This window comes from Arthrobacter methylotrophus (genome assembly GCF_039539965.1).
Classification (GTDB): Bacteria; Actinomycetota; Actinomycetes; order Actinomycetales; family Micrococcaceae; genus Arthrobacter; species Arthrobacter methylotrophus.
In genome coordinates, this window is record NZ_BAABED010000001.1 from 2,866,559 (window position 1) to 2,922,468 (window position 55,910).

Consider the following 55,910-nt stretch of genomic DNA (forward strand, 5'->3'; position numbering starts at 1 on the left):
AAAGTTGCAGCTGCCGGAGTGAACTTCATTGACACCTACCAACGCAGCGGCATCTACAAGGTTGAGTATCCGTTCACCCCGGGCTCCGAGGCGGCAGGCACCGTGGAGGCCATCGGTGCAGGCGTTGAGGACTTCGCCGTCGGGGACAGGGTCGCTACCGCTGAAGGATCCCGCAGCTATGCGGGTTACACCCTGGTAGACGCGGACAAGGCCCTTCCGGTTCCGGACGGCGTCGACGACCACACCGCAGCCGCCCTTCCGCTGCAGGGAATGACCGCGCACTACCTGATCAATTCCTCGTTCCGGGTCGAGCCGGGACACACTGTCCTGACCCATGCCGGTGCTGGCGGGGTGGGTCTCATCCTGACCCAATTGCTCAAGGCGCGCGGCGCCCGTGTCATCACCACTGTCTCTTCGGACGAGAAGGAAGTCTTGGCTCGGCAGGCCGGCGCGGATGAGGTCCTGCGTTACGCCGGATTTGCCGACAAAGTCCGTGAACTGACCGACGGCGAAGGGGTCCACGTCGTGTACGACGGCGTCGGCAAGGACACCTTCGACGATTCGCTTGCGAGCCTGCGCATCCGTGGCTCGCTCGTCCTTTTCGGGGCAGCCTCCGGGCCTGTGCCTCCCTTCGATCCCCAGCGGCTGAACGCCGGCGGATCGTTGTCCCTCACCCGCCCCACCCTCGCCCACTTCCTGCAGAACCCGCAGGAGCGGCGCTGGCGTTCGGCCGAAGTCTTCGGCGCTGCAGCCAGCGGCGCGCTCAAAGTCCGGATTGGCGGAACCTACCCGCTCGCCGAAGCCGCGCAGGCCCACCGCGACCTGGAAGGCCGCCAGACCACGGGCAAGCTACTGTTGATCCCATAGTCGGAGCAACGGCCACGGGACCGCTGACACTTTTTGTTCACCTCAATCCGAGAAGCTTCGAACGTGACCCAGGAACATGACATCCCGGCGGATCGCCTGGAACTCCAAGCGGTGCACCTGCCCCAACTGCAGGGCGCGTCAGCCGTGCCGCCACCGCGGACGCTCATCGAAATCATCGATGACACGGCAAGGTCTTATCCGGAAGCATCTGCCATCGACGACGGGCGCAAGTCACTCAGTTACTCCGAGCTCATGGCGCAGGTGCGCGGTTTTGCCGCCACGCTCAATGCAGCGGGACTTGGCCCCGGAGACACGATCGGCGTGCGGATTCCGTCCGGCACCAACGATCTCTACATCGCCATCCTGGCAATCCTTTCGATCGCGGCCGCCTATGTACCTGTAGACGCAGACGATCCCGAGGAACGGGCACGGCTCGTTTTCAAGGAAGCCAAGGTGACTGCGGTCATCACAAAAGGCCGCAAGATCGAGCTTTCCGGGGAGCGTCCGACGCCGCACCCTACCCCCCGCGCACCAGGCCTGGATGACGATTCCTGGATCATTTTCACCTCCGGCTCCACAGGCACGCCGAAGGGCGTCGCGGTTCAGCACCGCTCGTCGGCCGCGTTTGTCGACGCCGAAGCCCGGCTCTTCCTCCAGGAAGATCCCATCGGACCACAGGACCGGGTCTTGGCCGGCCTTTCAGTAGCCTTCGACGCCTCATGCGAAGAGATGTGGCTGGCATGGCGGCACGGCGCCTGCCTCGTGCCCGCTCCGCGTGCCCTGGTGCGCTCCGGCATGGACCTTGGTCCGTGGCTGATCAACCACGGCATCACGGTAGTGTCCACCGTTCCCACGCTCGCAGCCTTGTGGCCCGCCGAATCGCTTGAAAACGTGCGCCTGCTCATCTTCGGGGGCGAAGCCTGCCCTCCCGAGCTCGCCGAACGACTCGCGGTGGACGGCCGCGAATTGTGGAACACCTATGGGCCCACCGAAGCAACGGTGGTCGCTTGCGCGGCCCCTCTCGGGGGTGACGGCCCCGTTCGGATCGGCTTGCCCCTGGACGGCTGGGACCTCGCCGTTGTCGACGCCGCCGGGGTTCCCGTCCCGGAAGGCGAGACGGGCGAGCTGATCATTGGCGGCGTCGGACTGGCCCGCTACCTCGATCCGGCCAAGGACGCCGAAAAGTATGCCCCGATGCCATCCCTGGGCTGGCAACGGGCGTACCGCTCCGGCGACCTGGTCCGCTACGAGAAAGCAGGCCTCATCTTCCAAGGCCGCGCGGACGAGCAGGTCAAGCTCGGCGGCCGGAGGATCGAACTCGGTGAGATCGACGCCGCGCTGCAGGCCTTGCCGGGCGTCGCAGGGGCCGCCGCGGCAGTCCGTACGACGGCGGCCGGGAACCAGCTGCTTGTCGGTTACCTGGCGCCCGCCGGGTCCGAGGATATCGACCTCACGGCTTCGCGCGTGCTGCTGACCGAGAGCCTTCCGGCTGCGCTGATTCCCCTGTTGACGGTGGTCGATTCCATCCCGACAAAGACCAGTGGAAAAGTTGACAGGCATTCCCTCCCCTGGCCGTTGGCGGGTGCGGGAGCCGCCGATGCGGAGAAGGCACCGCTCAACCTGCCCGAAGACGCCCAATGGGTGGTTGAACAATGGGAGAGCGTCCTCGGCTCCAGCGTCACCTCGCTCGACGCCGATTTCTTCGCCTATGGCGGCGGCTCCCTCGCTGCGGCACAGCTCGTCTCGGCCCTCCGCGTGCGCTACCCCACCGTCACGGTGGCGGAGGTCTACGCCACCCCTCGGGTGGGTGCCCTGATCGACGCCGCGCGGCAGTCGTTGCCCGAAGGCGGTATCCAAGGTCCACCGGCAGAACGCACCGTTCGCCCGACCTCCCGGAAATCGCAAATCTTCCAGACCCTCATGGGCATCTTCCTCAACATTCTGGTGGGCATGCGTTGGCTCACCTACCTCATGGCCGCCAATCGCCTGCTCGCGGACTACGCCGGATTCTCTGCGGCTCCGGTGGTGTCCTGGTGGTGGATCCTGGCGTCCTGGCTGGTGTTCGTCAGCCCGCCGGGCCGCATGGCCATATCGATTCTGGCTGCGCGCATTCTGCTGCGTGGTGTCCACGCCGGTACCTACCCGCGTTCGGGCAAAGTGCACTTGAAGTTGTGGCTGGCCGAGCAGATCCAGGACCTCTCGGGTGCCATCAGCCTGGCCAGCGCGCCGTGGGTTCCCTACTACGCCAAGGCACTGGGGGCGAAGATCGGGAACAACGTCCAACTGCACTCCTTGCCCCCGGTCACGGGGCTGCTTTCCCTGGGAAGCGGCTGCAACATCGAACCCGAAGTGGATCTCTCCGCCTGGTGGATCGACGGCGACTACGTCCACATCGGTGCCATCCATGTGGGTGCCGGCGCAACCGTGGGCTCCCGCAGTACGCTCATGCCCGGAACGAGCGTTGGCGCCGGTGCCCGGGTGGAGCCTGGTTCCGCCGTTCTAGGCAAGGTCAAAGCCGGACACCTCGTTGCCGGGTCCCCCGCCCAACGCCGTGGCAAAGCCAAGAATGATTGGCCGGAGACGCCGTCGTCGCACCACCTGATTGGCCGGCTCTGGTTCGCGGCGTTCGCGACCGCCTCGGCATTGCTGGCCCTGATCCCCTACGTCTCGGCACTTGCCGGCGCCAGCGTAGTCGTGGCCTTTATCCAGGGCAGGAACTCCTTGCAGGACGCCTTCCCGGAGCTTTTGTTCGCCATCCCTTTGGCCGCACTCGCCTGGTTCCTGTGCAATCTCCTGCTCATCCTGGGCACTACGCGGATGCTCGGCATCGGCCTCAAGGAAGGGTATTACCGCGTTCGCAGCCGGGTGGGTTGGCAGGTCTGGGCAACTGAACGCGTCCTGGACCTGGCCCGGGACCTGCTCTTCCCCATCTACGCCAGCCTGTTCACACCTGTTTGGCTGCGCCTCCTCGGTGCGAAAGTCGGCCGCAATGTGGAAGCCTCCACCGTGCTTCTACTGCCGCGCATGACAACAATCGGCGAAGGCGCCTTCCTCGCGGACGACACCATGGTGGCCTCCTACGAGCTCGGCGGTGGTTGGATGAAGATTGGGCCCGCCAAGATCGGCAAACGCTCCTTCCTCGGCAATTCGGGCATGACGGCCGCGGGCCGGAGCGTCCCCAAGAACTCACTGGTCGCGGTGCTGTCTGCAACGCCTGCCAAGGCAAAATCCGGCACCTCATGGCTGGGCAGTCCGCCCGTCAGGCTGCGCCGGACCGCCGTCGATGCCGACCAGAGCCTCACCTTCAACCCGCCGCTGGCCCTCAAGACCAAACGGGCCCTGTGGGAATTGTGCCGCTTGGTACCGGTCATCCTCACGGTGGCGATCGCCGTCGGCATCATGTGGGTCCTTGACTGGATTGCTTCGGAATCCTCCTACTGGCTCGCAGCCGTCCTGGGCGGCGTCGTTATCCTCGCCGCGGGTGCCGTGGCCGCGGCGAGTTCGGTCGCCGCGAAATGGATCCTTGTGGGCCGCATCAAGGCGGGCGAGCATCCCCTGTGGAGTTCGTTCATCTGGCGGAATGAGGTGGTGGACACCTTCATCGAGATGGTCAGCGCCCCGTGGTTCGCGCGTTCAGCATCCGGTACACCGGCGTTGGTGTGGTGGCTCCGGGCGCTTGGCGCAAAAATCGGCCGGGGTACCTGGTGCGAAAGCTACTGGCTGCCCGAAGCCGACCTCGTCACCCTTGGCGAAAGTTCCACCGTCAACCGTGGCTGCGTGGTCCAGACACACCTCTTCCACGACCGCATCATGAGCATCGATACCGTGGTTCTCGGAGACGGCGCCACTATGGGACCGCACGGGGTCATCCTGCCGCGCGCCAGCATCGGAGCAGGCGGAACGGTAGGGCCGGCGTCGCTCGTCATGCGAGGTGAAACTGTTCCCGCCGGTACGTACTGGATGGGCAACCCGGTCAGCCCATGGTCTGGACCGTAGCGTAGATTAGCAAGTGGGCTTATGAAATACCAGCCATGACCACACCAGCACAACCAGCTACACGGAGGCAGCCAGCGCATATGAGCCCTAGCGAACCAGGAATAACCAAAATTGCCGCCGATGCCTACACCCTGCATCACGGGAGCATGGCATTCCAGGTGCTGCGGTATGAATTGGACCTGGACTACAGTTTGGGTAGCAATCGGCTCAACGGCCGCGCGGTGCTTCGCTGTGTGGCACGTGAGGACACGGACTCGCTGATCCTGGACCTGGTGGGCCTGAAGGCTTCCAAGATCCTGGTGGATGGCAAGAAGGTCCCGAGGTTCAGCCCACGCGGCGAGCACCTCGTGATCACCGTCAAGGAACCGCTGGCAGCAGGCCAGTCATTCACCGTTGAACTCCGTTACGACGGCAATCCCAAGCCGCGCAGGGGCCTGTGGGGCGAAGTAGGCTGGGAAGAGCTCGACGACGGCGTCCTGGTTGCGGGGCAGCCGAACGGCGCTGCGTCCTGGTTCCCCTGCAACGACCACCCGCAGCACAAGTCCAGCTATTTGATCAGCATCACCACTGATGACAACTACCGCGCCATCTGCAATGGCCGCCTCGTATCGCACAGCAAGAAATCGAGCCGTGAGACCTGGGTCTATGAACAGGCCGAGCCGATGGCGAGCTATCTCGCCACGGTGCAGATCGGACGATACAAGCTCCACCAGCTCAGCCCTTCCGTCGCCCGGGCCGGCCTTGGAACAGCACATCATGCCGAGGTCCCGCGGCACAGTCCGGTGCCCCAATTCGTCGCCGTGGCGCCCGGCTTGTTGACCGAGGCCCGGGAAGGACTGGCTCGGCAAGCCGACATGATGCGCACCTTCGAGGACTGTTTCGGTCCGTATCCTTTTACGGAATACACCGCCGTCGTCACCGAGGACGAACTGGAAATCCCCCTCGAGGCCCAGACCCTCTCCATCTTTGGCCGGAACCACATGGAACAGTCGTGGGAGGCGCAACGCCTCATCGCCCACGAATTGTCCCACCAGTGGTTCGGCAATTCGCTCACCGTGAGCAGTTGGCGTGATATCTGGCTGCACGAGGGCTTCGCCTGCTATGCGGAATGGATCTGGTCCGAAGAGGCCGGAGTCATGTCCCTCGCGACCCGCGCGAGGGCCGCGTGGCGAAAGCTTGACGCCGGCGCCCAGGACCTGGTGATCGGCGACCCCGGACCGGAGCGGATGTTCGATGACCGTGTCTACAAGCGCGGCGCACTGGCCCTCCACGCCGTACGGCTTGCGTGCGGTGACGCCGTGTTCTTTGGCTTGTTGCGGCATTGGACCGAGACCAAGCGCCACAGTTCGGTGTCCACGGCTGAATTCATCGCCACGGCCAACGCCTTCGTTCCGGGACTCGACGCCGCACGTGTACTGGAGCCCTGGCTTTATCGGGCGAGGCTCCCGGCTTTGAGCTGATCCACCTTCAGCTGGTCCAACGCAGTTCAGCTAGTGGGAGGTTGCTGCGAGGGCGGCAACCAGTCCGGCCGGAAGATCCCGACCGTCAGCGCTGGCAGGGAGTTCAAGATCCCACAGCCCCGGCCTTTCCAGCACGTCGAAAGAATCAGGGCTCACCCGGAGCCCTTCGCCTGTCATCTTCAACCAAGCTTCCTTGCGCGCCCACAAACGAGCGCGCTCGTTCGCCCGGCGACCCGGTTCCACCGCGTCGAGATGGCGGTGCTCGCGTATGGTCAGGGCGACGTCGTCGAAGCCGGCAAATTCGGTGCCCGCAGCATTTTCCACATCAACTCCCAGCCTGAGCCCGGGTTCCGGATGCACGACGGCGGCAAACAGCACCCAGCCCGACGCCCGCGAGGCGCTGAGCAGCAATGGTGCGGGGCCGCCGTCGAGCAGGTATCCTGGCCGGCCATGAGCAATATCCGGACCAGCACCACACTCCGGGCACTCATAGGCGGCCTGGAGCTTCGAAGCGGGAACCCCCAGGAGCGTTGCGGCAAAGTTCTGCTGGGCCACCCTGGACGCCAGGAATTCCAGCCGTAGGACGGGGGCCATGGCGTCTCCCCGAAGGGTCTCGGCCGGAGACAGCAATTCCGCCGCCATCTGCTCGATGGCGGCGGAATCAGCAGGATCCAAGGACTGGATGTGAACAGCCAGCCCTTGGATCCCGGTGTTGATACTGATCAGCGCTGGACTGCTCCGAATCGCTCCGCGGCGACTGCGACGGCGGCCTCGCGGGCCTCCGACGCCTCATCGGCGGTCAGGGTGCGGTCCATGGCACGGAAGCGCAGCCCGAAAGCAAGCGACTTCTTGCCCTCCTCGATACCCTGGCCCGCGTAGACATCGAACAAGGCGACGTCTTCGAGAAGTTCGCCCGCGCCTTCCCGGAGGGCAGCCAGTACTGCGTCCGCTGGGATCTCCTGCGGCACCACCAGGGCAACGTCCTGCGTCGCCACCGGGAAACCGGAGATGTGCTTGGCAACAATGACGTCCGGGGCGGCGTCGAAGATCGCGTCCACGTTGAGCTCAAGTGCCACTGAACGCGCCGGCATGTCATGGGCGGCGAGTAGTTTGGGGTGCAATTCGCCGGCGTAGCCCACTACGTCACCCGAACGGAGCGCGAGCTGGGCGGCGCGGCCCGGGTGGAACGCCTGGTGGCTGCCTTGGCTGACCACGAGCTCGACGCCGAGGACGTCGCCGATGAGCCGGGCAACATCAAGGGCGTCGGCCCAGTCCCAAGCGCGCGGTTTGTGTTCCGCGGCAGCCGGGGAATCATGGCCGGTCAAAACGGCGGCGATGTACAGCGGCTGGTCCGGGACGCCGTCGTACAGTCCATCGAGTACCTCGGCGGAAGGCTTGACACCCAGCGGCGGGATGGAGGCAGTGCCCAGTTGACCGTCGGGAAGGAACACCGATCCTGCCTCGAAGAGGGCGAGGTCGCGGAAACCGCGGGAGTGGTTGCGGCGGGCAACCTCTATCAGGCCAGGAAGCACAGAAGTGCGGAGGAACCCGTGTTCCTCGCTGATCGGGTTGGCCAGTTTGAGGGCGGTACGCGCCGCGCCTTCCTCGGCCACGCCGAACACATCATTGGCTGACTTGGAGACGAACGGATAGGAGAGGACTTCGGTCAGCCCTGCGTCCGCCAGGGCCTGGACCACACGGCGTTTCTGCTGTTGGGTCCGGGTCAGGCCGCGGCCGGGAGGTGCCACGGGCAGCGTGGCCGGGATGTTGTCGTAGCCCACCAGCCTTGCGATTTCCTCGGCGAGGTCTTCCTTGGTTTCCAGGTCATTGCGCCAGCTCGGTGCCGTGACGACGTAGGCGCCGACCATCTCGTCCTTCAGCACGATGGCACCGAGGTCCCTCAGGGAACCCGTGATCTGGCCATCCGTGAAATCGATTCCGATCCGGGCGGCCGCATAGCCGGCCGGCAGCTCGATGGTCAGTGCGTCGGGGGCGGTCCCGACGTCGGTCCCGGCTTCGTCAGCCGTTCCACCCGCCAGTTCAACCAGGAGGTCGACGACGCGCTGCGCCGCGATGTTAGCAACCTGCCAATCGACGCCGCGCTCAAAGCGCTTGGACGCCTCCGAGGGCAGCTTGTGCCGGCGACGGGACCGGGCGATCGAAACCTCATCGAAGTGCGCAGCCTCGACCAGGACGTTGGTGGTCGAAGCGGAGACCTCGGTGTTGGCCCCGCCCATCACGCCAGCGATGCCGATCGCACCGGAACCGTCGGTAATCAGGAGATCTTCGACGTCGAGCGCACGCACCTTGCCGTCGAGGGTGGTGATCTTCTCCCCGGCCACGGCGCGGCGGACCACGATGTCGCCCGAGAGCTTGTCGAGATCGTAGCAGTGGTTCGGCTGGCCGAGTTCGAGCATCACATAGTTGGAGATGTCCACGGGCAGCGAAATGGAGCGGATGCCGGCCAAGCGCAGGCGCGAAACCATCCATGGCGGGGTGGGGCGGGTAGCGTCCACGCCGCGGACCGTGCGGGCCACGAAGCGGTCGCACCCGGGATTGCCGTAGATGGGGGCGTCGTCGTTGAGCTTGACGCCATAACCACCGGAGAGTGCCGCCGGGGCGTTGACCCTGGCGGCGGGGTCCGTGAAGACAGTTCCGGTGGCGTGGGCATATTCGCGGGCGACGCCACGGATCGAGAACGCGTAACCACGGTCCGGAGTGACGTTGATTTCGGCTGCTTCATCGTAGAGGCCAAGCAGCGCCATGGCATCGGTGCCGATCTCTGGATCCAGGCCGATGCGGGAGAGCACCAGGATGCCGTCGTGGTCCTCACCGATGCCAAGTTCACGTACCGAGGCGATCATGCCTGCGGACAAATGACCGTAGGTCTTGCGAGCCGAGATGTGGAAGTCGCCCGGCAGCACTGCTCCCGGGAGAGTCACCACGACTTTGTCCCCCTCGACGAAGTTGTGGGCACCGCAAATGATGCCCTGCACGCCGGAGGGGTCGATGCCCTCGCCGGTCAGGGTCTGCTCTTGCCCTTCAGGAACAACGCGGACCTGGCACCAGTTAATGGTCTTGCCGTTGGACTGCGGCTCCTTGACGAGGCTCAGCACCTGACCCACCACAATGGGACCCTTGAGGGCATCCGTCGGGCGGTGGACGGCTTCTTCTTCAAAACCGACCTTGACGAGTTCCGCCATGACCTCTTCGGCCGTGGCGTCGGCCGGAACCTGCGCGAATTCACGCAGCCAGGAAAGTGGAATACGCACTGTTAGATCTCCATCCCGAAGTGCTCGCTGAAACGTACATCGCCCTCGATCATGTCGCGCATGTCGCCGACCTCGTTGCGGAACATGAGGGTGCGCTCGATGCCCATGCCGAAGGCAAAGCCTGAATATTCGTCCGGATCGATACCGGCGGCGCGCAGGACGTTGGGATTGACCATGCCGCAGCCGCCCCACTCGATCCAGCGGGGACCTCCCTTGGCACCCGGGTGCCAAATGTCCAGTTCCGCGGACGGCTCAGTGAACGGGAAGTAGTTGGGACGAAGTCGGATCTGTGCCTCGTCACCGAACATCTGCCGTGCGAAGTGTTCCAGGGTGCCACGCAGGTCGGCCATGCTCAGCTTCTTGTCGATGGCCAGGCCTTCGAACTGGTGGAACACGGGCGTGTGGGTGGCATCCAGTTCATCGGTGCGGAAAACCTTGCCCGGGCACAGCACGTAGATGGGAACTTCACGCTCCAACATGGAGCGGACCTGCACCGGGGAGGTGTGGGTGCGCATGAGCAGGTGCGCCTCGGGAGGTTCCACGAAGAACGTGTCCTGCATTTCGCGTGCCGGGTGGTCAGGCTTGAAGTTAAGGGCATCGAAGTTGAACCACTCGGATTCGACTTCCGGCCCTTCGGCGATTTCCCAACCCATGCCGACGAAGATGTCCGCAACGCGGTCCTGCAGCGTGGACAGCGGGTGGCGGGCGCCGGCACGGCGGCGCCGCGGCGCTGCCGTGACGTCGACGGTTTCCTCCACGAGGATACGGGCGTCGTTCTCGGCTTCGAGCACAGCGGTACGGGCTGCGAGCGCCTGGTTGACGCGGCCACGGGAAGAACCCATGAGCTTGCCTGCAGCGGCCTTTTGTTCTTTGGCCAAACTACCGATTTCCCGGTTGGCAAGGCTCAAGGGCGACTTCTCGCCGGTGTGCGCCAAGCGGACGGCCTTGAGTTCTTCGAGGGAGGATGCGGCGGCAATCGCGGCGACGGCTTCCTCAACGGCAGCGGTGATGGCGGCTTCATCCAAAGGGTTCGGGATGGCAGCGCCCGGCAAAGTGTCAGTCATCTACTGTTCTTAGCTACGAGTCGGAATTGGTCTTCACCAGGCGGAGCCATGGCGAAAGCAGGAGCAATGCTCGCCAGAGGGGTCCGGCGGCACTAACCCCAGTCTAGTAGAAGGCTCCGGCCGGGATTTAACCCGTGACACCGTCCAGGCCCCCGGCGATACAGCTAGCATGGCATCATGACACCGCGGCGCACCATTACCGTCACCGGAGAGGGTTCCGCCGAAGCCGTTCCCGACCTTCTCACGCTCACGCTCGCCATCGAGGTCAGGCGCGACGCCGCCGGGGCGGCTTATGACGACGCCGGACAGCTTGCCGCTGCGGTGACGGACGTCCTGCGGGAGCAAGGTGTGGCCGGTCTTGACTTGCGGACCAGCGGCCTCAACTTGCGGGCTGAACTGGTCTGGGCCGAAAACCAAGGGCAAAAGCTCACGGGTTATGTTGCCTCAACCACCTTGGTTGCCCGTGTCAGCCCGCCGTCAGCGGCTCCCTCGGCCATCTCTGCCGCAGTCGCTGCAGGCGGCGACAGCCTGCGCATCAACGGGATCGAACAAGGATTCACCGATTCCTCCGCCGTTGCGGCGCTGGCACAGGAAGCCGCCTGGCGGGAGGCCGAAGCGAAGGCCGCTCGATTTGCGGCCCTTGCCGGCTCCCGGTTGGGGCAAGTGCTGTCCATCGACCAGCGGCCGGAGCAGGGGTCGCCGATTCCGTTGATGGGCGACATGAAGCGCGCCTTTGCCAGCGAAGGCGTCGCCATCGAGGCGGGGTCCGTGGCGGTTTCCGCGAGTGTAGTGGTGCAGTGGGAGCTGGCCTCGCCGGAAAGCCGTGCCGGCTGATCCGGAAGTGCCAGTGGGAGGTGCCAGCCTAGTGAAGAGCTCCCGCAGGGAGCTTCGCGTCCCCTGCAGTTTCAAGTGAAGTACGTACGACGACGGCGATGCCCTCGCCCATGTCCCGCACGGCCATGGCGGGCGTGGTGCTCCCTTGCGGCAGCCTGGCCTCGTCATAGGGAACGTGGATGAAGCCACCCCTCGTTCGTGCGGCAACGGCCTCCTTGGAGAGTTCATGCATCAGGGAATAGAACACGTGGTTGCACACATACGTCCCGGCTGTTTGGGAGACCTCTGCCCGGATTCCGGCGATCTGCAATGCCCTGAGCGCGGACTTCACCGGAAGGGTGCTGAAGTACGCCGCCGGACCTGCGGGAACCACCGGTTCGTCGATGGGTCGGTTTCCCGCATTGTCCGGAATCCTGGCGTCATCGACGTTGATGGCCACGCGCTCGAGGGAAAGCCGGTCCCGGCCACCGGCGAGCCCGAGGCAGATGACCAGCTCCGGGCGCAGCTGCACCAACGCTTCGCGAAGGACCGCAGCCGATTCACCGAAAACGCACGGTAGCTCGACTGCCTCCACTTCGCGTCCTTCGGCACGCAAAATCTCCTGCGCCAGGAGGGCGGAAGTCCACGAGGGATTGCTGGGATCGCCGCCAAAAGGCTCGAACCCCGTCACCAAGATCATGGACCCACCCTAGCAACAGCCGAGCGGGTTCCGGGAGCCCGTTGCGGACTTCCGGCGGCCGTTCCTTCAGCAGGCCTTGACAATAGTTAGAACATATATTCGAATGGAGGTCATGAGATGGGACGCACAGGCACTTTCGCCACAACGTGGTCCGGTAACGGGAGACAACAGCAACAGCGTTCCGTCCGGAGCCGCCCCAGCTCCGGATGCGCTGCTGCCGCTGGCCGGGCTTGTGCGTTCCGTCTCAACCCCCGAGTTCTCCGGAGTTACCTTTCATGAGGTCACCGCCAAATCGGTGCTCAACAAGGTGGCATCCGGTTCCCAGATGCCTTTCGAATGGACCGTCAACCCCTACCGCGGATGCAGCCACGCCTGCGTCTACTGCTTCGCGCGCAAGAGCCACACGTATCTTGAGTTCGACGCCGGCCACGATTTCGATTCCCAGGTGATCGTGAAGATCAACGCTGCAGAGGTCCTGCGCAAGGAACTGTCCAAACCCTCCTGGGGCCACCATCACGTGGCCTTGGGCACCAACACGGATCCGTACCAGCGGGCAGAGGGACGCTACCAGCTGATGCCCGGAATCATCAGCGCCCTCGCCGATTCCGGCACGCCCTTCTCCATCCTCACCAAGGGAACCCTCCTGGGCCGCGACATCCCTCTGCTGAAGCACGCCTCCAGCCAGGTGTCCGTGGATCTGGGCATCTCGCTGGCCATGACGGACGAAACCCTCGCCTCGCTTGTCGAACCGGGGACGCCGGCGCCCCGCGCAAGGCTCAAACTCATCCACCGGCTGCGCGAGGCCGGGCTGCCCTGCGGAGTGATGGCCATGCCCATCCTGCCGTGGCTCACGGACAGCGACGATTCCCTCGAGTCGCTCTTCACGGCGCTGTCCGAGGCCGGTGCCACAGGTGTGACGGCCGGGGCGTTGTACTTGAAACCGGGCACCCGTGAGTGGTTCATGCAGTGGCTCGCGGCCAACCACCCTGGCCTCGTCGGAAAATACCGGCGTCTTTATGGCCAAGGCTCGTACGTTTCAAAGGAATACAAGACCTGGTTGAGTGGCCGCATCAGCCACTTCAAAGCCCGCCACGGCTTTTCCGGGAGCAGCGGTTTCAGCCACAGGAATGCGGCCGCAGGAAAGGAACCGGCAGGGTCCCTTCCGCGTACGTCCTTTCCAGCAACGGGCCAATCCACCCTTTTCTAGCTCGGCTTCTAGCCAAGCAGCCCTGAAGCCACCCGTTCCAGCAACGCACGGACAATCGGCAGGTCGGCGGGAATCCATGGCAACGCGAACGCTTCTTCGGGGTTGCCGAGCGGGACCCAACAGAGTTCATTGTGGTCCTGCAGCGGACGTGGCTCACCGTCGAGCAGCTCCGCGAACCAAACCCGCATGGCGGCCCGTTCATTCAAAGGCCAAGCGGAACCGGTGTCGGGCTCCACTTCACTCCCGAGCCGGACGGTGATTCCAAGTTCCTCGAGCAGTTCGCGGTGCAACGCTTCTTCGAAGGATTCCCCGGCCTCGAGCTTTCCGCCGGGGAACTCCCACATCCCGGCGAATTGCGGTGGGGCGCTGCGCCGGGCGACCAGCAGCCGCTTCGGGTTGTCCAGGGAATCGACGACGGCGGCGCCGGCTACGCTTATCAGTCCAGTCACCGGAACAGTCTATTGGCCGTCAGGCCCCGGACCCTCCATGGAAGTCGTCACATGGCGGGACATTCCCTGGAGTCTCGCACTAAGCTTGAAAATCGGATTTATTCCCGTTCGAGCGCCTCCAGCTCAGCCCCAAGAAACAGGACGATGACCACTACTGCAGTCAGTAACACCTCCAAAAAGTACGGAAGCCGTCACGTGACGTTGGCGATCTTCGCCCTCGCCATGGGTGGATTTGCCATCGGCACCACGGAATTCACCATGATGGGTTTGCTCAAGGAGATCGAACAGGGACTCAACATCAGCACGCCGGAGGCAGGGAACCTTATTTCCGCCTACGCGCTCGGGGTGGTTGTGGGTGCGCCCGTCTTCGCGGCTCTTGGTGCACGGCTCCCCCGCAAGCAACTTGCCTTAGGTCTCATGCTGTTCCTGTCCGTGGCCAACCTGACGTCGTACATTGCGCCGGACTACGGAACCATGCTGATCACCAGGTTTGCCTCTGGATTGCCCCACGGCGCGTTCTTCGGGATAGCCGCAGTCATCGCAGCGAGTCTGGTTGCTCCCACGAAGCGCGGCTGGGCGATTTCCATGGTCATGGGCGGCCTCACCATCGCCAACGTCATCGGCGTGCCCGCAGCCACCTGGCTTGGCCAAAGCTACGGGTGGCGGCTGCTGTTCGTGGTGGTCGGCGTCATCGGCCTGGCAACCAGCGTGCTGCTATGGAAGTTTGTTCCCTTCGAAGCCGCCCACCCCGACGCAAGCATCCGCAGGGAGCTTAGTGCACTCAAGCGCATCCAGGTGTGGCTGGCGCTGCTGATCGGAATCATCGGTTTTGGCGGCTTCTTTGCCACCTACACGTACATCTCGCACACGATGACTTCGGTAGCCGGAATCCCCCAGAATCTCCTGCCGCTGGTAGTTGCCCTTTACGGGCTCGGCATGGTGGCGGGCAATATCCTGGGCGGTCGGATCGCCGACAAGTCTGTCATGGGAACCATCTACCGGGTCCTTCCCGCGATCGCGCTGGCCTTGGTCGCTTACGCCGTTGCGGCCCACTGGGCGTGGTCCGCGTTCATCATGGTCTTCATCGTGGGTGGGATCGGCTCCATGCTGGTTCCGCCCTTGCAGACGCGGCTCCTCGACGCTTCGCCGGACGCGCCGTCGTTGGCTTCCTCGTTAAACCATTCCGCCCTCAACATTGCCAACGCGCTTGGCGCATTCCTCGGCGGGGTGGTCATCGCTTGGGGTTGGGGCTATGTGGCCCCTGCCCTCGTCGGCGCCGCCCTTGCCCTCCTGGGGCTCGGCGTCGCAGGCATCAGTGGCTGGCTGGAACGCAAGAAGCCGCTGGCTGCGTAACCCTTCCCAGGACCGCAACCAACGGCTCGTGTGTCGGTGCCTGGTCGGCTCAGACCTGGACGCGCTCGACGTCCGGTTCAAGGTAGATAACCCGGGCGATCGGCACTGCGGAGCGGATCCTGAGTTCGGCGTTGTCGATCGCCTTGGCAATGGCCTGTCCGGTGTCTGCCGCTGCCACACTGATTTTCGCTGCCACCAGCAACTCTTCGGGGCCCAGGTGCATGGTCTTCAGGTGGATAATGCGGGTGCCATCGGACTCAATGGCTGCGGTGATGCGTGCGTTATCCTCTTTGGTGGCTGATTCGCCGAGGAGCAAGGATTTGGTTTCCACCGCAAGTACCACTGCGATGGACACAAGCAGCAGGCCGATCATTCCCGTTCCTGCCGCGTCCCACGCGCCATTCCGGGTGACGAGGGTCAGACTGACGCCGAAGAGCGCGAAAACGAGCCCCAAGAGGGCTCCGAAATCCTCCAGGAGGATCACGGGCAACTCCGGCTGCTTGGCGTTCCGGATGAACTTGATCCAGCTCTGGTTACCGCGCAATGGATTGGACTCGCGGATGGCCGTCCGGAAGGAGAACGACTCCGCAACAACGGCGCCCAGCAGCACCACCAAGGGCACCCACCAGAAACCACCTTCAATCGCGTGGGGGTGCTGGAATTTCTGCCAGGATTCGTACAGTGCGAAGAGGCCACCAACGCTGAACAGCACGATCGAGACGATGAACGCGTAAATGTAACGTTCACGGCCGTACCCAAACGGATGTTCGGGGCTTGCCGCTCGTCGCGAGCGCTTCCCACCAAGCAGCAGGAGCAACTGATTGCCGGAGTCGGCAACCGAGTGGATCGCTTCCGCCAACATGGAGGACGACATCGTCAGGACGAATGCGACGAACTTGAGTACGGCAATCGCCAGGTTGGCAGCCAGCGCTGCCACGATCGCCTTGGTACCGCCATTTGCAGCCACGGAAGCTCGCCTTCTTCTTCGGATTCGGGGGATGTGAGTGATGGGCAGGAACGGACCCAGGCATGTGCCCGGAAACAGTCAGGAAGCCTGCTGGGACCGCGCGCTGGCGTAAAGGCAGACCGTAGCTGCTGTCCCGAGGTTCAGGCTTTCCGCCGAACCGTAAACCGGCACTGCAACACGATGGTCCGCGAGAGCCAGCTCGGACTCCGAAAGTCCTTGGGCTTCGTTGCCGAACAACCAAGCTGTCGGGCCCTCAAGGGCATAGTCGGAGCGAGCTGCCGAGGCGCCCATGCGGCGAGCAGCGTTCTCGTCCTGGAGCTTGTCCAGATTGAGGGTGCCGTAACCGTCCGCGGCGAGGATTCCCATGCCACGATCCTTGCACAGCTCCACGAGCTCCTCGATGTCCGCACCCAGGACAACCGGCAGGTGGAAGAGGGAACCGGCTGTGGACCGCACGGCCTTCGGGTTGTAGATATCAACGCTGGAGGCCGTCAGGACTACCGCATCGGCCCCTGCCGCATCGGCTGCGCGAAGCACGGTTCCAGCGTTGCCGGGGTCCCGCACCTGGCACATGACCGCGATCAGCCGCGGTCCGGCGTCGAGCACTGAATCAAGGCTCACATCCACAAAACTGCAGACAGCAACAATGCCCTGAGGATTGACCGTGTCCGCCATGGCGGCAAGGACCTCATCATTTGCGAGCCGCAAGGTGACTCCGTCGGCAAGCTCGGCAAGTTCGGGAAGCCGGTCCAGACAGCTTTCGCTTGCGTAGACTTCGTGCACGACGCCGGGCTCCCCCGCCCTGGTCCGCTCCCGGTGCAGGACCAGCGCTTCCCGCACTGCCTGCGGGCCTTCTGCCAGGAACCTGCCCCGCTTTAAACGGGCCGGGCGCCCTGCAAGCTTCGCGACATCCCTGACCCGATCGGCTCGGGGATTGGACATCGGAAGTTCTTGCGGGCGCCCGGTTTCGTTCATATACAGAACTTTAGTGGCTGTTGCGACTAGTTCTTGATCTGCTGGCGGGCTTCGCCGCCGGCAGGCTCGAAGCCTGCAGCCTTTGCAGCCTCAACGGTGGAGAACCAGTACTCGGCAACCGTCACGTCATACCAGGTAGAACCCGGAACGTGGTACTTGTTGGACTCGGCGTTGCCCTTGATGGCGTGGCCTTCCGGTGCGGCTTCGCCCTCAACGGCAACAACTGCGCCTTCGATGGCCGGCTTCTCGGAAACCGCTGCCTTGACGGCAGGAGCGGTCTTGGCAGCCGGAGCAGCCTCTGCCTTGGCAGCCGGAGCGGAAGTGTCGGCGGGCAGGGAGTCCTTGGCAACCTTGACCAGCGCGGCGAAAGCATTGGCGTCAGAGACGGCCAGCTCTGCGAGCATGCGGCGGTCAACCTCGACCTCAGCAGCCTTCAGGCCCTGGATCAAACGGTTGTAGGTCAGGCCGTTGGCGCGGGATGCCGCGTTGATGCGCTGGATCCAGAGGCGACGGAAGTCACCCTTCTTCTTGCGGCGGTCGCCGTAGCTGTACACAAACGAGTGCAGCAGCTGCTCTTTGGCCTTGCGGTACAGGCGAGACCGCTGACCGCGGTAACCCTTGGCCCGTTCGAGGACAACCCGACGCTTCTTGTGGGCGTTTACCGCCCGCTTCACACGTGCCACGTGCGTACTCCTTCAAAATTCTTATCCCAAGCTGCTACTGCCGGAAACCCGGCCGGCCTGAGAAGGCTTTGGTGTAGTCGGCAGCCACCGGATGGCAGCAACCAGAAAACTTGGAACTTAGACGCCGAGCATCTTCTTGATGACCTTGGCATCGCCCTTGAAGACGATCTTGTCGCCGGCGAGGCGACGGGTCAGGGTGGAGGACTTGTGCTCCAGGTAGTGGCGACGGTTGGCCTGCTGACGCTTCAGCTTGCCGGTACCGGTCAGCTTGAAGCGCTTCTTAGCACCACTGTGGGTCTTCATCTTCGGCATGGGAACCGATCTCCTTACGTGTCCGCAGACTGGTCTGCAGTTCTTTCGTGCAGCCATCCCGTAGGGGATGGCCGCTGCTTCTTGCCGGGCGGAGGCTGGCCTCCTGCGGCGTGACTAGTTGGTCTTGCGTGCCGCTGGCTTCGGAGCGGCCTTGGGGGCTGCCGGCCGAGCTGCAGGCTTCGGAACCGCGGGCTTTGCCATCGGTTTCGGTACTGGCATAGCAGCAGGCTTGGGGGCAGCCGCCACCACAGGCTTAGGAGCGGCCTGCTCAGGAGCCTTGGCCGGTGCCGGCGCGGCGACCGGCGCTGCTTCCACGGCCGGAGCTTTTTCAACCACCGGAGTCTCTTCAACTACAGGGGCTGCTTCAACCACCGGGGTCTCTTCAACTACAGGGGCTGCTTCAACCACCGGAGTCTCTTCAACAGCAATCGTTTCCTCGGCAGCCGGAGCTACCTCAGTTTCGACAGCTTCTGCCTCAACGGATTCCGGTGCGGTTTCCTCAGCCGGCGTTGCTTCGCTCTGGGTTCCTTCGGCCTGGGCCAGAAGTTCCGCCGGAAGCAGGTCAGCGAGTGACTGGGTCAAGGGGGCATCCTCGCCCGACACGTCAATCCGGCCTGCGGCCTTGGCTTCATTCTGGGCCTTGGCTTCTGCGCGCTGCGCGGCGCGACGGGCCTCAGCCTTGGCCTCAGCCTTGTTCTTCAGGGGGCCGATCACCATGACCATGTTGCGGCCATCGATGCGCGGGCTGGACTCGATCACGCCAACTTCGGCAACGTCCTCAGCGAAGCGCTGCAACAGGCGGATGCCCATTTCGGGGCGCTGTTGCTCACGTCCACGGAACTGGATCATGGCCTTGACCTTGTCACCGGCACCCAAGAAGCGAAGCGCATGGCCGCGCTTGGTCTCGTAGTCATGGGTATCGATCTTCAGGCGGAAGCGGATTTCCTTCAGAACCGTGTTGGTCTGGTTCTTGCGGGCCTCACGGGCTTTAACAGCGGCTTCGTACTTGTACTTGCCGAAGTCCATCAGCTTGCACACCGGAGGCTTCGCCTGCGGTGCAACTTCAACGAGATCCAGATCAGCCTCGGCAGCAAGACGCAGGGCGTCCTCAATACGGACGATTCCTACCTGTTCGCCGGCGGGGCCGACCAAACGCACCTCGGGGACGCGGATACGCTCATTGATTCTTGGCTCGCTAATGTCAAAGCTCCTGTTGTTGTGATGAGTATTCCACCGGCAAATAGAGAAGGCCCCCAATTGCTGGCGCAATCGAAGGCCTCGAAGATCGGAAACGGCCCCTCGATGGAGGCGTTCGCACCATCCAAGGGTGACCTTGAATGATGTCCGACCAGGTACCCGGCAACTTACATCCCCGAAGGGAAACGGCTGACGCGGGTGGGAGAGAACTCCGCTTGCAAACTGAAAATCAATTCTACAGAGATCGGCGGCTAACCGCACATTAACGGTAGGTAGCAGAACACTGCGTGAGCCATAACGAAATGGCGACTTCCAGTCGGTCTGTGACAAGCTTACCAGCATGAGCACTTCAGACAGCAATTCCCCCGACCGCGAGCCCACCCGTGCTGGTGCCGGAGTAGCCCAGCAGATCCGCGACATTTCGGAAGTTCCGGCTGTTGAGGTCATCACCACCGGTGCCGTTCACCTCATGAGCGCAGCGGCCGTCAAGGTGGGGTTGGCCGACGACCCCCATGCCGAGGATCTCAAGGACCTTGACGAAGCCCGCAAATTGATTACCGCTTTGGCCGGGCTGGTCACAGCCGCAGCCCCGGAAATCGGTTCACAGCACGCCGGCCCCTTGCGCGATGGCCTGCGCTCCCTCCAGCTGGCGTTCCGCGAAGCCTCACTGATCCCGGACGAGCCAGGAAAGGGCCCGGGCGAAAAGTTCACGGGCCCGGTCAACTGACCCCGACTCTTCTGTTAGGCCGCGACGGCGGGCCGGCCTTCTGGCCGGCCCGCCGTCGTCGTCTGCCCTGCCAGCTCAGTTCGCTGGATCCTTCGGGCCGGCCTGGGTGATGGTCATGATCCGGCGCCGACGCAACTGAAGAAAGAGCCCCGCGAGGCACAGCACCACTCCCGCTGTTCCGACGGCCACGAATCCAGCCCACGGCCCGACCCCGTCGATGAAGATCCCGGCGAAAGGCGAGCCAAAGGCCACGCCCGCCGTCAGAGCCGAGCCGTACCAGCCCATTGCTTCGCCACGGCGGTCCTCCTCCACGATGTCGGCGACCTTCTCGGAGGCCGCGGACAGCACCGGCGCACACAGCAGACCGGGCAGCAAGGACACCACGGCAAGGGTCCAGGTGTCAGTGGCGAAGCCCATCGGAATGGTCAGGGCCGCCATGCCCAGGAGGAGCAGAATCGGCGAGACGGGCCGGTGCATCGCTCCGTAGATGAGTCCCCCGACCACCGAGGCGGCGCACCAGAAGAAGAAGACAATTCCGATCTCGCTCTCGTGCCCGCCGCGCTGCAACACCGCGACGATTCCGACGTCGGTACCGCTCAGGACCATGCCGGATCCTGCGGCAACGGCAAACACGGCGGCCACCGCCGCCGTGAACCAGGTGAAGTTCCTGGCCACCTTTCCCCGCAGCCCGGAAGAATGGGAAACCGTCGGCGCCATCTCCGACGCCGCTTCCTGCAGATGGGCCGGGGCCGAGGCAACCACCGCCGCTTCGGCCGCATGGAGCTCATCGGCATCCCGATCAGCAGCCTGGCTTGCATTAAGGACATGATCGCTGCGGGTTGGCGGGTTGAACCACAGAAGGAAGAGCCCCGCGGCCGAGGTGCACACACCGACGACGGTCAGTCCCAGGACAGTGAAACCGCTCGTGGCGACGACAGCGCCGGCCGCGGGGCCGATCATGAAGACCACTTCGGTGGCAATCGAATCCAAGGCGTACGCAGAGCGCCGTTGCTCGCCATCCACGAGGACGCCAAGGGACTGACGGATGACGCTGAAGATCGGCAGGGTCAGGAGGCCCCCGACGAAGACGAGCGGCAAGATCCATTCGTAACTGACATGCGGCACGATCGACCAAATGACCAGCTCCGAGACCACCGAAGGGATCAGTGCCTTGCGCAGGCCGACCGTGTCCACGCGGCGTCCCCGCCATGGAGCGCCGATAGCGATGCCTATCGTGAAGACCGCGGCAGCCGCGCCGGCGGCAGCGTATCCCTTGTTCAGGGTCAGCACAATGTGCAGCGTGAGCAGGACGCCCGCAGCGGAGTGCGGTATCCGGGCAACCATACCGACGAGCAAGAGGCGCCGCACGGACGCGATGGACAGCATCTGGCGGTAGAGAGCGAAATTCACGAGCTACATCCTCTGTTCTGCCGCAGGCAGGACAAGAACGTTCCCCTTGCGCCTTCGGCTACTGCGCCGCCCGCTGCAGGCTGACTTCGATGGAGTCGACCCGCTCGGCGAACAATTCATTCTGCGCCCAACGTCCATTCAGCCCGGAGACGAGATCCTGGATGGCTGCGGCGTCCAGCCCGTCTTCGAGGTACAGCACCACTCGAAGCTCGGGTCCTGGTCCGCCGCCAGACATGGTAGACCCGTCGGCGACGCGGGAAGCCACACCGGAGCCTGGCCGGACCTCGAGCCGCCGCACTGCAGGATGTGTCCCCGCCAAGGAATTGAGAGCAGACTCCAGTTCACCATCAAGGTACGACGGCGTCCAGTCGCGCTGCTGTGCCAGTGACCACATGGCCGGGCGGCGCACCACGAAGGTGACTTCCGAGCCCGGATCCACCACCAAAAGTTGCGCCCCTTCGGAGACGGCGGACAGGGCAGCCCGGGCCGCATAGACGGCGACAGGACGGGCCTGAGGATGCCAGGCTTCCAAGGCGGCAGCCGAAGTGAAGACCGGCATCGCCGTCCGGCCGTCCGGAGCCTTGAGTGTCACGAGGGACATGTCTGCCTGCTTGTCGGCATGGAGACCCTCCACGCCCTCGGATTCCTCGGCGAGCTGGGCCACCACCGGGACAAAGACCCTGGCCGTAGCCAAGGAAGCCACGACCCCTGCTTCGGTTCCGGTGCCGGCCAGCAAGGCTGCGACGGCGGCGACGTACCCGGCGTCGGCCGTTCCGTCGTCGTCCTCGAAATTGTGGATTCTGGCCGCGTCTCCGCTCAGGTTCCTGCCCGCCCAAGGCTGGCCGGCAGAGTCTCCCGCTCCCCCGGCGCCCGCAAGGGCCGCCGCGATGTGGCCTGGCAAGGCGCGGGGAGCGGTGCCCGCAGCCTCGGCGGACTGGTTTGAGTCGTGCGACATCAGCGGCGGCCGGCGACGTCCAGGGCTTGCGGGAGCGTGAAGGCGCCGGCGTATAACGCCTTGCCGACGATCGCCCCTTCAACACCGAGCGACACGAGCTCCCGCAGCACGCGAAGGTCTTCCAGGCTGGAGATTCCCCCGGACGCAACCACCGGTTTGCCGGTCTTCTCCACCATCTGACGCAGTAGTTCAACATTGGGACCCTGCAGCGTTCCGTCCTTCGTGACGTCGGTGACAACGTAGCGGGAGCAGCCAGCATCCTCCAGACGGGCGAGCACCTCCCAGAGATCCCCGCCTTCCTTGGTCCAGCCGCGGCCCGCGAGCGTTGTGCCGCGGACGTCGAGCCCGACGGCGATCTTGTCACCGAAGCGGTCAATGGCCCGGCGGGTCCATTCCGGGTTCTCCAACGCAGCGGTACCGAGGTTCACACGGGCGACGCCGAGCTCGAGCGCGCGCTCAAGGGATTCGTCGTCGCGCAGTCCGCCGGAGAGCTCCACCTTGAGGTTCAGTTGCGAGACGACCTCACTGATGAGCCTGGCATTGTTGCCACGGCCGAAGGCGGCGTCCAGGTCAACCATGTGCACCCATTCGGCCCCGGCGTCCTGCCAGTTCAGTGCGGCTTCCAGCGGGGTGCCGTAACTGGTCTCGGAGCCGGCTTCTCCTTGGAGGAGACGGACGGCCTGGCCGTCTACAATATCGACGGCGGGCAGGAGTTCCAGAACGGGCAGTTCGGAGGCGGTGGTCATTGAGGTCCTCGGTGTTGTGGGGGACGGGCATCAGGCGCCCGGCAAGCTATTTGGCAGGCAAGGTCATTTGCCAGGCAGGGTGAAGAGATACGCCGCCAGCAATGCCAAGCCGGCTAGTACGTAGAACGAAATGGAGACCCAGGCGGGACGTTTCTGCTGGTGGAAGGAGATGCCTCCGCCAACCAACAAGCCGGCCGCGCCCATGAAAATAACAGACCACATTTTAGGCAACGCCCCCGGCCTCTGATGCGTCGGCCTGCGGCAATGCCGGCGGACGCAGGCCCTCAACCCAATTGCGCAGCAGGCGGGCTCCTGCGTCGCCCGATTTCTCGGGATGGAACTGCGTAGCGCACAGGACACCGTTCTCCACGGCGGCGATGAACCGGGCACCGTGTTCGGACCACGTCACCTTCGGCGGTGCCATGCGAGGCTGGGCGACATCGAATTCCCACTTCTGCACGCCGTATGAGTGCACAAAGTAGAAGCGTTCATGCTCGACGCCGGCGAAGAGCTTTGATCCTTCCGGCACGTCCACCGTGTTCCAACCCATGTGCGGCACGACGGGTGCGGGGAGAAGTTCCACCTTGCCCGGCCACTCACCCATGCCCTCGGCTTCGGTTCCGTGCTCCACTCCGGCCTCGAACAACACCTGGAGTCCGACGCAGATACCGAGGACGGGCCGGCCCCCGGCCACACGACGGCCGATCATCCGGATGGCATCGACTGCCTTGAGCTCACGCATGACCGTTTCGAAGGCACCGACGCCGGGGACCAGGAGGCCGTCCGCGTTCAGGACGTCTTCAGGCTTGGCGCTCAACGTGACATCCGCACCGGCCCGTTCCAAGGCCCGGACAGCCGATCGGACATTGCCCGATCCGTAATCCAAGACGGTAACGGTCGGCTTTCCTTCAGGCGAGACAATGCGGGCGGCAGCCTTGGGATCCACAACGGCACCATCCTTGAGGATGTGTCTACTCACAAGGCACCCTTGGTGGACGGAATGCCTTCGACGCGGGGGTCGGACTCGACTGCGGAACGGAGCGCACGTGCGAAGGCCTTGAACTGGGCCTCCACAATGTGGTGTGGATCCCGCCCGGCCAAGACGTTCATGTGGAGGCAGATGCCTGCGTGCAGAGTGATTGCCTCAAAGACGTGCCGGGTCAGCGAACCGGTGAAGTGTCCACCGATCAGGTGGTATTCCTGGCCGGCGGGCTCCCCGCCGTGGACCAGGTACGGGCGGCCGGAGACGTCCACTACGGCGTGCGCCAACGCTTCATCCAGCGGGATGGTGGCTTCGCCGAAGCGCCGGATGCCGGCCTTGTTGCCCAAGGCGGCACGGAGGACTTCACCGAAGGTGATGGCAACGTCCTCCACGGTGTGGTGGACATCAATATGGGTATCTCCGGTGGCTTTGACCGTCATGTCGATGAGCGAATGCTTGCACAGCGCCGTCAGCATGTGGTCATAGAACGGCACCGAAGTGCTGATATCCGAGACTCCCGTGCCGTCGAGGTTGATTTCAACCAGAACGGAGGACTCGCTGGTGGTGCGTTCCATGCGTGCTGTCCGGGCGGCCGCCGTGCTGGCGCCGTTTTCGCTCATTGTTGGTCCTTAGAGGAGGAAGGGGTGGGTCTGGTTCAAGTCTAGGCCGGTGCGGAGACTTGGCCGTCCCGCAAGGCTTCAAGTGCTTCAAGGAAGGCCGTGGTCTCCGGCTCGGTACCGGCAGTGACCCGGAGGTGGCCCGGTATGCCGACGTCGCGGATGAGGACTCCACGCTCCAGCAGTCCCTGCCACAGGGCATGGGGGTTTTCGATTCCGCCGAAGAACACGTAGTTCGAATCGGAGGCCGCCGGCTTGAATCCCATGCGGGTCAACTCGCTGACAATGCGATCGCGTTGGATCTTGATGTCTTCAACGTCGGCCATGAGGGCTTCGCGGTGCCGGAGTGCGGCCAGCGCGGTTGCCTGGGTGATGGCGGAGAGGTGATACGGAAGGCGGACCAAGCGGATGGCATCGGCGACCTCGGGGGCGGCTGCCATATAACCGATGCGCGCCCCGGCGAGGGCGAAGGCCTTGCTCATGGTCCGGGAGACAATAAGGCGCTCCCGGCCAGGGAGGAGCGTCAACGCACTGGGCGTGTTGTCGTGGGCGAACTCGTGGTAAGCCTCATCCACGATCACCACCGTCTGGCTCCCCTCGCCGGCCTCGTAAACGGCTTCGACAACGTCCAGGCCAAGTCCTGTGCCGGTCGGGTTGTTCGGGGAGCAGAGGAACACCACGTTTGGCTGGAGCTCACGTACCTGTGCTGCGGCCGAAGCCGCATCGAGTCCATAGTCCTCGGCACGGACTCCCGCGATGTATGCAGTATCGGTTCCACTGGCGAGCAAGGGGTACATCGAATACGTGGGCGGGAACCCGAGAGCGCTCCGGCCCGGGCCACCGAAGGCCTGGAGGATCTGCTGCAATACCTCGTTGGAGCCGTTGGCTGCCCAAATGTTCTCGGCCTTTAGCTCGTGGCCGAGGTATTCGGCAAGCGCCTCACGCAGTTCAGTGAACTCGCGGTCAGGGTAGCGGTTCAGTCCAATGGCGGCTGCCGCAACGGCTTCGGTGATGGCCGTCTGGACATCGGCAGGTACGCCATGGGTGTTTTCATTGACGTTGAGCAAGATCGGAACATCAAGCTGCGGCGCGCCATAAGGGCTCAGCCCGCGAAGGTTGGTCCGGAGGGGAAGTCTGTCTAGTCGCTCAAGCTGATCACTCACCATGACAGTTTAAGGTGCCGCGGCGGATGCCCCGAAACTGTGACGCCCCTGGCATCCACTCCCGGTGCTCCTAAGCGGCCGGAACGAACAGCTGCTGTCCCGGTAAGATGCGGCCGTCCTGGAGGTTGTTGAGCTGGATGATCTCCGCAACGACGTCGCGCGGATCCCTGGAAGGTGCAGCAGTTCCGGCAATCCCCCACAGCGACTGGCCGGATTGCACTGTGACACTCGTACTTGCGGTGCGCTGCAGCTGGTTCGCCGAATCAGCGGCCTTGGCCGGCGAATTCAGGAATCCCGCCAAGCTGAGCAGCATGGCGACCAAAAGCATTGCGGGCACACCGAAGAAGACCATACGGCCCCGACGTGTCAAACGAAGCCGAGCAGGTGCCGTGCCGTGACCTGACGGGTGGGTGGTAATGATTGCGGACATGAGCTGAGCCCTCCTGAACAATGCCGAATCCCGGAAATCCCTGGAGTGCGGCTGCCAATTCTTGCCTTCAGTCAGTGTTTACGGGGCCGTTCCTCGTCGATGTCTTCGAACGATTCGAACGAAAAATTGGATCTCGCAACACTTTTTAGAACACATATTCGAATCTTGCTACGACATTTTTAGCACTTATCAACGAATGGTGTCGAGACTCGCTAGAACAAATGTTTGATAAACGCCTGTGCCTGCCCTACGTTTGAGTGAAGAAACCAGCACTGAATCAGTGCAACAGGAGGGTCTGACATTTCAGGCCGCAGTCCCGGCAAGCGCCCAGCGCGGAACGGGCCGAACGGAAGGGCGTTGGCGAACATGGCAGCGAAAGCCACGGGAAGTGGGTCCGCATCACCACGGAGCCAGCAGCCGCAAAAGGCCCCCAAGAGCCTTACCGTCCGCCAGAAGAAGATCCTGGAGACCATCCAGCGCTCCGTGAACGATCATGGCTATCCCCCGTCGATGCGCGAAATCGGAGACACCGTTGGCCTGGCCAGCCTGTCCAGCGTCACGCACCAGCTGTCACAGCTCGAAAAGCTCGGCTACCTTCGTCGCGATCCCAAGCGCCCGCGCGCCATGGAAGTCCTCATGCCGTTGACCTTGGATGGCGGTTCCAACATCCCCGGGGTCGAAGCCCCGGCGAAGCTCCGCAGCGCTGGTGGCCTGGCCGTCACGGAGCTCGCGAGTGCCAGCGACACGGCCATGGTGCCCCTCGTGGGCCGCATTGCGGCCGGTGGGCCCATCCTGGCAGACCAGACCGTTGAAGATGTCCTGCCGCTGCCCCGTCAGTTGGTAGGCCATGGCGAGCTCTTCATGCTGAAGGTGGCCGGTGATTCCATGATCGACGCAGCTATCTGCGATGGAGACTGGGTAGTGGTGCGGCGCCAAAACGATGCCATCAACGGCGACATAGTGGCCGCCCTCCTCGACGACGAAGCCACCGTCAAGACCTTCCGCCAGCGCGACGGCCACACATGGCTGCTCCCCCAGAACACGCAGTACGAGCCCATCCTGGGCGACCAGGCAACCATCATGGGCAAGGTCGTTTCGGTCCTGCGCTCGCTCTAGGCCCCTGCGCTGGTTCTGGGCCACCGTCGCCCCCAGCCGTTGCCCAAGGAATCGCTAGGCCTTGGCCGCGTCGGCATACAGCCGTTCGAGCGCACCGTGGACCACGGAACGGTCCGTAGTGGCCCAGAAGGGCGGCAATGCCGCCCGGAGGAAGTTGCCGTAGCGTTCGGTCGAGAGCCTGGAATCCAGCACTGCCACGACGCCTTTGTCACCTGTCGAACGGATGAGCCTACCGGCCCCCTGGGCGAGCCGGATGGCCGCGTGGGTGGCGGAAACTGCCATGAAACCGTTGCCGCCGGCCTGCGCCACCGCGCGGGACCGTGCCGTCATCAGGGGATCGTCGGGGCGGGGGAACGGGATCCGGTCGATGACGACCAGGCGGCATGAACCGCCGGGCACATCAACGCCCTGCCACAGCGACATAGTGCCGAAGAGGCAGGTGTCCTCCTCCTCGGCGAATTGCCTGACCAACGCGGCCATGGTCGATTCACCCTGGCACAAGATCTCGACGTCCAACCGTGACCGCATCGCTTCCGCGGCGTCTTCTGCTGCCCGTCGGGAAGAAAAGAGGCACAAGGCTCCACCATGGGACGCCTTGATGAGCTCCTCGAGTTCGTCGAGTGCTTCAGGCGAAGTGCCACGCCCGGGCTTGGGCAGGTGCCGGGCGACGTACAGCATGCCCTGTTTGGGGTAGTCGAAAGGCGAGCCCACATCTACGCCGGTCCAACTCGGAGCGCCCTGGCCCGTCAGTCCGAGCCCTCCTGCCGTGGCCTCGAACGCGGACCCGATGGCCAGGGTGGCGGAGGTCAACACCACTGTATGGCCCGCGAAGAGCCCTTCCCTCAGCCGTCCGGCCACGCTGAGCGGAGCAATGTTGATGAGGACGGGCGAATCCTCGTCAGGCGCCGTGTAGCCCTGCTGCGGATCATAGGTACTGTTCCGGGAGAGCCACACGACTTCCTGGTTTTCCCGTGCCGAGAGCAGCCGTTCACACAGTTCCAGGATCAGCATTAGCCGTGACCGCGCAAGTTGGCGGCCGCCGTCGACCGCGTTGGACGAATCCCCCTTCGAATCGGATAGCGCCGCACGGCAGGCTTCCCGGAGCTGGTCCACGCAATCAAGTTGTTCGTCGTTGAGCCCATGGGGCAGGAGCCCGGCGGCCGCGCCGATCATCGCGAGGTCCAAGCGGTCCGCGGCGGCGTTCAGCGCGTCCACGGTGATGGCCGTGTGTTTGCGTGCGCTCGAGGCAGCGGCGTGGATCATTGCGACGGACAGTTGCCCCGACACGGCACCGGTTACGCGGTCCTGGAGCTCGTGGGCTTCGTCCACCACCACGACGTCGTACTCGGGCAGCACGGCCAGCCCTTCGAAGGCGCTGACGGCGAGCATCGCGTGATTGGTGACCACGACATCGGACTCCGCGGCGCGGTGGCGGGCCAGTTCACTGAAGCATTCCTCCGCCATGGGACACTTTTGCGCCCCGAGGCACTCCATGGACGTGACGGATACCTGACGCCAGGCCCGGTCCGTCACGCCCGGCATGAGTTCGTCCCGGTCCCCCGTCGTGGTCTTCCCGGCCCATTCACGCAGCCGCAGTACTTCCTTGCCAAGCTGCGAGGCCGGTCCACCGATGGCTGCGGCGAGGTGCGGAACGCTGGTGTCCTCGCCGAGGGAGAACAACTGCCCCTCGGCAGGCTCCTCGCTGGGGAATCCGCCCTCCAGCTTGTGCCGGCATACATAGTTGGCGCGGCCTTTGACGAGGGCGATAGTGACCGGGCGTTCGAGCTCTTGACTGATGGTCTCCAGAAGCCGTGGCAGATCCCGGCCCACGATCTGTGTCTGGAGGGCGAGGGTTGCCGTGGACACGAGTGCGGGCTTGTTGCTTACCATCGCGTGGGAAATCAACGGAATCAAGTAGGCGAGGGATTTACCCGTGCCTGTACCCGCCTGGACCAGGAGGTGTTCGCCGGTCTCTATCGCCCGTGCCACCCGCTTGGCCATCTGGTGCTGGCCCACGCGGTTTTGGCCGCCCATACCGGCAACGGCCTTGTCCAGGAGTTCGAGCGCGGTCCGCTCTCCCCGGGTTTCCCCGCGCTCCCCTGCTTCCGGATCAACCATTGCTGACGAACGACTCCAGTTCGGCGGCGAGGTTCTCATGGACCATGGCCACCACGCGGGTGCCTTCCTCCTCATGCTCAAGGCTGAGGATTTCGGCGTCAGTGTTGTGGAGCTTGTTGATGAGCTCACCGCGGTTGTAAGGAATCAGCACCTCAAGGCGCACGCCGGGACGCGGAATGGCTTCGCTGATGGCCCCAAGGAGTTCGGCGATGCCCTGCCCCGTGCGCGTAGACACGACCACATGGCGGGGCTCTTTCTGCTTGAGCCGCTCAACGACAAATGGATCCGCGACGTCCGCCTTGTTCAGGACGATGATTTCCGGGATCTTCCGGGCATCGACTTCGCTGAACACTGTACGGACAGCCGCTATCTGGCCTTCGGGGTCCGGATGCGAAACGTCCACAACGTGGAGGATCAGATCGGCGTCGGCTACTTCTTCCAGCGTGGAGCGGAAAGCCTCTATGAGCTGGGTGGGCAGTGAGCGCACAAAGCCGACCGTGTCCGAGAGCGTGTAGCCAATCCCGTCCGGCGTCTGGGCCTTGCGGACGGTGGGATCGAGCGTGGCGAACAGCGCGTTCTCCACGAGCACGCCGGCATCCGTCAGGCGATTGAGCAGCGATGACTTACCGGCGTTCGTGTAACCGGCGATGGCGACCGAAGGAACCGCATTCCGACGGCGGTTGGCCCGTTTGGTCTCGCGAGCCGGCTTCATCGCGGCGATTTCACGCCGAAGCTTTGCCATTCGGGTGCGGATCCGGCGACGGTCCAGTTCGATCTTGGTCTCACCAGGACCGCGGGAACCCATGCCGGCCCCGGCGCCACCCACCTGGCCACCAGCCTGACGGGACATGGAATCGCCCCAACCACGCAAGCGCGGCAACAGGTATTCCAGCTGCGCCAGCTCAACCTGTGCCTTGCCCTCGCGGCTCTTCGCGTGCTGCGCGAAGATATCCAGGATCAAGGTGGTGCGGTCCACTACCTTGACCTTGACGATGTCCTCGAGGCCGCGCCGTTGGGATGGTGCCAGTTCGGCGTCCACCACCACGGTGTCTGCCCCGGTGGACAAGACGATGTCCTTGAGCTCCATGGCTTTGCCTGAGCCAAGGAACGTCCCGGGGTCCGGCTTCATGCGGCGCTGGACGATTCCGTCCAGGACTTCCGAGCCGGCAGTCTCAGCCAGCGCGGCAAGTTCCCTCAGGGAGTTCTCGGCGTCAGCTAGGGTACCTTCGCTCCAGAGGCCTGCCAGCACGACGCGCTCAAGGCGCAGCTGCCGATACTCAACTTCAGTGACGTCTTCAAGTTCCGTGGACAGACCCGCGGTGCGGCGCAAGGCCCGGCGTTCGGCCAGATCTTCCTGGTCGCCGTCGTAGATGCTGTGTTCGTCGTCCAAGCGGGAAATCGCCTGTGCCTTGCCAAACACGCCCTTGGGTTCGTCGCCTTCCTGTGATATGGCAGGTGCGTCCTTGGAGAGAATCCGGTCGATGACAGCCTGGATTTCTTCAGGACTCAGGTCCTGGGCGTCGGAATCGGGTCCGGTGTTCTTCTGCGTGGTCATGGTCTCCTTTAGGGGTTCGGCATTTCCAGAATAGTGCCGATTCGGGTCTTGTGGCGCGGAATTCGCGCAGGGCTGATGCCTAGCAGAGCTTTGCCGATGGTCGGAGATCTCCATCCGGGTTTCGGCGCGCGGATTGCGTACGCGGAAACACGGGTAAACACGGGTAAACACAGGAAAACACGGGACGATCTGCAGAGTGTCCAGACGTCGAAAAGGCATCTGGAACATACCAAGGCGGAATGGCGCTGCACATGAAGCAGGCCTGCGTCGCGGGCGATGCCGACTACTCAGCCGGTTACTCAGCCGGCTACTCAAAGATCAAGAACATGCACACCACATTACCAGCCGTCGTCAAGCCCGGACTGAGCTGCTGGCCGGGTCGGTGTGGACGACGCGCGGTTTCCCTTGCCCGCTGCTGACCACTAATCTGACAAGCTATGGAGTCTGCTCACTATTTCAGCGCACAGCCCGCGGGGCCGTTCACTCGCAAGCCCCTCACGGTGGAACTGGCCGGCGCGACCCGCCGGCTCCAGACATCGAGCGGCATCTTCAGCCCCGACGGTCTCGACAAGGGAACTGCGATCCTGCTCTCGGAGGTGCCTCCGCCAGCCCCGCAAGGAAACCTGTTGGATATCGGCTGCGGCTGGGGACCCATTGCGCTGACGATGGGTCTCCTGGCTCCCCACGCACGCGTCCAAGCGGTTGATGTCAACGAGCGCTGCGTCACCTTGACCAACGAGAACGCCGCCTTGCTGGATCTTGGCAATGTCACCGCGTGCTTGCCCGACGACGTCGACCCCGCAGTGACGTTCGACACCATCTGGTCCAACCCGCCCATCCGTATCGGCAAGGATGGACTCCACGAACTGTTGCTGACATGGTTGCCCCGGCTGGCCTCTGGCGGAAACGCTTGGCTCGTGGTGCAGAAGAACCTCGGCGCGGATTCACTTCAGCGCTGGCTTGCCGAGACGCTCGACGGATCATTCTCGGTCTCCCGGGAGAGCACCTCGAAATCCTTTCGCGTCTTGCGAATCAGGAGAGCGAGCCAGTAGCAACAATCACGGCGGGGCCGCTGAGCTCCACGTGTTCGCGCCCGCTTGCTCCCGGGAAGAACCGCACGCCGACGACGCCACCCGGCACCTTGACGCGCCACGTATCGGGAGCGCCTTCCCCGGCCCAATGACGGATCGCGACGGCGGCCGCGCAGGCACCGGTGCCGCACGATTGGGTTTCGCCGACGCCCCGTTCGTGGACGCGCATGGTGATGTTGCCCATGCCGTCATGCACGAGTGGCTCCGCGGGAACCACGAATTCGACGTTGGTGCCGTTGACCGGCTTGGGATCCACCACGGGCGCCTTGAATAGCTGGGTGGATGCGAGCTCTGAAAGCTCGGCCAATGCCACCACAGTGTGCGGGTTGCCCATGCTGACAGAAAGTGCGGGGCGGGCGACCTCCAGTCCGTCGGCACTGACGAGGGAGTCCATGGCCTTGCTAGTAGCATCCTGCGGGAAAATGAACTCCCAAGGGCCCATATCCACCGCGTAGCCGTCAGATGTCCGGACGATCTTCTTGATGCCGCCGCGGGTCCCGATAGTGAGGGATTCACCGGGATTGAGCGTGACAAGGCCCTGTTCGATGAGGAAATGGACGAAGACGCGGACGCCGTTGCCGCACATTTCGGACAGCGAGCCGTCACCATTGCGGTAGTCCATGAACCACTCGGCACTTGAGTCTGTTTCGAGAAGCTGGCGGCCTTCGGGCAGGAATCGTGACGGGACAGCGCGGATGAGCCCGTCCCCGCCAATCCCCAAGTGGCGGTCGCAAAGCGCCGCGACCTGCTCCGGAGAGATCTGATGCGCGTCCTCGGGGTCCGCGACAAGGACGAAGTCGTTGCCCGTGCCGTGTCCCTTGGAGAAGGCAAGTCCGTGAAGACCGGAGGCGGGTACGGCACCGCCGGCAGCAGAAGGCTGCGGGGCGGAAAAAGCAAGGGTTTCATCCATGGCTCAAGGCTACCTGCACTGGGGGTTGCGCCTAAATCACGGACGCCCGCTTTGCGGAGATTTCTGCCGCCTTGGCCACCAAATCCGGGTCCTGCCAGTCAAGCCAGTGGATCCGGGGGTCAGCGCGGAACCACGTGAGTTGGCGGCGGGCGAATTGCCGGGTGGCCACGATGGTTTCCTCGGCAGCCGTTGCGGTGTCCGTCTCGCCGTCGAGAACCCTAAGGAACTGGGCATATCCCAGCGCCCGAGAAGCCGTCTTGCCTCGTCGCAGCCCGGCGGCGTCCAGCCGCTCAACCTCATCGAGAAGCCCCGCGCCGACCATCCGGTGCACGCGCTCGGCCAAACGCTCGCGCAGTACCGCGCGGTCGACGTCGAGCCCTATCTGCACGGCTGGCTGGAAGTACTCTCGCTGCGGCATGAAGGAACTGAAAGTACGCCCGGTGAGCTCGAAGACTTCCAGGGCCCGGATGACGCGGCGCGCGTCGCTGAGCCTGCCCGCGGAAACGGGGTCGATACCTTGCAGGCGTTCCTGGAGGGCGTGGAGACCGGATGTTTCCCACTCTTGCTCCAGCCGTTGCCTGACGGTAGGATCCGTGCCGGGAATTTCCAGCACGTCCAGGGCCGCCCGGACGTAGAGGCCGGAGCCGCCGACCAGGATGGCCCGCTTGCCACGGCCATGGATGTCCCGTATAGCCGCACGGCACTCGGTCTGGAAAGCAGAGACGCTGGCTTCCTGGGTGACGTCCATCGTGTCCAGGAGATGGTGGGGCACTCCCCTGCGTTCCGCGACGTTGATCTTGGCCGTGCCGATATCCATGCCGCGATAGAACTGCATGGCATCGGCGTTGATGACCTCGCCGTCCAGCGCGAGGGCGAGGTTTACGCCGAGATCGGATTTGCCGGAGCCAGTGGGCCCGACGACGGCGATCACGGACGGCGTCGGATCGGCCGATCCGCCCGATGTTGCGGACATGCCCAGCCTATCCGCGTCGAACGGGAAGAGAAGGCATGCCGAGGGAGACGCCCTTTGAACCTGAAGACTCGGCGCCCGGCGCACTCGGCGCCGGAACGCCGCATGAATCCTCCTGCGAGCGGTCCCACGCGTCCCCGGCGCGGGAGCGCCGGAGGCTGTAGTCCGCCGCCGTGGCCGGGTCGGAGACAAGGTGGAAGGCTGCCGCTTCGGTAATGGTCACCGTGACGAAGTCGCCGGGCCGTGGAGTATCGGCGCCTTCCGGAACGGAGAAATGCACCAGTCTCTGATCCCGGGACCGGCCGGACAAACGGTGGGTTTCTTCGGCCTTGCGACCAGACTGTGCCGTGACGAGAAGCTCGACCCGCCGTCCCAACTGCTGAGCGTTCTCCTCAGCCGCGATGCGGTCCTGGAGAGCTGTCAGCCGCTCGTAGCGCTCCTGGACAACTGCCTTGGGCAACTGCTCCGGAAGGTCCGCGGCCGGCGTGCCCGGGCGTTTGGAGTACTGGAACGTGAAGGCTGAGGCGAAGCGCGACTTCTCGACGACGTCGAGCGTGGCTTGGAAGTCCTCTTCCGTCTCGCCAGGGAAGCCCACGATGATGTCGGTGGTGATCGCGGCGTGGGGGATCTTGTCGCGGACCTTGTCGAGGATGCCCAGGAACTTCGTGGAGCGGTAGGAGCGGCGCATGTCCTTGAGCACTTTGTCCGAGCCGGACTGGAGAGGCATGTGCAGCTGCGGCATGACATTGGGGGTCTCGGCCATCGCGTCGATGACGTCGTCCGTGAACGCAGCCGGGTGCGGGCTCGTGAAGCGGACACGCTCGAGGCCTTCGATGTCACCGCAAGCACGGAGCAGTTTGGAGAACGCCAGGCGGTCGCCGAATTCCACCCCGTAGGAGTTCACGTTCTGGCCTAGCAGGGTGACCTCGACTGCGCCGTCGTCCACCAACGCCTGGATTTCGGCCAGGATCTCGCCGGGACGGCGGTCCTTCTCCTTGCCGCGGAGCGAAGGCACAATGCAGAACGTGCAGGTGTTGTTGCAGCCTACGGAGATGGAAACCCAACCCGAGTACACGGAGTCCCGCTTGGTGGGCAGCGTGGACGGGAAGACGTCCAAGGATTCCAGGATTTCAAGCTGCGCCTCGTTGTTGTGGCGGGCCCTGTCCAGCAACGCCGGTAGTGCCCCTACATTGTGGGTGCCGAACACGGCATCCACCCAAGGAGCCTTCCGGACGATGGTTTCGCGGTCCTTCTGCGCAAGGCATCCGCCCACTGCAATCTGCATGCCGGGATGAGCGGCCTTGACCTGCTTGAGTTCCCCGAGGTTGCCGTACAGCTTGTTGTCGGCGTTCTCGCGGACGGCGCAGGTGTTGAAAACCACGACGTCGGCCACGCCGCCGTCGACGGGCACGTAACCTGCGTCCTCCAGGAGACCGGCCATCCGTTCGGAATCATGGACATTCATCTGGCAACCGAAGGTGCGGACCTGATACGTGCGTTTCGCCCCGTGCTCGGGTGCCAAGTCGCCCCCAGGGGCCTGGATGGGTTGCTGAAGGGATGCTGGTGCAGGTGCTACGGAAGGGGAACTCACCCATCTAGGGTAGCCCCTCAAGCTAGTACCAGTTGAAGCCCATCTCATGCTGCCACGCGTTGCAGGGAGAACCGTAGCGGTCCCGGATATAACCGAGTCCCCAATCGATCTGGGTCCGGTAGTTGCTGAGCCAGTCGCTGCCGGCCGAATAGTACTTGTCCGGTGGCAGCGCCTGCGCGATGCCGTAGGCACCGCTGCTGGGGTTGGTGGCATCTGTCATCCAGCTTGATTCTTGAGTCCATAGCTGGGACAGGCACTGCATTTGGTCCTGACCCCAGCCGTAGGCACCGAGCCGGGAGGAGGCATATTGCCGCGCACCTGCAGGGTCGTTGGCCACGCCTCCGCCGCTGCCTCCTCCGCCTCCGGGACCGACGCCGCCTCCCCCGCTGCTGATGGGGACTATGGGGGCCTGGGGCTGCTGGGCTTGCCTATTGGCTGCCGCCGCGGCGTCGGCTTCCGCCTGGCGCTGTGCTGCCTCCCTTTTGGCTTCCTGGGCCGCCTGATAGGCGGCAAGCGCCACCTGGCCCTCTTGGTATTTTTGCGCAACTGCGGCCGATGTGGATGTCAAGGAAGCGAGCTGCGAAACGAGGGTCTGTCGCTGGCCGTCCGTGGCGGCCACGCTGTCCTCGGCGGCGCGCCGGGCAGACTCTGCGGCTTGGGCCTTTGCCGCGGCGTCGCTGTCCAACTGGGCCAAGACATCCCGGGCGGCCTGCTCCTGGGCAGTTGCAGCCGCAGATGCCCGGGATGCGCTCAGTGCGTCATCGTGCAGCTGAGCCGTGCGATCCAGAACCCTGTTCAGCAAGGCGAAACTCTGGAGGTTGTCTGGTTCGATGGCAGCATTCGCAAGGGACCAGGGACCGGGATCGAAGCCACCGGACTCGTATGCCTTCACCACGAGGGCGGACGTGGCCTTCTTCAGCGAGTCCGATTTTGCCTTGGCCTGCTGGGACGCCTCAGCAAGTTTCTGGGTCACGGCCTCCTGATGTTGCAGGGCGTCGTGGGCCTTCGCGTACTCGGTTCCCGCCTTGATGGCTGCCGCACCGAGTTCACCGGACTTCTGTTGGAGGCCAACCAGTAACTGGTTGATGCGATCTACTTCGGCGCTTGCCGCTGCTTCATTTCCTTGGGCCTGTTGTACCTCCGCCCAACTGGGATAGCCCGACGGCGGAGCATCGTCGTCCGCGGAAGCCGGGCCTGCTTGGAGAAGCGACGCGACAAGCAAGGGCACAATGATTGCCGAAAGCCGCAACGACAACGGTTTCATTGGATCTGACCTGCTTCCCGACTCGGAACACACGTCCAGAACCCTAGCCGAAAGCCGTCCATAACCCAGCTAACCCCGCCGCTCGGGACAATACTCACAGACAGCTCTCAGTTTCCAGAGCAACCCGGTTTAGCTGATGCGGGCCGCCTCGGGACCACCAGGTCCAGCGGCGCGGCGGGACTCCGCCTCCCCTGCAAAAGCTTCGTCCAAGACCTCGCCAACAATCCGGAACGCCGCCGACGGTTGGTAGCCCTTGCGGGCAAGCATTGACGCGAGCCGCCGCGTCTGCTTGTCGCGCGCGGTCCTGTCGGAAAGGTCGATGCCTGCCCGCAACCGGCGGGCAACCAAGTCCCTTGCCGCATTTCGCTCGTCGTCATCGCTCACTTGGCCCAGCGCCTGCTCCGCTGTTTCCGCGTCGATGCCTTTGTCCGCCAATTCGCGTCTTAAGGCACCCCGGGCGAGTTTCCTCGACTGGGAACGGCTGCGGACCCACATCTCGGCGAAGTCAGCGTCATCGATGAGCCGGACTTCCTCGAAACGGTCCAACACGGCTTCAGCCACATCTTCCGGCACCTTCCGCTCAGCCAGTTTGCGCGCAAGCTGAAGCCTGCTTTTGGGCGAGTTGGTCAGTTGGCGGAGCACGATAGCCCGTGCAACCGCTTCCGGATTGGCTTCAGGGTCTGATGCCACGGAGGAATCCGCGGACGGACTACAGGACCTTGAGGACTGAGATTTGCCTTGGCGCTTAGCCGTCAACGGCCTTCAACTTCGGCGATGCCTCGGTTTCGGCAGGCTTGACTCCGACACCAAGCTTTTCCTTGATGAGCCGCTCGAGGTCCGCGGCCAACTCCGGGTTGTCGCGCAGGAAGCGGCGGGAGTTCTCCATACCCTGCCCGAGCTGGTCTCCGTCATAGGTGAACCATGAACCGGACTTTTTGATGATGCCGTGCTCGACGCCCATATCGATGATGCCGCCCTCACGGGAAATGCCTTGGCCGTAGATGATGTCGAACTCGGCGATCTTGAAGGGCGGAGCCATCTTGTTTTTGACAATCTTGGCCTTGGTGCGGTTACCTACCGAATCCGAGCCTTCCTTCAGCGTCTGGATGCGGCGGACGTCGATGCGGATGGAGGCATAGAACTTCAGGGCCTTACCACCCGTAGTGGTCTCAGGAGAACCGAAGAAAACGCCGATCTTTTCACGGAGCTGGTTGATGAAGATGGCGGTGGTCTTGGTCTGGCTCAGTCGGCCGGTGATCTTACGGAGGGCCTGGCTCATCAGACGGGCTTGGAGGCCGACGTGGGAGTCGCCCATTTCGCCTTCGATTTCAGCGCGGGGAACCAAGGCGGCGACGGAGTCGATCACGATAACGTCCAAGGAGCCCGAACCGATCAGCATGTCCATGATCTCAAGCGCCTGCTCACCTGTATCCGGCTGCGAAACCAGCAGCGCGTCGGTGTCAACGCCCAGTTTCGCGGCGTATTCGGGATCGAGGGCGTGCTCGGCGTCGATGAAGGCTGCAATGCCGCCCTGACGCTGGGCGTTGGCCACGGCATGCAGTGCCACAGTGGTCTTACCCGAGGATTCCGGGCCGTAAATCTCCACGACACGACCGCGCGGCAGCCCACCAATGCCAAGAGCGACATCCAGGGCGATGGAACCAGTGGGAATGACCTCGATAGGCGCCCGGACTTCGTCCCCCAGACGCATGACCGAACCCTTGCCGAATTGCTTGTCAATCTGTGCAAGCGCTGCCTCGAGCGCCTTCTCACGATCCTGATTTGCCGCCATGGTTCACACCTCTGATGCTTTCTCGCTGTGGACTGGCCTGAACGGCCGCTTTCCTGTCTTATCCGACGCTAGTACGGGCCGCTGACAATTTTGCGTGCGACTTCGTCTATGTGGATAACCACGGGCTTCGAATGAGCCGAAAACCGGTCCGCTAGGGTCAATTTTCCTCTGAAAGGAGCATAGCCTCATCCGAACAGATATTCGAACAAATTTGTTGGCGTGTCCCCCGGGAACTGGAAGTCAGAACGTTCCTGAGCCCTTATCTGCAGGCTTGACGTCCCGGCCGAGGCGTCGTTCCGGCGGAACGTCCTGGACCTCGCACAGGGCAAGCCAGACGTCGCGGGGGCTAAAGCCCGCGGCCAGGGCGTCGTTTGCCGTACGGCCGCCGACGCCGGCCAATATAAGGGAGCTGCTGAGGACCCGGGAGTAGCCAGCCCCGAATTCATCGTCCATCAGCCGCCAGAAGTCACTGATCCGCACCAATAGAGTCTCTCACGGGACCGGACTCTAGAATGGTTGTCATGAGCAACACTCCCGACGACGCACCAGAGATGCTGGATGCAGGCGACAATGTTGACGTCGCCCTCCAGCAGGTGGAACACCAGCTGAGCATGTTCTGGCGACGCGCACGATCACTGTCGCACCAGTTGTCTCGCCAGGTCCATCCGGACATGGAACCAGCCGCTTACGGACTGCTCTCGATCATCCGCAACGAGGGCCCCATTCGCCTGACGGAGCTCGCCTCGTGCATCGGCGTCGGGAAGCCTTCGGTGAGCCGTCAGATCGCGTTCCTCGAGAGCATCGGGATGGTCTACAAGGAGGCCGACCCCCAAGACGGCCGTGCCCAGTCGATCCGACTTACCCCCAAGGGCGAGGAAAAGATGCATCAGGTCCAGGACGCACGCCGGCAAGTCTTCCGGGAACGCCTGGGTGAGTGGCCGCTGGAAGAAATCCAGACGCTGGCTGATTACATTGAGCGGCTCAACGCTGCTTACGGCGAAGGAATCGGCAAGGACTGAGGGCACGAATCCGCACGAGCCACAAAGACCCAAGAAGGAGGGCCCCCAGCTGGAGGCCCTCCTTCTTTACTTCAAGTATTCGGCGATACCCGTCTAGCGTGCTCCGGAGAGCATGCCCTGGGTGAAATCGTCGTTCAGTTCGGCGCTGAGCTCCCGGTCGAGATCGCGGCCATAGCGCTGGGCGAATTCCTGCGGGACCGTGTCCGGAACAGCGACGCCTTCGGCGACGGCAACCCGGTCACTGACCTCGCGGAGCATGCCGGACAATGGAACGTCCAGGGCTGAGCAGATCGAGGACAGCAGCTCTGAGGATGCTTCCTTCTGGCCACGCTCAACTTCGCTCAGGTAGCCAAGGGAAACGCGGGCGCTGTGCGAGACTTCGCGGAGCGTACGGCCCTGACGCTGGCGGACATCGCGCAGGACATCACCGATTTCGTGACGCAGAACAACCATTTTGCGCTCCTTCTGTTCGCTCGGTGCCTTCTCGGCCAAGCCCACATCCTTCCAGCGGACAACGCCGTTTACGGATACGGGCTGCTTAACCATCTGTATCGCCTTGCTCCCTCGTAAGTCCGGTTCACCGTGCAGGTGCACCGTTGTTTTCTACATCCTAGGCGCCCCGGCCATTCCGAGGCGACACAATGTAACAACTATTGGGCCGCTGTTTTTGTTCCCGGCTACTTTACGTGTGGTAAGTCGGCACGGACAAGGCACTCCAGCAAGCACTCCAGTGCGGCCACGGTTGCCTGCGCACGGATACTCGGACGATCCCCCCGAAAGGAATAGGAATGCGCCGCGGCTCCGCTCGACGTGGCGACGCCAATGAAAACGGTACCCACGGTTTTCCCGTCGTGCGGCAAAGGCCCCGCAACCCCCGTGGTGGATACTCCGACGTCGGCCCCGCACGCGCGCCTGGCGCCGGCGGCCATGGCCGCCGCCACCTCGGCGTCGACGGATCCGACGGCGGAGAGCAACTGTCCGGACACACCAAGGATCCCCGCCTTGACCGAATTCTGATAGGCAACCACCCCGCCTTGGAGCATGCCTGACGCCCCTGGAGTGTCCGCGAGGGTCGCGGCCACCAGCCCGGCCGTCAGGGATTCCGCGGTAGCCACGGTGATGCCCCGTTCGATGGCAGCGTAGACAGCGGACGCGGCCACCTCCTCAACGGCGCGGCTCATCGCCGCCTGCCGGCTGTGCGGAGCTTGACGGCCTCGATGACGTATTCGACCCCGGTCCACAGGGTGATGGCGAGTGCAACGATCATGACCCAGAACGCAACGCTGACGAGCCACGGAGCGAAAGAATTCAACGGCAGGATGTAAAGGAAAATAGCGACAGTCTGGATCACGGTCTTGAGCTTGCCGCCGCGCGAAGCCGGCATGACGCCATAGCGGATCACAAAGAAACGCAAGGCAGTGATACCCCATTCACGCACAAGGATGAGGATGGTGATCCACCACGGCAGCTCCCCCAGCACTGATAAGAGCACAAGTGCCGATCCGATAAGCAATTTGTCGGCAATGGGGTCCGCGATCTTGCCGAAGTTGGTGACGAGGTTGCGGCTGCGGGCGATGTCGCCGTCGAGCTTGTCAGTGTAGATGGCGACGGCAAAGGCGAGCACGGCTGCCCAGCGCCAGATGCCATGCCGGCCGTTGTCCGCCAGGAGGAACCAGACGAAGAACGGGACCAGGACAATCCGAAGCATCGTCAGGAGATTGGGCAGGTTCCAGATATCGGAGCTGCTGAAACCGGCTTTGCTGCCGTCGGATGTAGTCACCCCTCTAGGCTACCGTCCGGTCAGGGACCAGGCGTCTTCGCCGGTATCGTCTTCGTCTTCGGAGGTGTCTGCTCCGTCGTGGTAGTCCCTGGCTTGCTTCCGGTTCTCAAGATCGGTGGCGACCAGGTCCTCTGCGTAGCCCCCGACGGCGATATTCGCGTTCGCGTTCTCGCTCAAGGCAGCTGTGTGGGCATCGGGGCTGGCGGGAGCATCCTGGCCCTTCATGGCCGCCAACACGGGAGCGAGGTCGTCCGGTTTGACCAAGACATCGCGGGCCTTGGAGCCTTCGGACGGTCCGACGACCCCGCGCGATTCCAGGAGGTCCATGAGGCGGCCCGCCTTGGCGAAGCCGACGCGGAGCTTGCGCTGCAACATCGAGGTGGAACCGAACTGCGTGGTGACCACGAGTTCGGTGGCCTGAAGCAAGACTTCGAGATCGTCTCCAATATCATCATCGATCTGCTTCTTCTGCGCTTCGGGGGCCACGTCGTCGCGGTACACGGCCTTGAGTTGGCCCTTGACGTGCTCAACCACCCGGTGGATTTCGGACTCCGTGACCCAGGCGCCCTGCACGCGCATGGCCTTCGAGGCACCCATGGGCAGGAACAGGGCGTCACCCTGGCCAATGAGTTTCTCCGCGCCGGGTTGGTCCAGGACCACGCGGGAGTCAGTGACGGATGATGTGGCAAAGGCCATGCGGGACGGCACGTTCGCCTTGATGAGGCCAGTGACGACGTCGACGGACGGACGCTGGGTGGCCAAGACCAGGTGGATACCTGCGGCACGGGCAAGCTGGGTGATGCGGACAATGGAGTCTTCGACGTCGCGCGGGGCAACCATCATGAGGTCGGCGAGCTCGTCGACGATCACCAACAAATACGGGTACGGCTTGATGATGCGCTTGGAGTCGACCGGCGGCACTACCTTGCCGGCGCGGACCGCCTTGTTGAAATCGTCGATGTGCTTGAAGCCGTAGTTGGCGAGGTCGTCGTAGCGGGCGTCCATTTCGCGGACCACCCACTGGAGAGCTTCCGCGGCTTTCTTGGGATTGGTGATGATAGGCGTAATGAGGTGCGGAACACCTTCATAGGCGGTCAGTTCCACGCGCTTGGGGTCCACCATGACCATGCGCACTTCGTCCGGTGTGGCGCGCATCAGGATGGACGTAATCATCGAGTTCACGAACGATGACTTACCCGCACCCGTAGCACCGGCAACGAGCAAGTGCGGCATCTTGGCGAGGTTCGCCACGACATAGCCGCCCTCGACGTCCTTGCCGACGCCCATCACCATCGGATGGTCTGTCCGCCTCGCGTTCTGGCTGCGCAGGACATCGCCGAGGGACACGGTTTCGCGGTCCGTATTAGGGATCTCGATACCGATGGCGGACTTGCCCGGGATGGGGCTGAGGATGCGGACATCGCTCGACGCCACAGCATAGGAAATGTTCTTCGACAAGGCCGTAACGCGCTCCACCTTGGTGCCCGGTGCGAGTTCGATCTCGTAGCGGGTCACGGTGGGGCCGCGGCTAAACCCGGTGACCGTAGCGTCCACATTGAATTGCTGCATGGTGTCCGTGAGGGCGGCTACGACGGCGTCGTTCGCTTCGGTACGTTCCTTCGGGATGGACCCCGGGGTCAGGTTGTCCGAGGAGGGCAGGGTGTATGTGACGTCGCCGGCGAGAGACAGTTGCTCGGTCCGCTGCGGGATCGGCGTGGGGGGCGGCGGCGGACTGACCGGCGCCGAAGGCACGATCACGGGGGCTGCAGCCGGCGAAAGTGCGGCGGTCGGCGCAACCATGGGGATCGCTTCGGTCGCGTTGTCCGCAACCGCCTTCGGGCTTCCCAGCCCCTGCGCGGCTTTGATCTTCTCGACAGCGATTTCGGCCTGAGTGGGCCGGCGCACCCCTGGCGGCACGGACGGCGCGCCGTTTGCGGGAGGAAGGTCGTCGTCGACGATTGCGTGTTCGAACGCCTCGTCGCCGACATAGCCCTCAAAGGTGGCGTCGTCGTGATCCTTGCCGAAGAAGCGCTTACGGCGCTTCTTCTTAGGCGCCTCCGTCGCCGCGTTTTCGTAGAGGTAGCTGCGGTCATGCGAATCTCCGCGCTGCGCTTCGGCATCCACCAGGTCGACGCCCATGAGGTGCTCGTAGGCACCGCGAATGCGCCGCGGAATGGCCCCGAAGGGCGTCGCCGTCACGATCAGGACTGAGACGAAAGCCAAGGCGCCGTAAACCATCACAGGGACCGCGGGGTGGATTGCGGCAAGAGGAGACGCCGCGAGGAAGCCGAGCATCCCGCCTGCCCGCCGGAGCCCGTCAAAGCCATCGGCAACAGTCGGCTGGCCTCCGAGGATGTGGGCCAAACCGGTGCCGGCGAACGTCATGATCAGGAATCCGATGCCTACGCGATTGTTGCCCCGGCTGTCCGCCGGCTGCCGGAAGAGCCGGAAAGCGCACACGAACAACATGAGCGGCAAGAGCAGGGATACCCAGCCGAAGGTGCCGTTCACGATGCCGTAGACAACGTCCGGGAACCAGCCCTTAAAGCCCCACCATGCGAAAGTTGCGATAAAGACGCCGAGAGCGAGGTTGAAAAGCGCCGCACCGTCCCTGCGGTCCGCCGGTTCCAGGTCGCTGACGTCGTAGCCGATCCGGCGAATGCCCGCACCCACCACGTGCCCGATTCCCAGCCAGACGCCGGCAATCGCCCGCAGGATCCATGGCTGTTGGGGTTCGACGACGGCGGCCTGCTTGCCGCGGGCCGTGCCGCGGGCCGTGCCCGTGCCGCTCCTGCCGGTCTTCGCCGGAGTCCGGCCGCTGCCCGAACCTGAACCTGCCCCGGCGGGTTTGCTGTTGGAGCTGCCTCTAGGCGCGGAGGTAGTACGAGTCGCCATATCGGCCACGCTACCCCAACCCGTCGTGAATCCCGCGGATTTCAGGGGCGCGAAGGAGCCATGTTGCTCCTGTTGAACGATCATCGGGTCCACCCGATCGCGCTGCGGTCATGAAACAGGCGTGGCCCGGTTCGCGGGAACCGGGCCACGCCTGTTCGGGGCTATGCCGCCGGGCTATGCCTCCAGAACCAGGGGGATGATCATGGGGCGCCGGCGAAGCTTCCGGTTGACCCACGTGCCGATCACGCGACGGACCACTTGCTGCAGCTGGTGGTTGGTGTGGTCGGAGTGGTGGAGGACAGCGTCTTCAAGTGCCGCGTTGATCTTCGGGATGATCTCGTCGAATACCGAATCGTCCTCGGCCACACCGCGGGCATGGATCTCGGGACCCGAGACAATCTTGCCTGTGGTGCGGTTGATCACGGTGATAACGGAGATGAAGCCCTCGTCGCCGAGGATCCTGCGATCCTTGAGGTCGGCGTCGGTGATTTCACCCACACTGGAGCCATCAACGTAGACGAAGCCCACTTCCACCTGGCCCACTACGTTGGCTTTGTGGTCCTTGAGGTCAATGACCGTGCCGTTGTCGCTGAGGATGACGCGGTCCGAGGGCACACCGGAATCCTCCGCCAAGTTGCCATTGGCGATGAGATGCCGGGTTTCTCCGTGCACAGGCATCGCGTTCAGCGGCTTGAGGATGTTGTAGCAGTACAGCAGCTCGCCGGCAGCTGCGTGACCGGAGACGTGCACCTTGGCATTGCCCTTGTGGACGACGTCGGCACCGAGCTTGAGCAGCCCGTTGATGATGCGATAGACCGCGTTCTCGTTGCCCGGGATGAGGCTCGAGGCAAGGATGACCGTGTCCCCCTGGCCAACGACTACACGATGGTCTCCACTGGCCATCCGCGACAGGGCTGCCATTGGTTCGCCTTGGGAACCGGTGGACATCAGGACCACGCGGTGATCCGGCAGATTGTCGATGTTCTTGATGTCCACCAGGATTCCCGGCGGAACGTCAAGGTAACCCAGCTTCGCGGCGATGGCCATGTTGCGCACCATCGACCGACCCACAAAGGCGACATTGCGGCCGTGCTGGGCGGCAGCGTCGAGGACCTGCTGGACACGGTGCACGTGAGAGGAGAAGGACGCGACGATGATGCGCTTCTTGGCCTGGCCGAACAAACGGTCCAAAGTAGGACCGATTTCCTTTTCCGCCGTGGTGAATCCGGGGACATCCGCGTTGGTCGAATCCGCCATGAACAGATCCACTCCCTCTTCGCCTAGGCGGGCGAAGTGACGCAGGTCCGTGATGCGGCCGTCCAGGGGCAGCTGATCCATCTTGAAGTCGCCCGTGTGCAATACGTTGCCGCCATCGGTCCGGATGAAGACAGCCAAGGCGTCCGGTATGGAGTGGTTGACGGCGACGAATTCGCATTCGAACGGACCGAACTGCTCCACTTGCCCTTCGGCAACCGTGAACGTGTACGGCTTGATCCGATGCTCCTGGAGCTTGGCCTCAACGAGGGCAAGGGTCAGCTGGGAACCGACCAACGGCAGGTCCGGGCGCAGGCGCAGTAGGTATGGCACAGCGCCGATGTGGTCTTCATGGCCGTGCGTCAGGACGATGGCAACGACGTCATCGAGCCGGTCCTCGATGTACGAGAAATCGGGCAGGATCAGGTCAACGCCCGGCTGGGTCTCTTCAGGGAAGAGCACGCCGCAGTCGACCACCAGCAGCTTGCCGCTGATCTCGAAAACGGCCATGTTGCGGCCGATCTCCCCCAGCCCGCCAAGGGGCACAATCCGGAGCGTTCCCTGCGGAAGTTTGGGCGGGGTGACAAGTCCGGGAAGGGCGGTTTGGGTCATAATGCGCTACTTTCCGGCGGAATCCTTCTAGACAGTGAAGTCCATTCCAGCTTCCGCCAAGTCCTCGCGGATGATTGCGATCTCGGCGACGTCCGGCTCCACGAGGGGCAAACGGACAACCGAGTTGGGCAGGACTCCCTGCCATTTAAGAATTTGCTTGGCGGCGACGGCACCTTGGACCCGGGTCATGGTGGCGCGGATCACGGGCTCCAGTCCGAAATTGATCTTGCGGGCGGTGCCGAGGTCGTTCGCATTGATGGCGTCGATGAGCTCACGGAAACGCCGGGTGACGACGTGGGTAGTAACGCCTATCAGGCCCACCGCGCCCATGGCCATCCACTGGAGGGTCAGACCGTCGTCCCCCGAATAGAAAAGAAGGTCGGTTTCAGCCATGACCCGCGTGGCAGCGGCGAAATCGGCCTTGGCATCCTTGACCGCAACGATGTTGGGGTGGGCGGCGAGACCGATCATGGTCTCCGGCGCGATCTGGATGGCGGAACGCCCGGGAATGTCATAGAGCATGACCGGGAGCTCCGTGGCGGAGGCAATGGCCTCGAAGTGGGCACGGACGCCTGCTTGGCTCGGCTTGTTGTAGTACGGCGTGACGATCAGGAGCCCGTCGACGCCGAGCTTCGCGGCTTCCTGGGAGAGGTGAACCGAGTGCGCGGTGTCATTGGTTCCGGTTCCAGCGATGATTGCTGCACGACCGCCCACGGCTTCCTTGACAGCGCGGAACATGCCGAGGTTTTCCTCGTCGGTGAGCGTAGACGTCTCCCCGGTTGTTCCGGTGACGACCAAGCCATCGCAGCCGTCGTCAACCAGCTTGACTGCCAGTTCCGCTGCCTGCTTGTAGTCGACTTCGCCGTCCGCGGTGAACGGGGTGACCATGGCGGTCAGAAGGGTACCGAGGGCAGGAACGTTCGCACGAGAGTCAGACATATGAAAAACGTTACCCTGTCAGCCGCAGGTTAGGAGAATAGGGCTCACGTGATGGTCATCAAATTCAGCGAATGGGGAGCAGAGCCCAGACTGAAGCGTCAGCTGGACCGGCCACCCTTGACGCTCGCCGAGCCGCCTTGGATCCTACCTTCCGGAGCACCCGGATTCCGCGGCGATTCGGGTGCGCAATACCGGGCAACCGCCGACTCCCGCAAGCGGTCCGCCCACGTTCCCAGCCGCTGGGCCGCCCGCACGTAGTCGAACAATTCAACGGGCGTCAGCGACTCAAGGTCGGTTTCCGCGAGCCGCCTGGCGAGTTCGGCGCCCGGCGGTTGTTCGCCCAGAACCGTTCCCTCGCGCCGCCACTGGACATCTTCGGGCGGCTCCCCCACCACGAGTTGCCGGAAGAGGAAGTCCACGACGCCCGGGTTCATCGCCTTCATGGGCCCGTTCAGGCCTTGGGGATACGCGTCGGGCCGCTTCGAAGGATCGTTCATGCAGCTATATTATTCGAACATATATTCGAATACAAGGCGTGTACCGAAACTACTCCGAGAGAGACGCTACCGCTCCGCTGCGGTGGGCTCAGCGCGGAAAAGGCGTCCGGCGTCGCGCATTGCCTCCCTGGCCCGCTTGCGGTCCCCGGCGGCGTCGTAGGCGCAGCTGAGGCGGAACCAGGAGCGCCAGTCCTCGGGCGCCGCTTCGGCCTCCACACGGTACTTCTCAAACTCGGCGTCCGCGGCGGACCGCACAATGCGCCCCCCCGGTGTACGGGGCAAGTTGTCCACGGGCAACCCGCCTTCGGCTTCGAGCACCTTGGCCATCTTCTCGGTGCGCGCACCGAACAGCAGCTCGCGGATCAGTGCCCACGCTCCGATGAGGGGGAGCACCAAGTACGCCGCGCCGATTCCCTTGGCTATCAGGTTCGGGTCGCTGAGCAGGAGGATCGAGCGTTCGAAGGTAACCACGAGGTAGAGAACCAACAACAGGGTGACGGCACCCACCCAGATCTTGGTGCGGTTCTCCTTGAATGCGTTCCAGAGCGAGCCCATGCGCCTAGAGCCCCAGGTCCAGATAGCCATCCAGGCCGACTGTCAGCCCGGGGTGGGACGCCACATTGCGCAGTCCCAGCAACACTCCAGGCATGAATGACGCCCGGTCGAAGGAATCGTGGCGGATGGTTAGTTGCTCTCCTGGCCCGCCAAGGAGCACTTCCTGATGCGCCACGAGCCCGCGCAAGCGGACACTGTGGACGCGAATTCCATCGACCTCACAACCACGGGCACCGTCAAGGGCGGTGTCCGTGGCGTCCGGGCTCGCCGGCACGCCGGCTTCTTGGCGGGCGGCGGCAATAAGCTGGGCCGTACGGACGGCCGTGCCCGACGGCGCGTCCACCTTGTTCGGGTGGTGCAGCTCGACGATTTCCACCGATTCGAAGTACTTGGAGGCCTTGGCGGCGAAGGCCGAGGCGAGGATGGAGCCGAGAGCGAAGTTAGGGGCGATCAGAACGCCTGACTCCGGGTTCACCGCAAGCAACTCGCGCAACGCCGCAAGCCTCGCGGCGTCCCAGCCGGTGGTGCCGACAACAGCATGCATGCCGTGCTCGACGGCGAAATGGACGTTCGCTTCCGTGCTATCCGGAACGGTCAGGTCGACGACATACTTGGCGCCGGCGTCGAGCAGGGTGTCAAGGGAGTCACCGCGGCCGAGTGCGGCGACAAGCTTCATGTCGGCGGCCGCTTCCACCGCCTTGACGGCTTCGATACCCATGCGCCCCTGGGCGCCCAGCACGGCAACAGCAAGTTGTTCGGTCATGCCCTTAACCCTACCGGGCGGCACGCCTCGGCATGTCCCTGTGGCACCCCCTAGTCGCGGGTCGGAGCGACGGAACGCGGTCGTACGAGCTTTCGAACGCCCAGAACGATTTGTCCCAAGTCCGAGCTGGCGACGACTGCGAGGATGAGCATGGCAACGATGGGAATCACCAGTGAATCAGCACCGATTTCTTGTTGAGCCGCCTCGAGTCCCGGGTTGGGGGCTGCCTCAACGTGGGGTCGCCGGAGCTGTGCCGGTTCGCCTGAACGCTCCGGCGAACCGGCACCGTTCCGGCGATTTCGATGGGAAGCAGAGTGTACACAGAACGCGAACTATCGATCGTGGAGTTTCTCGCGCAGGGTCTGTCAAACGCCGAGATAGCACAGGCGCTCCACCTCTCCGAGGGGACGGTCACGTCAAACCCCGGCTGCATCATGAACAAACGGGGCGTGCGCGACCGCCTCCCGGTACTCATCGATGCTGTGCGCACAAATCACGTGACGTTGTAGCCCGCGCGATCCCCTGTGCCCGGCTACTCCCCTGCGCCGACCCACTCGACTGTGCCGTCGCTGAAGAACTGTTCCTTCCAGATGGGCACTTGCTCCTTGATTCTGTCGACAAGCTCCGAGCACACCGCGAAGGCTTGTCCGCGGTGTGCTGCGGCAACGGCGCACACGAGCGCAGGGTCGCCAACCTCAAGCAGACCGATCCTGTGTGCTGCCCAAATACGCACAGGCTGGGCGGCTTCGCCTGAGTGCTCCGTCACGAGTTCGGCCACAACGTCGGCCATGACCTGATGGGCGGTGGGGTGGGCGCTGTAGCTGAGCCTGTCGACCGGCTTGCCGCCGTCGTGGTTGCGGACCACGCCGCTGAAACTCACCACCGCTCCGGCAGTGTCAGATTCCACGGCTGCTATGGCCTGGTCCACGGAAATCGGCTCCGCGCTGAGGACCGCCCTGATGACTTCGAAGTCGGTTTCAGTGGTCATGACTTCCCTCCAACTGATCGCATAGGTGGGCGATGACAGGATCAAGAACGGCAAGCCCGTCCATCACGCCCTTGGGCGAACCCGGAAGATTGACGATGAACGTCCTGCCTGCCGCGCCGGCATGGCCCCGGCTGAGCATCGCCATGGGGGTCTTGGCGGCCCCGGCGCGGCGAATGCCTTCCATGAGCCCCGGTATTTCGCGATCCAACAACGGCAACGTAACTTCCGGGGTGCGGTCATCGGGGCTCAGTCCCGTGCCGCCGCTGGTAATCACGACGGCGGGTTCCTGGGTCAGGAGCGCACGGATGGCGGCGCCGACCGGCTCGCCATCCGGCACCACCATGACGGGGAAGGTCTCGTAGCCGTGTTCAGCCAGCCAGTCCAGGATGACCGGGCCGCTCTTGTCCTCGTAGATTCCTGCTGCCGCGCGGGTGGACGCGATGACAACGCCGGCCTTGCGCGGTCCGCGGCGGGGTTCGCAGGCGTTCACGCGCGTCCTCCTTCGCCGGGCGTGCCGGACGAAACGGGAAGGGCCCAGTCGCCGCTCTTTCCGCCGCTCTTGGCCAGCACCTGGATGCCGCTGATAACGGCGTGCTTATCTACTGCTTTGATCATGTCGTAGACGCTCAAGGCAGCCACCGAGGCAGCGGTCAAGGCTTCCATCTCCACGCCTGTGACGCCTCTGGTTTTCACCCTTGCCAGTACAACTACCGTGTCCGGCCCGAGCTGGAAGTCCACCGTGACCTTGGAAATCGGCAGCGGGTGGCACAGCGGTATGAGGTCGGGCGTCTTCTTGGCTGCCATGATGCCGGCCACGCGCGCCACGGCCAAGGCGTCCCCCTTGGGAAGCTCACCTGCGCCGAGGAGGGCAAGGACTTCCGGAGTGCTCCGGACGGTGGCGGTGGCGGTCGCCTCCCGGGTGGTCACGGCCTTTTCGGAGACATCGACCATGTGGGCGGTGCCGTCCTGGCGCAAGTGGGTGAGGCCGCCGACAACGCCGGCGGGGTCTGTTGTTTCATTCACAACATCCATACTTCCACTTCCGCCCCGGCGTCGAGTTCCGTGACGCCTTCCGGAACCTGGATCAGCGCGTTCGAGTTGGCGAGGGCATGGACGAGATGGGATCCGACGCCCCCCTCAAGCCTGACGGTCCCCCCCGGAAGCAGCGTGCCCCGGCGGACCTGGTGCTTGCCCGCGGGCGAGGTCAAGGACTCCGCAAGGCGCGCCTGCAGGCTCGGCCGCAATGCGGGGCTGCCCAAGACGGCGGCGAGCGCGGGGCGCAGGAACATTTCGAAGGACACAAGGCAGCTCACCGGATTGCCCGGGAAACCGAGGAAGGGCACGCCGTCGAACGTTCCGATCCCTTGGGGGCCGCCGGGCTGCATGGCCACTGACACAAAGTCAACGGCTTGGCCCTCCATGGCCTGCCGGACCACTTCATAGGCGCCCTTGCTGACTCCCCCGGTGCTGACGATGAGGTCGCTGCTTGCGGCATGGCTGCGCAAGAGCGTCAGCAAGGCGGAAGGATCGTCGCTGCTGATGCCCGTCCGCGTGACCCGCAGGCCGGACTGCAGCATGGCGGCTTCAAGCAGGGTTCCATTGGAATCGTAGATCTTGCCTTCCGGTAACGACGTACCGGGTTCCACCACTTCGTCACCCGTGGTCACCAGAAGCACGTGCACGGGGGTGCGGACCTCGACGGCGGTCATTCCCAAAGCGGCGAGCAGCCCCAATTGGCCAGGTCCGAGGGCTGTTCCGGCCCGCAGGGCGACTGCTCCCGCGGTGATGTCGCTCCCGGCGTCGCGGACGAACGTTCCCGGCTCTGTAGTGGGAAGGCGAACGGTTGCCGCCACCCCGGGAGCGGGGAAGACATCCGGCAGTGCCTGTTCGATGGGCACGACGGCGTCGGCGCCCTCAGGCATCATGGCCCCTGTCATGATGGGAGCCGCGGTGCCGGGCGCGAGTCGCATCGGGGCCGCGCCGGCCGGGACAGGATCCACCACCGTCAGCTCCGCGCCGGCGTCGCTCCCTGCATGCGGTGTGAGATCCGCCGAGCGGACGGCAAAACCGTCCATCTGGGAATTGGCGAACGGCGGCAGGCTGAGCGGAGCCAGGATATCGACGGCGAGAACCCTGCCGAGCGCGGCCATCAGAGGCAACTCCTCATTACTCCCCCGGCCGCGAAGGCCGGACAGCAGTTCCTGGACGGCTTCGCGGTGGGCTGCGACGGATCTGGCCACGGTGTTCCTCCCGGTTGTTTTTGCTCAGACCTACACAGCCTAGTTTGAGTTGACCGTGACGTGGATGGTGTGGAATCCCGTGGCGCCGTCTGGAGCAACAGGAGCTTGGGCTTCGGGCTGAGGCGTACCGGTCGCATCCGTGGCACGAACCTGTACCTCGTGGTTCCCCGGGCCCACGTCAAGGCCGAGCTGCCATTGGTACCACGTGTCCGAGGAGATCCCAGGCGCGAGCCGGGCTTGCTGCCAGCTGCCGCGGTCGACGCGAAGCTCAACGCGGGAGACCCCACGATGTTGAGCCCAGGCGACGCCGCCGAACTGCACGGTTCCGGCCTTGACCGAGCGGCCGTCCCGGGGCACGTCGATGCGGGACTGCGTCTTGATGGGTCCGTGGTCGCTCCAGCCACGGGGAACCCAGTAACCCTGGTCGTCAGCGAAACGGGTGACCTTCAGTTCCGTCAGCCATTTGGTAGCCGAAACATATCCATAGAGTCCCGGGACGATCATCCGGACGGGAAAGCCATGTTCCAGCGGCAAGGGTTCGCCATTCATGCCGACGGCAAGGATGGCGTCTCTACTGTCGGTGAGCGCTTCGAGGGGAGTTCCGGCAGTCCAGCCGTCGGTACTACGGGATAGCACCATGTCCGCGCCGGGCTTGGGTCCTGCCATGGCCAGGAGTTCCCGGACCGGCCAGCCCAGCCAAAGCGCGTTGCCGATCAGGTTTCCACCGACTTCGTTGGATACGCAAGCGATGGTCACGTAGCGCTCGATCATCGGTTTGCTCAGCAGGGTGGCGAAATCCAGCTGGACTTCGCGATCCACCAGGCCAGTCACTTTGAGGGTCCAGTCCGGTGGATTCACGGCTGGTGGGATCAGCGCGGTATCGATTCGGTAGAACTCGCTGTTCGGCGTGACGAGCGGCTGCAGGCCCGCCAAGGTGAGTGCGGCGCCGTCGGGAACCTTCTCCGGTGGGGTGACCGGGGCGGGCAGTGCTAAGCCACGGCGGAAATCGGAAGCTACCGTTCCTGCCCTCCGGACCACCGTGGTGACGATCCCCAGGGCGACGGCGGCGATCGCCGTTCCACCCAACAGTTGCACAAAGCTTCGGCGGGCCAACGGCATTTCGACCGTCTCGGGCTCGGGACGCCAGGTTTCGAGCCGCTGGATCAGGAGCCGGAGGAAAAACATGGTGACGATCGTGGCCACGACCGGGGCGATCGCGGCAGTGGGTGCCGCTTGGGCACGGCTCAGCGCGGCGGCCAGTCCCGCCGCTCCGGCGAGCAAGGCAAGCGCCAGTCCTGCTCCCTTTCGCCGATACTCCAGAAGTCCGGCGACCGCGGCGAGGAGCAATGTCACCAGGGCGATGCTGACGATCAGGGCAATTTTGTCCGCGGTGCCGAACAGGTTGACGGCCAGCTCCTTGGCCCAACCCGGCACCGCGTCGATCACCACGCCACCCAGTGCCGTGACGGGCGAAACGGACGGGCTCAGGAACCCGGCCAGCAACTCGCCAGCCGCCACCCCGACTCCGATAGCCGCCACGCCGCATACCGCCGCCCACCGGACCGCGGTTCTTGTACTGGCTCTCTTCGATGTGGTCTTGCTCATGGTGTGCCTGTCTGTTTGGTACTCGTTGCGGGAAGCGGAAGCCGGAGCGTGAATCGGCAGCCCTCCCCCGTATTTGCTACGGTGACGCTGCCGCCGTGGGCCTTGACGATACCTGCCACCATGCTGAGCCCCACGCCGGCACCGCTGTAGCGCGGCGCATCCCCGTCGAGCGGCATTCCTGCGCTGCGGGAGCGGTCCTTTTGCCAGCCGGTTTCGAAGACATGGGCGAGATCGTCGTCGGCTATGCCGCCGCAGCTGTCCAGGACGTCGACGACGGCGTCGCTGCCGTCGCGTCCGACGCTGACCAGGACCCCGCCGTCGGGCCGGCTGTAGATGATTGCGTTGAGGAGCACGTTGCGCACGGCCCTGCCCAAGCTGGGTCCGTCCGCGACCGCCATGCACTCCCTGTCCCCGCCGCCGTCGAGCCGGACGCCACGCTGGGTGGCGAGCGGGGCAAGATCGGCGATAGCATCGCTCACGAGGTCGTAGAGGTCCAAGGCTTCTGCGCTCAGCCGGATCGTCCCCGCCTGGATCTTGGACAGTTCCAGGAGGTCGTTGACCATCACCGCCATCTGGTCCGTCTGGGTGATGATCTTGCGGTAGTACGCGGGGACGTCGGAGGCCATGCCGTCTTCCAGCGCTTCGGCCATGGCCCGCATGCTGGCCAAGGGGGTCCGGAGGTCGTGCGAGATCCAGGAGACCAGTTCGCGGCGGGCGGTTTCGACGGCGGCCTCCCGACGCCGGGATTCCTCCAGTTTGATGCTGCTCGCTTCGAGTGCCCCGGCGAGTTGGGCAAGCTCGGAGTTCATGGCCGGTACGGACCGCCGCGAGGCCGATGGTGGGAGCACCGAATCGCCGAGGGCTTCGCCGCTCCCGAGGCGACGCGTCGCGGCAACCAGCCGGATGGCGTTGCGGGACACCCCGGCCCCGAGGACCAAGGAAATAGCAATAGCCACGGCCGAGGCCACCCCCAGGATGTACCACATGACCTCGAGATCACGCGCGGAAATGAACATCGCGTTGAAGGCGCTCACCATTCCGGCCACAAGGACGCCTACCGTGGCCACCACCACGAGGCAAATCTGCACCAGGATCGACGCGCGACGCAGGAAACGCAGCAAGGCAAGCGTCAAAGCACCTATCAGGACAGCCCACAGCAGCATCCAGCCCAGGATGGTGAACATTTCAGTTGCCTGCATGTCCGCCTACCTTCGCGTCGAAGCGATAACCGACTCCCCAGACAGTCTTGAGCAGCACCGGCGTCGTCGGGTTGTCCTCGATCTTTTCGCGCAAGCGGCGGACGTGGACCGTCACCGTGGACAGATCTCCGAAATCCCAACCCCATACTGCTTTGATGAGCTCTTCACGGCTAAACACCTGGTTGGGCCGGCGGAGCAGGAAAGCCAGCAAATCGAATTCCCGCACCGTCAGCGTCAGCAGCTTGCCGTGATGCAGCACCGTGCGCGAGGCCGGATCCAATGCGAAACCGGCGAGTTCCACGGGAGGCTCCGGGCTGAATTCCCGGATGCTCCGGCGCAGCACGGATTTCACCCGAAGGACCAGCTCGCGGGGCGAAAAGGGCTTGGTGACGTAGTCGTCCGCCCCGGTCTCCAAGCCCAGGATGCGGTCGTCTTCCGTGCCAAGGGCGGTGACCATGATGATGGGAACGCTCATGGCCAGACGCAACCTGCGGCACACTTCCACGCCGTCGAGTCCCGGCAGCATGCGGTCCAGGATGACGAGATCGGGCCGCCTGGCGGCTGCGAGGTTCAGGGCTGCGAAGCCGTCGCCCGCATGATCGACCTGGAAGCCTGCCTGGACCAGGTACTCACGGACGACGTCGGCGATGGTCTGTTCGTCTTCGACCAGGAGGATACGGCGATTGCCAAGTTCGGCAGCGTGCGGGGCGGGCTGCATGTTCACACCTTCAGCATAGATTCGAGGGCAGCCCGCGGTGCACGTTCCGGGCGTCCCCAGGGCAACCGTACGTATTCCGTAAGAACTGTCTCTC

At 64.1% G+C, this 55,910-nt stretch carries 56 protein-coding genes (1 of these 56 cut by a window edge); 12 read left to right on the top strand and 44 right to left on the bottom strand.

The features are described 5' to 3' along the window. The 3 genes from ABD884_RS15130 to ABD884_RS15140 form a co-directional block, all read left to right on the top strand. A protein-coding gene (locus tag ABD884_RS15130) for a quinone oxidoreductase family protein (RefSeq protein ID WP_345047304.1) crosses the window boundary here: on the top strand, positions 1-867 show its 3' portion. Its footprint begins 99 nt before the window's first position; the window shows 867 of its 966 coding nt (coding positions 100-966); the start codon falls outside the window, past its left edge; it ends in the stop codon at positions 865-867. A gap of 63 nt (positions 868-930) precedes the next feature. Continuing rightward, complete coding sequence (locus tag ABD884_RS15135; RefSeq protein WP_345047307.1) at positions 931-4,863, top strand: Pls/PosA family non-ribosomal peptide synthetase; 3,933 nt, start codon at positions 931-933, stop codon at positions 4,861-4,863. An 80-nt stretch (positions 4,864-4,943) separates the two neighbouring features. Beyond that, positions 4,944-6,323, top strand: coding sequence for a M1 family metallopeptidase (locus ABD884_RS15140; RefSeq protein WP_345047311.1), 1,380 nt, complete (start codon positions 4,944-4,946; stop codon positions 6,321-6,323). A 30-nt stretch (positions 6,324-6,353) separates the two neighbouring features. On the opposite strand, the gene ABD884_RS15145 is transcribed toward ABD884_RS15140, so the two are convergent. From ABD884_RS15145 to pheS, 3 genes are read right to left on the bottom strand one after another with little or no spacing between them, the layout of a single operon-like run. Then, positions 6,354-6,998: a 4'-phosphopantetheinyl transferase family protein gene (locus tag ABD884_RS15145; RefSeq protein WP_345047316.1), complete on the bottom strand. Its 645-nt coding sequence runs from the start codon at positions 6,996-6,998 to the stop codon at positions 6,354-6,356. A 47-nt stretch (positions 6,999-7,045) separates the two neighbouring features. Next, on the bottom strand, positions 7,046-9,595 hold the full coding sequence (gene pheT / locus ABD884_RS15150) for a phenylalanine--tRNA ligase subunit beta (RefSeq protein ID WP_345047318.1): 2,550 nt from the start codon (positions 9,593-9,595) through the stop codon (positions 7,046-7,048). 2 nt (positions 9,596-9,597) lie between these two features. Further along, positions 9,598-10,659, bottom strand: coding sequence for a phenylalanine--tRNA ligase subunit alpha (gene pheS / locus ABD884_RS15155; RefSeq protein WP_028266649.1), 1,062 nt, complete (start codon positions 10,657-10,659; stop codon positions 9,598-9,600). A 177-nt stretch (positions 10,660-10,836) separates the two neighbouring features. Here pheS and ABD884_RS15160 point away from each other — a divergent pair, with 177 nt between their 5' ends. After that, the gene (locus ABD884_RS15160; protein ID WP_345047324.1) at positions 10,837-11,493 is read left to right on the top strand and encodes an SIMPL domain-containing protein; all 657 of its coding nucleotides are present in this window, start codon (positions 10,837-10,839) and stop codon (positions 11,491-11,493) included. Positions 11,494-11,521: 28 nt separating this feature from the next. Here the strand turns inward: ABD884_RS15160 and pcp are convergent, their stop codons facing one another. Then, on the bottom strand, positions 11,522-12,172 hold the full coding sequence (pcp, locus tag ABD884_RS15165) for a pyroglutamyl-peptidase I (RefSeq protein ID WP_345047327.1): 651 nt from the start codon (positions 12,170-12,172) through the stop codon (positions 11,522-11,524). A 112-nt stretch (positions 12,173-12,284) separates the two neighbouring features. On the opposite strand from pcp, the gene ABD884_RS15170 reads away from it, so the two are divergent. Further along, positions 12,285-13,379, top strand: coding sequence for an Rv2578c family radical SAM protein (locus tag ABD884_RS15170; protein WP_345047329.1), 1,095 nt, complete (start codon positions 12,285-12,287; stop codon positions 13,377-13,379). 8 nt (positions 13,380-13,387) lie between these two features. On the opposite strand, the gene ABD884_RS15175 is transcribed toward ABD884_RS15170, so the two are convergent. Further along, positions 13,388-13,828 carry a (deoxy)nucleoside triphosphate pyrophosphohydrolase gene (locus tag ABD884_RS15175; RefSeq protein WP_345047333.1) on the bottom strand — a complete coding sequence of 147 codons (441 nt, stop codon included), beginning with the start codon at positions 13,826-13,828 and terminating at the stop codon, positions 13,388-13,390. A 144-nt stretch (positions 13,829-13,972) separates the two neighbouring features. Between ABD884_RS15175 and ABD884_RS15180 the strand changes: the two genes are divergently transcribed. Continuing rightward, on the top strand, positions 13,973-15,181 hold the full coding sequence (locus ABD884_RS15180; RefSeq protein WP_345047339.1) for an MFS transporter: 1,209 nt from the start codon (positions 13,973-13,975) through the stop codon (positions 15,179-15,181). 49 nt (positions 15,182-15,230) lie between these two features. Here the strand turns inward: ABD884_RS15180 and ABD884_RS15185 are convergent, their stop codons facing one another. From ABD884_RS15185 to infC, 5 genes are all read right to left on the bottom strand, one after another. Then, positions 15,231-16,148, bottom strand: coding sequence for a cation diffusion facilitator family transporter (locus ABD884_RS15185; protein WP_345047341.1), 918 nt, complete (start codon positions 16,146-16,148; stop codon positions 15,231-15,233). A gap of 78 nt (positions 16,149-16,226) precedes the next feature. Next, positions 16,227-17,123 carry a TrmH family RNA methyltransferase gene (locus ABD884_RS15190; protein WP_345047345.1) on the bottom strand — a complete coding sequence of 299 codons (897 nt, stop codon included), beginning with the start codon at positions 17,121-17,123 and terminating at the stop codon, positions 16,227-16,229. 26 nt (positions 17,124-17,149) lie between these two features. Beyond that, the gene (gene rplT, locus ABD884_RS15195; protein WP_028266641.1) at positions 17,150-17,806 is read right to left on the bottom strand and encodes a 50S ribosomal protein L20, sunset domain variant; all 657 of its coding nucleotides are present in this window, start codon (positions 17,804-17,806) and stop codon (positions 17,150-17,152) included. A 117-nt stretch (positions 17,807-17,923) separates the two neighbouring features. Then, on the bottom strand, positions 17,924-18,118 hold the full coding sequence (rpmI, locus tag ABD884_RS15200; protein WP_059387794.1) for a 50S ribosomal protein L35: 195 nt from the start codon (positions 18,116-18,118) through the stop codon (positions 17,924-17,926). 114 nt (positions 18,119-18,232) lie between these two features. Continuing rightward, positions 18,233-19,276: a translation initiation factor IF-3 gene (infC, locus tag ABD884_RS15205; RefSeq protein ID WP_376953585.1), complete on the bottom strand. Its 1,044-nt coding sequence runs from the start codon at positions 19,274-19,276 to the stop codon at positions 18,233-18,235. 379 nt (positions 19,277-19,655) lie between these two features. Between infC and ABD884_RS15210 the strand changes: the two genes are divergently transcribed. Beyond that, on the top strand, positions 19,656-20,042 hold the full coding sequence (locus ABD884_RS15210; RefSeq protein ID WP_345047352.1) for a DUF1844 domain-containing protein: 387 nt from the start codon (positions 19,656-19,658) through the stop codon (positions 20,040-20,042). A 75-nt stretch (positions 20,043-20,117) separates the two neighbouring features. On the opposite strand, the gene ABD884_RS15215 is transcribed toward ABD884_RS15210, so the two are convergent. The 8 genes from ABD884_RS15215 to ABD884_RS15250 all read right to left on the bottom strand — a co-directional run bounded on the left by ABD884_RS15215 (position 20,118) and on the right by ABD884_RS15250 (position 26,345). After that, positions 20,118-21,452, bottom strand: coding sequence for an MFS transporter (locus ABD884_RS15215; protein WP_345047355.1), 1,335 nt, complete (start codon positions 21,450-21,452; stop codon positions 20,118-20,120). A 58-nt stretch (positions 21,453-21,510) separates the two neighbouring features. Further along, positions 21,511-22,407, bottom strand: a complete 897-nt coding sequence (locus ABD884_RS15220) for an SseB family protein (protein WP_345047358.1) — start codon at positions 22,405-22,407, stop codon at positions 21,511-21,513. Beyond that, positions 22,407-23,153, bottom strand: a complete 747-nt coding sequence (gene priA / locus ABD884_RS15225; RefSeq protein ID WP_345047361.1) for a bifunctional 1-(5-phosphoribosyl)-5-((5-phosphoribosylamino)methylideneamino)imidazole-4-carboxamide isomerase/phosphoribosylanthranilate isomerase PriA — start codon at positions 23,151-23,153, stop codon at positions 22,407-22,409. Before priA ends, ABD884_RS15220 begins: the two co-directional genes overlap by 1 nt. Before the next feature lie 63 nt (positions 23,154-23,216). After that, the gene (locus ABD884_RS15230; protein ID WP_197023217.1) at positions 23,217-23,375 is read right to left on the bottom strand and encodes a hypothetical protein; all 159 of its coding nucleotides are present in this window, start codon (positions 23,373-23,375) and stop codon (positions 23,217-23,219) included. A gap of 1 nt (position 23,376) precedes the next feature. Continuing rightward, a complete protein-coding gene (hisH, locus tag ABD884_RS15235; protein ID WP_345047367.1) occupies positions 23,377-24,132 on the bottom strand; it encodes an imidazole glycerol phosphate synthase subunit HisH in 756 nt (251 codons plus the stop codon). Next, positions 24,129-24,755 (bottom strand): imidazoleglycerol-phosphate dehydratase HisB, encoded by a 627-nt coding sequence (hisB, locus tag ABD884_RS15240; RefSeq protein WP_345047371.1) that lies wholly within the window; start codon positions 24,753-24,755, stop codon positions 24,129-24,131. The genes hisH and hisB overlap by 4 nt, the downstream gene beginning before the upstream one ends. A gap of 41 nt (positions 24,756-24,796) precedes the next feature. Next, positions 24,797-25,915 (bottom strand): histidinol-phosphate transaminase, encoded by a 1,119-nt coding sequence (locus tag ABD884_RS15245; protein ID WP_345054870.1) that lies wholly within the window; start codon positions 25,913-25,915, stop codon positions 24,797-24,799. A 70-nt stretch (positions 25,916-25,985) separates the two neighbouring features. Continuing rightward, a complete protein-coding gene (locus ABD884_RS15250; protein ID WP_345047375.1) occupies positions 25,986-26,345 on the bottom strand; it encodes a LysM peptidoglycan-binding domain-containing protein in 360 nt (119 codons plus the stop codon). A gap of 366 nt (positions 26,346-26,711) precedes the next feature. Between ABD884_RS15250 and lexA the strand changes: the two genes are divergently transcribed. Beyond that, on the top strand, positions 26,712-27,461 hold the full coding sequence (gene lexA / locus ABD884_RS15255) for a transcriptional repressor LexA (protein WP_028266631.1): 750 nt from the start codon (positions 26,712-26,714) through the stop codon (positions 27,459-27,461). Between the two features lie 54 nt (positions 27,462-27,515). Here lexA and ABD884_RS15260 read toward each other — a convergent pair whose 3' ends face one another. After that, positions 27,516-29,579, bottom strand: coding sequence for an ATP-dependent DNA helicase (locus ABD884_RS15260; RefSeq protein ID WP_345054874.1), 2,064 nt, complete (start codon positions 29,577-29,579; stop codon positions 27,516-27,518). Continuing rightward, positions 29,572-31,134 carry a GTPase HflX gene (gene hflX, locus ABD884_RS15265; protein ID WP_345047382.1) on the bottom strand — a complete coding sequence of 521 codons (1,563 nt, stop codon included), beginning with the start codon at positions 31,132-31,134 and terminating at the stop codon, positions 29,572-29,574. The genes ABD884_RS15260 and hflX overlap by 8 nt, the downstream gene beginning before the upstream one ends. A 251-nt stretch (positions 31,135-31,385) precedes the next feature. Here hflX and ABD884_RS15270 point away from each other — a divergent pair, with 251 nt between their 5' ends. Both ABD884_RS15270 and ABD884_RS15275 read left to right on the top strand, forming a co-directional pair. Further along, on the top strand, positions 31,386-31,553 hold the full coding sequence (locus tag ABD884_RS15270; RefSeq protein WP_345047385.1) for a hypothetical protein: 168 nt from the start codon (positions 31,386-31,388) through the stop codon (positions 31,551-31,553). Between the two features lie 18 nt (positions 31,554-31,571). Further along, entirely contained in the window at positions 31,572-32,186 is a 615-nt protein-coding gene (locus ABD884_RS15275) for a class I SAM-dependent methyltransferase (protein WP_345047387.1), read from the top strand. Here the strand turns inward: ABD884_RS15275 and dapF are convergent. The 7 genes from dapF to ABD884_RS15310 all read right to left on the bottom strand — a co-directional run bounded on the left by dapF (position 32,167) and on the right by ABD884_RS15310 (position 39,232). Further along, positions 32,167-33,135: a diaminopimelate epimerase gene (dapF, locus tag ABD884_RS15280; protein WP_345047391.1), complete on the bottom strand. Its 969-nt coding sequence runs from the start codon at positions 33,133-33,135 to the stop codon at positions 32,167-32,169. The genes ABD884_RS15275 and dapF overlap by 20 nt on opposite strands. A 31-nt stretch (positions 33,136-33,166) precedes the next feature. After that, entirely contained in the window at positions 33,167-34,108 is a 942-nt protein-coding gene (gene miaA, locus ABD884_RS15285; protein WP_345047394.1) for a tRNA (adenosine(37)-N6)-dimethylallyltransferase MiaA, read from the bottom strand. Between the two features lie 7 nt (positions 34,109-34,115). After that, positions 34,116-35,648, bottom strand: a complete 1,533-nt coding sequence (gene miaB / locus ABD884_RS15290) for a tRNA (N6-isopentenyl adenosine(37)-C2)-methylthiotransferase MiaB (RefSeq protein ID WP_345054878.1) — start codon at positions 35,646-35,648, stop codon at positions 34,116-34,118. Positions 35,649-35,718: 70 nt separating this feature from the next. Next, positions 35,719-36,960 carry an aggregation-promoting factor C-terminal-like domain-containing protein gene (locus ABD884_RS15295; protein ID WP_345047396.1) on the bottom strand — a complete coding sequence of 414 codons (1,242 nt, stop codon included), beginning with the start codon at positions 36,958-36,960 and terminating at the stop codon, positions 35,719-35,721. Positions 36,961-37,089: 129 nt separating this feature from the next. Continuing rightward, the gene (locus tag ABD884_RS15300) at positions 37,090-37,650 is read right to left on the bottom strand and encodes a regulatory protein RecX (protein WP_345047399.1); all 561 of its coding nucleotides are present in this window, start codon (positions 37,648-37,650) and stop codon (positions 37,090-37,092) included. 55 nt (positions 37,651-37,705) lie between these two features. Continuing rightward, positions 37,706-38,752 carry a recombinase RecA gene (recA, locus tag ABD884_RS15305; protein ID WP_345047402.1) on the bottom strand — a complete coding sequence of 349 codons (1,047 nt, stop codon included), beginning with the start codon at positions 38,750-38,752 and terminating at the stop codon, positions 37,706-37,708. Positions 38,753-38,992: 240 nt separating this feature from the next. Then, positions 38,993-39,232 carry a DUF3046 domain-containing protein gene (locus ABD884_RS15310; RefSeq protein WP_345047405.1) on the bottom strand — a complete coding sequence of 80 codons (240 nt, stop codon included), beginning with the start codon at positions 39,230-39,232 and terminating at the stop codon, positions 38,993-38,995. A 41-nt stretch (positions 39,233-39,273) separates the two neighbouring features. Here ABD884_RS15310 and ABD884_RS15315 point away from each other — a divergent pair, with 41 nt between their 5' ends. Next, entirely contained in the window at positions 39,274-39,771 is a 498-nt protein-coding gene (locus tag ABD884_RS15315; protein ID WP_345047409.1) for a MarR family winged helix-turn-helix transcriptional regulator, read from the top strand. A 93-nt stretch (positions 39,772-39,864) separates the two neighbouring features. Here ABD884_RS15315 and ABD884_RS15320 read toward each other — a convergent pair whose 3' ends face one another. From ABD884_RS15320 to ABD884_RS15365, 10 genes are all read right to left on the bottom strand, one after another. Continuing rightward, a complete protein-coding gene (locus tag ABD884_RS15320; protein ID WP_078105673.1) occupies positions 39,865-40,317 on the bottom strand; it encodes a helix-turn-helix domain-containing protein in 453 nt (150 codons plus the stop codon). A 131-nt stretch (positions 40,318-40,448) separates the two neighbouring features. Continuing rightward, a complete protein-coding gene (locus ABD884_RS15325; protein WP_345047413.1) occupies positions 40,449-40,952 on the bottom strand; it encodes a CinA family protein in 504 nt (167 codons plus the stop codon). Beyond that, positions 40,949-41,551 carry a CDP-diacylglycerol--glycerol-3-phosphate 3-phosphatidyltransferase gene (gene pgsA / locus ABD884_RS15330; protein ID WP_345047415.1) on the bottom strand — a complete coding sequence of 201 codons (603 nt, stop codon included), beginning with the start codon at positions 41,549-41,551 and terminating at the stop codon, positions 40,949-40,951. The genes ABD884_RS15325 and pgsA overlap by 4 nt, the downstream gene beginning before the upstream one ends. Before the next feature lie 9 nt (positions 41,552-41,560). After that, entirely contained in the window at positions 41,561-44,446 is a 2,886-nt protein-coding gene (locus ABD884_RS15335; protein WP_345054882.1) for an FtsK/SpoIIIE family DNA translocase, read from the bottom strand. Between the two features lie 174 nt (positions 44,447-44,620). After that, the gene (locus ABD884_RS15340; RefSeq protein ID WP_028266616.1) at positions 44,621-46,312 is read right to left on the bottom strand and encodes a ribonuclease J; all 1,692 of its coding nucleotides are present in this window, start codon (positions 46,310-46,312) and stop codon (positions 44,621-44,623) included. Between the two features lie 27 nt (positions 46,313-46,339). Next, complete coding sequence (gene dapA / locus ABD884_RS15345; RefSeq protein ID WP_345047419.1) at positions 46,340-47,251, bottom strand: 4-hydroxy-tetrahydrodipicolinate synthase; 912 nt, start codon at positions 47,249-47,251, stop codon at positions 46,340-46,342. Positions 47,252-47,349: 98 nt separating this feature from the next. Further along, positions 47,350-47,748: a hypothetical protein gene (locus ABD884_RS15350; protein ID WP_345047421.1), complete on the bottom strand. Its 399-nt coding sequence runs from the start codon at positions 47,746-47,748 to the stop codon at positions 47,350-47,352. Between the two features lie 66 nt (positions 47,749-47,814). Beyond that, complete coding sequence (locus ABD884_RS15355; RefSeq protein ID WP_028266614.1) at positions 47,815-48,303, bottom strand: hypothetical protein; 489 nt, start codon at positions 48,301-48,303, stop codon at positions 47,815-47,817. A 4-nt stretch (positions 48,304-48,307) separates the two neighbouring features. Beyond that, positions 48,308-49,066, bottom strand: a complete 759-nt coding sequence (dapB, locus tag ABD884_RS15360; protein WP_345047424.1) for a 4-hydroxy-tetrahydrodipicolinate reductase — start codon at positions 49,064-49,066, stop codon at positions 48,308-48,310. A gap of 166 nt (positions 49,067-49,232) precedes the next feature. Continuing rightward, entirely contained in the window at positions 49,233-49,388 is a 156-nt protein-coding gene (locus ABD884_RS15365; protein ID WP_345047426.1) for a hypothetical protein, read from the bottom strand. Here ABD884_RS15365 and ABD884_RS15370 point away from each other — a divergent pair. After that, on the top strand, positions 49,381-49,575 hold the full coding sequence (locus ABD884_RS15370; protein ID WP_345047429.1) for a response regulator transcription factor: 195 nt from the start codon (positions 49,381-49,383) through the stop codon (positions 49,573-49,575). The two genes, ABD884_RS15365 and ABD884_RS15370, sit on opposite strands and share 8 nt — an antisense overlap. 23 nt (positions 49,576-49,598) lie before the next feature. Here ABD884_RS15370 and ABD884_RS15375 read toward each other — a convergent pair whose 3' ends face one another. Genes ABD884_RS15375 through ABD884_RS15405 form a run of 7 tightly spaced genes read right to left on the bottom strand, consistent with a single transcriptional unit; the run spans position 49,599 to position 55,816 of the window. Further along, complete coding sequence (locus ABD884_RS15375) at positions 49,599-50,054, bottom strand: molybdenum cofactor biosynthesis protein MoaE (RefSeq protein ID WP_345047432.1); 456 nt, start codon at positions 50,052-50,054, stop codon at positions 49,599-49,601. After that, on the bottom strand, positions 50,044-50,544 hold the full coding sequence (locus ABD884_RS15380; protein WP_345047435.1) for a MogA/MoaB family molybdenum cofactor biosynthesis protein: 501 nt from the start codon (positions 50,542-50,544) through the stop codon (positions 50,044-50,046). The genes ABD884_RS15375 and ABD884_RS15380 overlap by 11 nt, the downstream gene beginning before the upstream one ends. Beyond that, entirely contained in the window at positions 50,541-51,086 is a 546-nt protein-coding gene (gene moaC, locus ABD884_RS15385; protein ID WP_345047438.1) for a cyclic pyranopterin monophosphate synthase MoaC, read from the bottom strand. The genes ABD884_RS15380 and moaC overlap by 4 nt, the downstream gene beginning before the upstream one ends. Beyond that, a complete protein-coding gene (locus ABD884_RS15390) occupies positions 51,074-52,294 on the bottom strand; it encodes a molybdopterin molybdotransferase MoeA (RefSeq protein WP_345047442.1) in 1,221 nt (406 codons plus the stop codon). The genes moaC and ABD884_RS15390 overlap by 13 nt, the downstream gene beginning before the upstream one ends. 39 nt (positions 52,295-52,333) lie before the next feature. Next, positions 52,334-53,899 carry a molybdopterin-dependent oxidoreductase gene (locus ABD884_RS15395; protein WP_345047445.1) on the bottom strand — a complete coding sequence of 522 codons (1,566 nt, stop codon included), beginning with the start codon at positions 53,897-53,899 and terminating at the stop codon, positions 52,334-52,336. After that, complete coding sequence (locus ABD884_RS15400) at positions 53,896-55,098, bottom strand: sensor histidine kinase (protein ID WP_345047447.1); 1,203 nt, start codon at positions 55,096-55,098, stop codon at positions 53,896-53,898. Before ABD884_RS15400 ends, ABD884_RS15395 begins: the two co-directional genes overlap by 4 nt. Then, positions 55,085-55,816 carry a response regulator transcription factor gene (locus tag ABD884_RS15405; protein WP_345047449.1) on the bottom strand — a complete coding sequence of 244 codons (732 nt, stop codon included), beginning with the start codon at positions 55,814-55,816 and terminating at the stop codon, positions 55,085-55,087. Before ABD884_RS15405 ends, ABD884_RS15400 begins: the two co-directional genes overlap by 14 nt. Positions 55,817-55,910 lie beyond the last annotated feature (94 nt).

Excerpts from the sequence above, each read along its gene's own strand:
- ABD884_RS15335 (WP_345054882.1), bottom strand. The coding sequence starts at position 44,446 with ATGGCGACTCGTACTACCTCCGCGCCTAGAGGCAGCTCCAACAGCAAA.
- ABD884_RS15355 (WP_028266614.1), bottom strand. The coding sequence starts at position 48,303 with ATGGGCTCGCTCTGGAACGCATTCAAGGAGAACCGCACCAAGATCTGG.
- ABD884_RS15140 (WP_345047311.1), top strand. The coding sequence starts at position 4,944 with ATGAGCCCTAGCGAACCAGGAATAACCAAAATTGCCGCCGATGCCTAC.
- dapA (WP_345047419.1), bottom strand. The coding sequence starts at position 47,251 with ATGTCTGACTCTCGTGCGAACGTTCCTGCCCTCGGTACCCTTCTGACC.
- ABD884_RS15375 (WP_345047432.1), bottom strand. The coding sequence starts at position 50,054 with ATGACCACTGAAACCGACTTCGAAGTCATCAGGGCGGTCCTCAGCGCG.
- ABD884_RS15405 (WP_345047449.1), bottom strand. The coding sequence starts at position 55,816 with ATGCAGCCCGCCCCGCACGCTGCCGAACTTGGCAATCGCCGTATCCTC.
- ABD884_RS15170 (WP_345047329.1), top strand. The coding sequence starts at position 12,285 with ATGAGATGGGACGCACAGGCACTTTCGCCACAACGTGGTCCGGTAACG.
- pheS (WP_028266649.1), bottom strand. The coding sequence starts at position 10,659 with ATGACTGACACTTTGCCGGGCGCTGCCATCCCGAACCCTTTGGATGAA.
- ABD884_RS15395 (WP_345047445.1), bottom strand. The coding sequence starts at position 53,899 with ATGAGCAAGACCACATCGAAGAGAGCCAGTACAAGAACCGCGGTCCGG.
- ABD884_RS15325 (WP_345047413.1), bottom strand. The coding sequence starts at position 40,952 with ATGAGCCGCGCCGTTGAGGAGGTGGCCGCGTCCGCTGTCTACGCTGCC.
- ABD884_RS15315 (WP_345047409.1), top strand. The coding sequence starts at position 39,274 with ATGAGCAACACTCCCGACGACGCACCAGAGATGCTGGATGCAGGCGAC.
- ABD884_RS15340 (WP_028266616.1), bottom strand. The coding sequence starts at position 46,312 with ATGACCCAAACCGCCCTTCCCGGACTTGTCACCCCGCCCAAACTTCCG.
- hflX (WP_345047382.1), bottom strand. The coding sequence starts at position 31,134 with ATGACCACGCAGAAGAACACCGGACCCGATTCCGACGCCCAGGACCTG.
- priA (WP_345047361.1), bottom strand. The coding sequence starts at position 23,153 with ATGACCACCGCCTCCGAACTGCCCGTTCTGGAACTCCTGCCCGCCGTC.
- dapB (WP_345047424.1), bottom strand. The coding sequence starts at position 49,066 with ATGACCGAACAACTTGCTGTTGCCGTGCTGGGCGCCCAGGGGCGCATG.
- ABD884_RS15270 (WP_345047385.1), top strand. The coding sequence starts at position 31,386 with ATGAAGCAGGCCTGCGTCGCGGGCGATGCCGACTACTCAGCCGGTTAC.
- ABD884_RS15260 (WP_345054874.1), bottom strand. The coding sequence starts at position 29,579 with ATGGTTGATCCGGAAGCAGGGGAGCGCGGGGAAACCCGGGGAGAGCGG.
- ABD884_RS15295 (WP_345047396.1), bottom strand. The coding sequence starts at position 36,960 with ATGAAACCGTTGTCGTTGCGGCTTTCGGCAATCATTGTGCCCTTGCTT.
- dapF (WP_345047391.1), bottom strand. The coding sequence starts at position 33,135 with ATGGATGAAACCCTTGCTTTTTCCGCCCCGCAGCCTTCTGCTGCCGGC.
- lexA (WP_028266631.1), top strand. The coding sequence starts at position 26,712 with ATGGCAGCGAAAGCCACGGGAAGTGGGTCCGCATCACCACGGAGCCAG.
- ABD884_RS15180 (WP_345047339.1), top strand. The coding sequence starts at position 13,973 with ATGACCACTACTGCAGTCAGTAACACCTCCAAAAAGTACGGAAGCCGT.
- ABD884_RS15160 (WP_345047324.1), top strand. The coding sequence starts at position 10,837 with ATGACACCGCGGCGCACCATTACCGTCACCGGAGAGGGTTCCGCCGAA.
- ABD884_RS15190 (WP_345047345.1), bottom strand. The coding sequence starts at position 17,123 with ATGAACGAAACCGGGCGCCCGCAAGAACTTCCGATGTCCAATCCCCGA.
- ABD884_RS15250 (WP_345047375.1), bottom strand. The coding sequence starts at position 26,345 with ATGTCCGCAATCATTACCACCCACCCGTCAGGTCACGGCACGGCACCT.
- moaC (WP_345047438.1), bottom strand. The coding sequence starts at position 51,086 with ATGGATGTTGTGAATGAAACAACAGACCCCGCCGGCGTTGTCGGCGGC.
- ABD884_RS15400 (WP_345047447.1), bottom strand. The coding sequence starts at position 55,098 with ATGCAGGCAACTGAAATGTTCACCATCCTGGGCTGGATGCTGCTGTGG.
- recA (WP_345047402.1), bottom strand. The coding sequence starts at position 38,752 with ATGGCGGCAAATCAGGATCGTGAGAAGGCGCTCGAGGCAGCGCTTGCA.
- rpmI (WP_059387794.1), bottom strand. The coding sequence starts at position 18,118 with ATGCCGAAGATGAAGACCCACAGTGGTGCTAAGAAGCGCTTCAAGCTG.
- miaA (WP_345047394.1), bottom strand. The coding sequence starts at position 34,108 with ATGTCCGCAACATCGGGCGGATCGGCCGATCCGACGCCGTCCGTGATC.
- ABD884_RS15230 (WP_197023217.1), bottom strand. The coding sequence starts at position 23,375 with ATGTGGTCTGTTATTTTCATGGGCGCGGCCGGCTTGTTGGTTGGCGGA.
- ABD884_RS15350 (WP_345047421.1), bottom strand. The coding sequence starts at position 47,748 with ATGAACGATCCTTCGAAGCGGCCCGACGCGTATCCCCAAGGCCTGAAC.
- ABD884_RS15220 (WP_345047358.1), bottom strand. The coding sequence starts at position 22,407 with ATGTCGCACGACTCAAACCAGTCCGCCGAGGCTGCGGGCACCGCTCCC.
- ABD884_RS15275 (WP_345047387.1), top strand. The coding sequence starts at position 31,572 with ATGGAGTCTGCTCACTATTTCAGCGCACAGCCCGCGGGGCCGTTCACT.
- ABD884_RS15210 (WP_345047352.1), top strand. The coding sequence starts at position 19,656 with ATGAGCACTTCAGACAGCAATTCCCCCGACCGCGAGCCCACCCGTGCT.
- hisB (WP_345047371.1), bottom strand. The coding sequence starts at position 24,755 with ATGAGCGAAAACGGCGCCAGCACGGCGGCCGCCCGGACAGCACGCATG.
- pcp (WP_345047327.1), bottom strand. The coding sequence starts at position 12,172 with ATGATCTTGGTGACGGGGTTCGAGCCTTTTGGCGGCGATCCCAGCAAT.
- ABD884_RS15320 (WP_078105673.1), bottom strand. The coding sequence starts at position 40,317 with ATGGTTAAGCAGCCCGTATCCGTAAACGGCGTTGTCCGCTGGAAGGAT.